Origin of the sequence: Pseudomonas sp. GW456-12-10-14-LB2, from assembly GCF_002884345.1 — a bacterium.
Classification (GTDB): Bacteria; Pseudomonadota; Gammaproteobacteria; order Pseudomonadales; family Pseudomonadaceae; genus Aquipseudomonas; species Aquipseudomonas paraglycinae.
The window spans coordinates 1-56878 of the sequence record NZ_POHV01000036.1 but is presented as its reverse complement, the minus strand read 5'-3'; the positions used below and the strand labels follow the sequence as shown (position 1 = coordinate 56878).

The following is a 56878-nucleotide window of genomic DNA, read 5'->3' as shown; positions in this document are numbered from 1 at the left end:
GTGGATTACGCTCGATACCTGACCTGATCATTGGATGGCACTCTCAGGCTGGTTCGGCTGGATGCGTCCAGCGATGTTTCTTGATACCCAGCGCAACTCGATGACTTGAGAAGCGAGGATTGCCAGCAAGGTGACGCAACCTTGAGCGACGCCATAAAACAAGGCTCTCAATGGGTTGTCGGGGAGCATCCAAAGCAGGATGAAGCCCACCATAAGGCTCAGAATCACCAGTTTGGCAACGAGGCTTGGAATCAGCGCAGCAATAAAATTGACACCGAGAAAAATGTAAAACATCGCGTAGCTGGCAATACCGATCGCGACCCCACGCGTGGTGAACCCGCCGTTCAGATGCTTGTAGGCATGTACTACTGCATTATTCAAAAACACGTAGGCCACACATCCGAAGGCATGGACAAACAGGCACATGGCGATACGGGAGTAGTTGCTCATGCTGGTCTCAGATTTCCGTACCACGATCCAAGGCCATGGATAGCTACAACAGCAGCCAAAACCGAGAGCGTTAGTGCGCGGTGAAGGCGTGAATTTCGAGCCGCCCGATGTGAGGCAGTCAGGAGCAATACAAAGCTCAACAAGGCCAGGCAGCCAAACAGATCACTGTCAGCAACACTGGCCAGATACCCCTGCAAACTCATTGCGTGCATGAATAACGCTCTCCAACTTTCTCAGGTAGCGAGGCCGCCTTTAAATCAGGCATCAACGACACTCTGAAACTATCCAACTTTCCCAGCCTTCAGAGCCTGGATAAACAATCATCTCTCCGCGAAACTCGGGTGCAATGCCGGGACTCCCCTCATCCCGCCAGAGATACCATTCTGATGTTTTTAGTAGATCGTTATTTTTTGTATAAACGCGATAAAAATACGGGCTGCTAAAGTACTTAAACGCACGACCAGCCACTACACCCAAAAAATTGTAATTCGGTGAATACGTTGCGATATAGCAGCTTCCTGAGTCATTCCAGTCAATGAAAAGAGGCTCCGCGGCCTTTGAGCTAAGCACCTTCAAGCCCAAAAGAACCAAAACTGGCACAAGCACGCACAACGAAAAAAGTAAAAAGCTCTTTCTAAGGGATGCTTTCATGGCATTGCCTTAGCTGATCGTTGCGAAAACTCTGCAAAATCTGCAGAGGTAAAACGATGATGAATGGATACAGGAATTTTCTTGACCGTAGAGTACACAAACAAATCACCACCCTTGCCAAGCTTGCTGCGGTAATTATTGTAACTATCGTTGGTCACTTTGAAGTAAACCTTCCCCTCAGATTCATATGTTTCTGGCGAAGTTAAATATGCAAAAATGCTCGGCCTGACAACGCCGTCGTGATTCCAATACCCAAGCAGTTGGTCGCTGCCATCTTCATTCAGAAACTCATATGTATCACGTACATAACAACCAATTTCTTCAATCGTTAATGTAGCAGCCATTTTTTTCGTCTTGGGTGTAGTGCTGAATTTTGTGACTGCAAATTTAATAACAAATCCACCCAATGTGCCGTACACATCATCCAATGGGTTATTCTTCTTTTCCGAAGTGGTAATCCCGATAGATCGAAAATTATATTGCGTAGCAGACTCCAGCATTCTTGCACTCAGGGCACTGTAGTCATGAGCACCCCTAGCAAGGTCCTGGTTAGCCTCATCAAGAACTCCAAGCGTTCTCATGCAAGTCATAAATTGCAAAAGCCCCGGTGCTAATTGCGTCAGTCCCTTTTGACGGCCAATAAGCTCATTGTATTGACTGGGGCTTGCGGCCTTCGCAATAAGCTCTTTGATGGTTTCACCTGTGTGGGGCGAGGAGGAGGTAAGCCATTCAAAATCCAAATCATCAAACAGTTTTTCTTGGGTGATCTTGTCAACGGCAAGACGTCCCCGCTTCTCACTTGAGGACATCACGAAAGGCGCACCGTCGAACCAACGCTGCATGATTCGAGCGCTTTCCTTCCAGCCCATTTTTCTCATCACACCTGGAATATCTGTGATCTGGAAATGATCGACGGCCGCTTCCGCTGGCTTCTTGTCAGAGGAAGGGGTGAGTTGAGCTGTTACAGGAGTGGGTGCCGGCATGTGATAGTCCCTTAAGCAATCACGAGCGAAGTCTGTTCTTCGACGATAAGCGTGACACTTTCAGCGAGGTGGGAAGCAATAGGCCTCGTTCGACCTTGTGCATCAGTAACGCCCCTGACCTCTTTACCGGAGGCTGTACGCAAGGTGTACGGCCGGTCAGCAACCGGTGCGCCGGTTCTAGGATTACGAACCACAAAGTGCTGACTAAACGGCCACTGAATCTCCACCGGCAACGGCGGCACAAACGGCGCCGGCGAATGCGAATTGCCGATAATCACCGTCCCGGATCCAGCCGTGACTTTATTGCCATGAGATCCAACCGAACCGACCGTGGCGGCCGGTTTGCCGTTGATCAGAACCGTCGTCGCCAGATCGCCGACCATCGCACCACCACACGCGGAGGCATCGCCTTCGCGGGCGGCCGGGAGGCCGTCGAAGAACACGTCGCCGGAACCGGCGGCAATCGGGTTGGTGCCGTGGCCGGGGAGCGGGCAAGCGGTGGGGTCGGATACGCGTGCTGCAGGTTTGCCAGACATCGGGGTTCTCCTTAGTTGACCTTCACTTGACCGCTGCCATCCAGGCGCGCGGCGAAACTGACCTGACGCTTGAAACCCTCGACTTCCAGCAGGCCTTCGATGCTGAAGGCCAGGCGAAGCTGATCGTGGTCACGCGGCAGGGAAATGACACGCACGTTGCTCAGGCGCGGTTCGTAGGCTTCGATGAAGCTTTCGATGGCCAGGCGGGCCTGACTCAGGGAGTCGTGCAGGCTCAGGCGCATGTCATTGAGATCGGGCAACCCGTAGTCGGACAGCGTTTGCACGCTGCCGGCCCGGGTGCTGAGCATTTTGGCCAGATGGGCAGCCACCGACGCCATGGCCGAAGCCTCGAGGCTCTTGCCCTTGCGCTGTTCCGCGTCGCCGTTGAGGCGCTCGAAAAGGCTGCCGTATCCGTCCATGAGTCGCTCTTACTCTTTGTCCAGCTTGCCAACCAGCGACAGGGTGAAATCGGCACCCATGTACTTGAAGTGCGGACGCACGTTCAGGCTGACGCGGTACCAGCCCGGCTCGCCTTCAACGTCGCTGACGATCACTTGCGCAGCGCGCAGCGGACGACGGCCACGCACTTCGGCGCTCGGGTTTTCCTGGTCGGCCACGTACTGGCGGATCCACTTGTTCAGCTCCAGCTCGAGGTCGGTACGCTCTTTCCACGAACCGAGTTGCTCGCGCTGCAGCACTTTCAGGTAGTGAGCCAGGCGGTTGACGATCATCATGTACGGCAGTTGGGTGCCGAGCTTGTAGTTCAGCTCTGCAGCCTTGCCTTCTGCGCTGATGCCGAAGAACTTCGGCTTCTGCACCGAGCTTGCGGAGAAGAACGCCGCGTTGTCGGAGCCTTTGCGCATGGTCAGGGAGATGAAGCCTTCCTCGGCCAGTTCGTATTCACGACGGTCGGAAACCAGAACCTCGGTAGGAATCTTGGTTTCGATTTCGCCCATGCTTTCGAAGTGGTGCAGAGGCAGGTCTTCAACCGCGCCGCCGCTCTGTGGGCCGATGATGTTCGGGCACCAGCGGAACTTGGCGAAGCTGTCGGTCAGCTTGGTGCCGAACGCGTAAGCGGTGTTGCCCCACAGGTAGTGCTCGTGGCTGTTGGCAACGTTTTCCTTGTACACGAACGACTTGACCGGGTTTTCTTCCGGGTCGTACGGGTTACGCAGCAGGAAACGCGGAACGGTCAGGCCGACATAGCGGGAGTCTTCGGAGGTACGGAAGCTCTGCCATTTGGCGAATTGCGGGCCTTCGAAGTGATCTTTCAGATCCTTCAGGTCCGGCAGACCGGTGAAGCTTTCCAGACCGAAGAATTTCGGGCCGGCGGCGGCGATGAACGGTGCGTGGGACATGCAGGCTACGCTGGACACGTACTGCATCAGCTTCACGTCCGGCGAGCTTGGGGACATGTAGTAGTTGGCAATGATCGCGCCAACCGGCTGACCACCGAACTGGCCGTATTCAGCGGTGTAGATGTGCTTGTACAGGCCGGACTGCATGACTTCCGGCGAGTCTTCGAAATCGTCCAGCAGGTCTTCTTTGGAGACGTTGAGGATTTCGATCTTGATGTTTTCGCGGAAGTTGGTGCGGTCGACCAGCAGTTGCAGGCCACGCCACGACGATTCCAGCGCCTGGAAGTCCGGGTGGTGCAGGATTTCGTCCATCTGACGGCTGAGCTTGGCATCGATCTCGGCGATCATGCGGTCAACCATGGCTTTCTTGACCGGCTCACCGTTGTTCTGCGGCTTGAGCAGCTCTTCGATGAACGCCGACACACCGCGCTTGGCGATGTCGTAGGCTTCGTCGTCCGGCGTCAGGCGGGTTTCGGCGATGATGCTGTCGAGAATGCTGTACTCGCCGTTTTCTGCGGCGTTCTGTTGTGCTGCGCTAGTGCTCATTGTGTTGGCTTCCTTGGCTGCTGGAGTCTCAAGCGTCCGGAGCTGCGGCGTTCAGGCCCAGCTCACCGAGTACGCGACCGCGGGATTCATCGTCGGCGAGCACGCCTTCGATGGCTTTACGGAACGCAGGTGCGTTACCCAGCGGGCCTTTGAGGGCCACCAGCGCGTCGCGCAGTTCCATCAGTTTTTTCAGCTCAGGCACTTGCTCGACCAGGCTGGCCGGGTTGAAGTCCTTCATGGAGTTGACGCGCAGTTGCACAGCCAGCTCGTCGGCCTCGCCATCTTCCTGCAGACGGTTCGGCACGCTCAGCGTCAGACCCAGCTCTTGCTTGGCCAGCACTTCGTCGAAGGTCATCTTGTCGATGCTGATCGGCTTGCGATCCTCGATCTTGCGATCGTCCTTGCGGTGGGTGTAGTCACCGATTGCCAGCAGCTTCAGCGGCAGTTCAATCTCTTCCTGAGCACCGCCGGTGGCGGGTTTGAAGGTTACGTTGATGCGTTCCTTGGGGGCTACCGAGCCTTCTTTGGCCATGGCTTTTCTCCTTGCGGTTGTGGCCCTGGGGCCTATTCGAGTACCACTTCGAGGTCGAGGTGGCACAGCCTGCGATAAATCTCTTCCTTGCGTTCACGTACGGCATGGTTCTGCGGTAACAACTCGCAGCAACTGTGCAGCAGGTGCAGCACTTCCAATGCAAGATCGGGCTCCCAGGCGTGCAGGCCTGAGTCCTGTAATGTCTGATCGAGGGTTTCGAGCTGGTTCTTGGCGAGTTCGTATTTCTTGGCCAGGAAGCACAGCCGCGCGAGGGCGAACTGCCAGAAGAAGCGTTCGCGCCCGCCGTGCGCCGATTGCAGACCCTGCTTGAGGATCTGCACGGCAGGCTTGAGGCCTTCCTTGCGCAGGATCGGCTGGACTTCCTCCAAGGCTTTTTCCCAGGCTGGCTGGGTTTCGACGTTCTCGGTCTCGACCTTGCGCGGCGCGCTGGCGCTTTGCAGGTGCGGCATGACGTTGCCGGAGATCCACGCCCGGGTGGACGGATCGGCGAACGGCGCGCCGTCATGGAAACGCAGCTCGATGATGCCGGGCAGGCGCTGAATCAAAAGCGCGAAGTGGATTTCCACTTCGCCCATGGCCAGCTCGGCGTTGAGGTTCTGGAGACATTCCCAGACCATCCTCTGGCCATCGAACCAGAACGGCGCCTTCGCCAGGCTCGCCTCCAGTTCCACCAGCAGGTCGGCGTATTTGCCCTGATCGAAACGGTCCTGATACTGCTTGAGCTTGTCCACCGGCAACCCGCGCAGCACGGTGATCTGCTCGGCGTTGCGCTCGGGCACCGCGTCGATGGTCATCCACAGCAAGGTGCGGTTGAGGCGCAGCGCACGCAGGTCGGTGGCTTTCTGCTTGAGCCACCAGGCGCACAGCGGGCGGGCGCTTTCCTGCTGGGCGCGCAGAGCCTTGTGGGCTTCTTTCTCATTGTCAATCGGCGCACCGGGGGCCAGTAACTGGCTGGCGGCCTGCTTGACCTGCGCCACCGCCGCACCCACCACGCCGGGTGCCGGCTGATTGTCAGCGGCACGCTGGATCATGGTTTTCAGGCGGCGAGAAAGCGGCAGCAGCAGCGGCGCATCATCGCCCAGGTGCTCGGTGCAGGCGGCGTCGAGACCGGACAGATGCTCGGACAACTGCCGGAACATCGGCAGCTGTTCCTTGATCGCGATGTTCTCGGTGATCACCTGCTCAAGGCGCGGCACCAGCCAGCCAATGGCGGCGGCCCGGGTGCGGGGTTTGAGCGGGTGAATCTCGGCCCAGTGGTTTTCCGACAAGTGGTGCAGAAAACCGAGGCCGGCCAGCAGGCCGGGGAAGGATTCACGCTGGTACAGCGACCAGGTCAGCCAGGCGCCGACACGCAAATCCTTGGATTGGGTACGCAGGAGGTTTTCGCTGTTTTCGCGAATTTTCAGCCAGTCGATCTGCCCGCTTTCGTGCATCGACGAGGCTTTGGCCAGCTCGCTTTCCAGGGCCTCGAATTCGCTCGAGAAACGAACGTCTTCGCCCGCAAAATTCTCTTTGGAAACAGAGACTTTAGCGAGTTCGAGGTAATGGGCGGAAAGTTTGCTTGAGTAGGACATCCATGGCCTTTATTAGGATTACGGTCGTGCGCCTATTGGAGTTGCAGCGGCGCGGGACAGTATCGAAGAGCAGTCGGAAGACTCATCCAATTGAGTGTTTGCTCTTTCAAGTGCGCGCATCGTAATCACTATGATGGCCACTAGCAAGCATCCGATTAAACAACAAGACGAACTGTTCATTGGGCGCTGTAGGAGATCGCCCTATATGTGACAGGGGATTCCCTGATGTCCCTTTATATTTCACTTTTAAGCCTATCCCTTCCGAAAGCATTGGGCCAGAGCGGCCGGCGCGCGGCATCGAGAACATCTGCACGCTCGTTCCACAAGTAAGCGGCGAAAGCATGACAAACCCCGAAAAAATTTGAAGTAGGACGCTTCCGAAAATACACCGCCATTTATTAACAAATGACTGGCGACAACAGACAACATTAAAAGTGCCATCAAATTGATGGCATTTATATGTTTAATAGTCCTGGATCCTTGCCTGCATAAGACTATTACGCAAGATTCCAATCATTCGCCGTCAGTTTCTCACAGCCATTTCCCACAATTTCCACGTTGTTTTACAACCCGGAAAGCTCCGACTTAAACAAGGGATCCTTCTTACATAAATCTGTTTAACGCCTTGTTAGCGTGCCGGCCAATGTTCGCGTGCGCTGACCAGGGAGGGTTTCGACATCACGCCGTCTTCCCCTCTCTGCTTAAGGACAAGCGTATGTCTGGAGCTGTCAGTTCTGCGCGCTTTACGCTGCAGATTCCCGCTGTTCGCAACGACTTCAAGGTGCTGGCCTTCGAAGGCACCGAGACCATCAGCACCCTTTATGCCATCCACGTCGAACTGGTCAGTGAAGACCCCGACTTCGATATGGAAGGCCTGCTCAGTCAGTCTGCCTTCCTGCAGTTCGGCCTGAACGGTGAAGGCATTCATGGACGCATCGACGATGTGTTGGCGGGTGAATCCGACAAACGCCTGACCCGTTATCGCCTGACTCTGGTGCCGAGCCTGCACTATTTGCAGTTCAGTCACGATCAACGGATTTACCAGGGGCAGACTGTCCCGCAGATCATCACGCAAACACTCAAGCGACACGGCATCCTCGCCGATGCGTTCACGTTCCATGTCCAGCCCCTAGCAGCACGGGATTACTGCACCCAATACGACGAAAGCGATTTCGAGTTCATTCAGCGCGTGTGTGCCGAGGACGGAATCGCCTGGCATCACCAGCACTCCGCACAAGGCCATTTGCTGGTGTTCACCGATGACTCGGTGTTCCTCCCGACATTGCGCGCCACACCCTATCGCCGGGATAGCGGGATGGTCCCGGAATATCCAGTAGTCAGCAGGTTTTCCTTGCGCGCCGCCACCCGGACAAGCCGGGTCACGCGACGCGACTATGACCTGAGGCGACCGACGCTTTTAATCGAAAGCCGCTTCAGCGCCGAATTCACCCCGACGCTTGAGGACTACCAATACCCGTTGCCGCTGGCCAACGAAAAGCGTGGCAAGCAACTGGCCCGTCAGGCCCTGGAGCGCCATCGCGCAGACTATGAAATGGCAGAGGGTCAAAGCAACCAACCTACCTTGCGCTGCGGCCATCTGCTTGAACTGACCGAACACCCTCGCCAGAAATGCAACGATCTGTGGCTGCTGCTCGGGATCAGCCACACCGGGCGGCAGCCGCAAGTGCTCGAAGAGTCGGTTAGCAGCGAAACTCAATCGGCGGACGGTTTTACCCAAGGCTATCGCAACACCTTCCACGCCATTCCGGCCGAGGTAGTTTTCCGTCCGCCGCTTCCCGCACGCAGGCTACCACTGGTCAGCCAGACCGCCCGGGTGACCGGCCCCAAAGGCGAAGAGATCTACTGCGATGAGTTCGGTCGCGTAAAAGTCGAATTCCACTGGGACCGGACCGAATTAAACAGTGAGCGCAGCAGTTGCTGGGTGCGGGTCTCGTCGAGCTGGGCCGGGAACGGTTTCGGTGTCGTCACCCTCCCCCGCATCGGGACGGAAGTGGTGGTGACCTTCGTGGAAGGTGATCCCGACAAGCCGCTGATTACCGGCTGCGTGATCAACAAGGTCACGCCCGCGCCTTACAAACTGCCCGAGCACAAGACCCGAACCGTGCTGCGCAGTCGCAGCTCGCCTGACACCGGCGGCTACAGCGAATTTACGATTGAAGACCGCGCCGGACTGGAACTGGTCTACCTGCGTGCCCAGCGCGACATGGAGCGGCAGGTTCTCCATGACAGCCGGCTGGCGGTCGGGCGCGATCGTTGGGAAAGCATCCAGGGCAGCAGCCAGACGACGGCCGGGAAAATCATTACCGTCGAGGCGGGCCAGCAGGTGCAGATCAAGGCCGGCGCCAGCGTGGTGCTGGATGCCGGCGCCAGCATCACGCTGAAGGCGGGCGGTCACCACATCGTGATCGACAGCGGCGGGATCTTCAGCAGTACCGAGATGGTGGCGGGAGGAAAGACGTCCGCCAGCGGAGCCGCTGATCATCCAGAAGCCGCAATGGCGGGTACCTTGGCCGCAGGACCAGCAACTGCTTCCACTCAAGCAGCGGAGGAAGGAGAACTCGAAGAAGAGGAGGAAGAGGTCGAACTGGAAGACGAGTTACCTGCTGGCATCACCTTGCGGATCGGCGTGTTTTTCGATGGGACGGGGAACAATCTGTTCAACAGCGAACAGGTGAAGGGCTGCTATGCGCGGGATGTGAATCTTGAGGAGGAAGCCGAGGACATTCGACAGTTCTGCCAGATGCATGGGTATGACGGACAGGGCAATGTGCCGGATAACAGTTATGGGAATGATGCGAGCAATGTGGCGAGGCTGTATGAGTTATATCGCGATGACCAAGGGCGGCAACTGGCGAAAGAGGAAACCATCGCGTACATACCGGTCTATCTTGAGGGCATAGGTACGAGTGCCGATAAGGACGACTCGGTTTTTTCGCAAATGACTGGCACGGGTGCACAAGGTGTACTGGCGAGAGTCAAGCAAAGCCCGACCAGCATCATTCCTGGGATTCGCCTTTTTGAGTCGGCGAACCCGACCCTGAAGGTGGAATCCGTTCAGTTCGACATCTTCGGCTTCAGCCGCGGCGCCGCTGCTGCGAGACACTTCGCCAATGAAGTGATGAAAGGCGAGCAAAGCCCGCTGGCGCAATTACTTCCCGCGGACTCGTCACTGTTCCTTGAGAGCTTCTCCTGGCGGGCCAACATCGATGTCAGCATTAACTTCATCGGCATCTTCGACACCGCTGCCGCCATAGGCAGCATGGCTGACGGCGATTTCAGCGTCCATGACGCCAACAACCCCGGCGTCAATCTGTATCTGGCGCCGGACATTGCAAAGAAAGTTGTGCACCTGGTTGCCCGGGACGAACGCCGCCACAACTTTTCGCTCAACAGCGCCGGAAACGCCGACATTGTGTTGCCGGGCGTCCACTCCGACTTGGGCGGCGGGTACTTACCGAATCTTGTCGAACGGGTACTGCTGAGCAAGCCGCGCTGCAGTCGCGACGTGGACTTTAATACCCCTTCGTCGTCGACCAACGCTTATCGGTTGGCCGAGCAAGAACTCGGCAGGCTTCAGGACCAACTGCATTTCTATGGGCTGACGCTTCAAGTCAAAACCTGGGCGGTGGAAACGGCCAGCAACGTCAAGGGCGATCGGCGCAAATCAAAAAATGTCTACGCAGCGGTCTACAGCGAACGAGTTGTGCGCAATGACCTGTCCCTGATTTACCTGCGAATCATGCGGGAGCTGGCGAACCGGCACGGGGTAGAGTTCGAAACGATTAACCAAGAATCTCAGAGTTACGCGCTACCGGGAGAGCTCAAGGGTATCGCCCGAAAATTGATGATGTTTGCGCTGGGTGAATCCCGCAGTCTCGATTTGAGCCTGAACGAGCATGCGCTACTCGCTCAACGCTACATTCATCTGTCATCCAACTGGAATGCTGCGAAGGGACTCAACGAAACCGGGCTGAGCATCCTGTTTATCAACCGCCCCGCCGATCAGTCTGTTCGTGTGGTGCACCCTAATGCGTGAGAACTCGTACATGCTCAAGATTGGCTTTGCATTGATATTCATTGTGTTGCTGGGCGGCTGCACTTCCGGTGGTACAAGATTGCTGCCTTATGACGGCTGGATGCTCAGGTTTTTCACACCCGACTACATGGAGGCCTGGATCGAAAATGCCGACGTCGTGGACGTCAACAAACGCGTATTTCTGGACACAGCCGGTGGAGTTCCAGCATTTGCCTATCCGCGACCGTACAGTAAAGGCGTACCCGCCACTTTCCGTGGGCAGGCACCAGGATGGCCGGAACATCCGGTAGGCAAAGGTCGACGTGTCACGGGGGCCGCGCTGCCCTATCTGGTCTTCGTCCGCTGGTATTCCATGGCCGAACCACAGACTTACAAAGCCTTCATAAAAATTCCGGACTCAGTTCGCCAGATCATGCTCAAGGGCGAGAGGGTTTTCTGTCGGGCAGACGGCAAGTGGATCACGGATTACCGAAATATGATGGTCATCGGCCTCGCGCCAGGCGGCATCGCCAAGGTCTGGCTGGGCGGCCAGTGTCTTTTGTCGACCGAAGTCATGCGGGTCCAGGGCAAGATCGATCCCAAAGGTCCCTACGGTGGCAAGACCAACGGAAGACACAGGCAGCTCTATGAAGAATCCAAGGCCTACATCGAAAAATACGGCATCCCCTACGACTCCTGGTGACCACTCGATTGTCGGGCACCGTCTACCGCCAGCGACCACAATACAACTCACTGCAATTCCTCACTGATACGGACATTGGCAAATGGATGAAAACAGACGGCCCATCAAGACCCGCTCCGCGGGCTGGGCGAAACGCTTCACGGATGAACTGGTCAAGCGGGACATCTCCCCCAACCAGATCTCCGTCATCAGCATGCTCTTCGCGTTGTTCGGCGCGGTGACGCTGTACATCGATAACGGCGTGGCCGGTTCGATCCTGTGTATCGTCGGCATTCAACTGCGGCTGCTGTGCAATCTGTTAGACGGGATGGTGGCGATCGAAGGCGGCAAGCAGTCGGCCGTTGGCAGCCTGTACAACGAGTTTCCGGATCGAGTTGCCGACAGTTTGCTGATCGTGGGTCTGGGTTTTGCCATCGGCCAGTCCGATCTTGGCTGGTTCGCTGCACTGGCTGCCGCGCTCACGGCGTATGTCCGGGTGTTCGGTGGTTCACTCGGGCTCACCCAGAGCTTCATGGGACCGATGGCCAAGCAGCACCGGATGGCGGTGATGACCGTGGCGTTGCTGTTGAACGTGTTCGAAACCCTTTACTACGCGACCCACTACGCTTTGCTGATCGCGCTGGTGATCATCGCCCTTGGCTCCGTCGCGACCTGCGTGACGCGCACCCTGGCCATCGCCAGACAACTGAAGGGGAATGCCCATGTGGATCAGTAATGCGCTGATTTCGGTGCTGCGCTTCTTGATCGGCGTGACCGCACGCTGGGAAAGCCCGCCGGACCTCACGCGCCAGCGTATCTACTACGCCAACCACACCAGCCACATGGACACCCTGGCGATCATCGCCGCACTGCCGCCGGAAGCCCGGTTGAACGTGAAACCGGTGGCGGCCGCCGACTACTGGGGCAAGAACCGCTTTCTGTCATACATCTCGCAGAAAGGCCTGAATGCGGTGTTGATCGAGCGCAATCCTGCGCCGGGTACCAACGTGCTCGAGCCGATCTTCGATGTGGTGCGGGCCGGTCATTCGATCATCATTTTTCCTGAAGGGACGCGCTCCACTCAGCCGCTGCCGGGGGAGTTCAAGTCCGGGATCTTCCGCCTTGCCGAAACCTTTCCGGACGTCGATCTGGTGCCGATCTACCTGGAAAACCTGCATCGCTCGATGCCCAAGGGCAAACATGTGCCGCTGCCGATCATCTGTACGATCCGCATCGGCGACCCGCTGCAACGAATCGCCGGCGAGGAGAAACAGGCGTTTCTGGAACGGGCGCGTGACGCCATCGTGAGGTTGTCGAAATGAGTCTGGAAACCAAGTTCCTGTGGTTCTTCGCGGCAATCGCCGGGTTGCTGGCGGTGGCTTCGCTGATTGGCGGCGTACTGGCACGGCGGGCGAAGAGCGAAAGCTCGATCGCGACCATCGAAAACCTCATCCAGCGCGTGAATGCCTGGTGGGGGATGGTCATTATTTTCTTTGTGTCCTGGCTGCTCGGCCCCAACGCGACGGTGGTGCTGTTCGGCTTCATTTCGCTGTTTGCGCTGCGCGAGTTCATAACACTCACGCCGACCGCACGCGGTGACCATAACGCGCTGTTTTCGGCGTTTTTCATCCTGATCCCGCTGCAATATCTGCTGATCGGCACCCATTGGTATTCGATGTTCACCCTGCTGGTGCCGGTGTATGCATTCCTGCTGCTGCCGGCGATTGCCGTGTTGAGCCAGGACACCGAGGGCTTTCTGGAGCGCACGGCGAAGATTCAGTGGGGCGTGATGATCTGCATCTACTGCATCAGCCATGCGCCGGCGCTGCTGTTGCTGGACCTGAAGGGTTTCCAGGGTCAGAACGCCCTGCTGCTGTTCTACCTGGTATTCGTGGTGCAGATGAGCGATGTGCTGCAGTACGTGTTCGGCAAGCTGTTCGGCAAACGCAAGGTCGCACCGCTGGTGAGCCCGTCGAAAACCGTCGAAGGGCTGGTCGGTGGCGGCCTGTCGGCCACGCTCATCGGTGGCTGCATGTTCTGGATGACACCGTTCAGCTTCTGGCAGTCGCTGCTGATGTCGCTGGTCATCGTGGTGATGGGTTTCCTTGGCGGGCTGGTCATGTCGGCGATCAAACGCAGCCTGAGCGCCAAGGACTGGGGCACGATGATCAAGGGCCACGGCGGGATGCTCGACCGGATGGACTCGATCTGTTTCGCCGCGCCGATCTTCTTTCACCTCACCCGGTACTTCTTCTCGGCCTGATCCGGACGAAATCATCGGGCACAAAAAATGGGCATCCGACCGCAATCGGTATGCCCATTTTTCATGCAGCGCGCCCGGCTGACCGGGCGTTCGCCGCGATTATGGATTGACGCTGTCTTTCAACGATTTGCCTGGCTTGAACGCAACGGTGTTGCTGGCCTTGATCTTCACCGGTTCACCGGTTTGCGGGTTTTTGCCGGTGCGGGCACCGCGGTGGCGTTGCAGGAAGGTGCCGAAGCCCACCAGCGTGACGCTGTCCTTGCGGTGCAGGGCGCCGGTGATTTCTTCGAGAACGGCGTTGAGAACGCGGTTGGCCTGCTCTTTGGTCAGATCCGCTTTTTCAGCGATTGCAGCGGCGAGTTCTGGTTTACGCATTAGTGAAGCCCCTTTGACGGTTTTTTGTTGTTATGTCCGTGCTGTTCTCGTTGGAACAGCGCCCAAGGCGCCGCAGGCTCTACTCTGCGGCAGACGGGAGTGAGGATGGCACGCGGTTAAGGGCGGCGCCAGTCTCCCCGCGACGTTTGTGGGGGCAAAAGCGGGGTGATTCCGACAGAACGACCGGTATTTACGCCAGCAAGGCCGGAAGCTGTTTGTTCAGTGCGAGTTTTTCCATCACCGCCGCGCCGGTCAGGGCGTAACCGAGCAATTGCCCTTCTGCATCGTGGCACAGCACCTTGATGTCGGCGCCCTGCCCTTCGACCGTCCAGACGCCCTCGCGGCCCCGGGGTGGCGGGGAAACCACCAGCGGGCAAACCGGGGTTTTCACGGTGATCGGCATCGGTCCGTAGTTCACCACGGTCGGGTTGCCGGCCAGGGTTTGTGCCAGCGCTCGCGCACAACTCATGAGGGGCATGACGTACAGAAGATTCAGCCCGTCGACCTCGGCGCAGTCACCCAGGGCGTAAATGTTGGCGTGCGAGGTTTGCAGGTGACGGTCGACCACCACGCCGCGATTGGTCTGGATGCCGGCTGCCGCTGCCAGATCGATCCGCGGGCGCAGGCCGATGGCCGAGACCACCACATCGCACGGGACAACCTGGCCATCGGACAGGTGCGCTTCCAGCCCATCCGCGACTTTTTGCAGGCGGGTCAGCACCGGGCCGAGATGAAAACGTGCGCCGAGGCTTTCCAGCCCGGCCTGCACCGCAGCCGCCGCAGCGGGATGCAGCAGGGTCGGCATCACCTGTTCGCAGGGTGCAACCAGTTGCACCTCGTAGCCGCCGAGAATCAGGTCGTTGGCGAACTCGCAGCCGATCAGCCCGGCGCCGAGCAGTAACACCCGGCGCTTGCCGGCCGCGGCGGCGCGAAAACGCGCGTAGTCTTCGAGATCGTTGATCGGGAACACCAGATCCCCGCCATCGCCTTCGATCGGCACGTGTACGGTTTCGGCGCCCCAGGCGAGGATCAGGTCACGATAGCTCACTGCTTCCTCGCCGATCCACAAACGCTTGTGGCCCGGATCGATGCCGCTGATGCGGGTGTGGGTGCGGATTTCGGCCTTCAACTGTTCGGCCATGGCGCCCGGTTCGGCCATGCTCAGGCCGTCGGCGTCCTTGTTCTTGCCGAAGCCGGTGGACAGCATCGGCTTGGAGTAGGAGCGACCGTCATCGGCGGTAATCAGCAGCAACGGGGTTTCGCCATCGAGTTTGCGAAACTCGCGGGCCAGGTTGTAACCCGCAAGCCCGGTGCCAACGATTACGACAGGTGCGCTCATGCCCTACTCCTCAGTGTTTTCTCAGTTGATTTCGATCATTTCGAAGTCCATCTTGCCGACGCCGCAGTCCGGGCACAGCCAGTCTTCCGGCACGTCCTGCCACAGGGTGCCCGGCGCAATGCCGTCATCCGGCCAGCCGTCGGCTTCGTTGTAGATCAGGCCGCAGACCACACATTGCCACTTTTTCATTCAGGTACTTCCTCAGGGTTCAGGCTTTAGCCGGCGCGGACGGTCGATGGTGCAGCGCTGCCGTCCGGCTCAGGGCGTTTTGTACTGATCGTGCCGGGCAGATGCAAGCCTGTTCGGCGCAGCGGCGACCCGGATCAATCAAACTCGCGGTGCAGCATGGTAAGCTCGCCGCCTCATTTGCTGCCAATAATGACTCATTGTGCAACACACAAACGCTCCGCTGTGGCGCCCGCAAAGCGAACTGACACCCCTCCCCGACACATCCACGCTCGACTGGCTGTTCGACGAAGGCTCCCTGACCCGCCGGCTGACGCGCCTGTCCGATGACGGCTTCAGCGTGACGCCGCTGTTCGAAGGCTGGCAGACCCTGCGCGACGACGAATGCGCCGCGCTGGATCTGGCCGAAGGCAGCGAGGGCTGGGTGCGCGAGGTGTATCTGCGCGGGCATGGCCAGGCCTGGGTGTTCGCCCGCAGCGTGGCGTCGCGCAGTGCCTTGCAGGGCGACGGCTTGCACATGGATGAACTGGGCAGCCGCTCGCTGGGCGAACTGCTGTTCTGCGATCACGCCTTCCAGCGCCGCGCCATCGAAGTCTGCCATTACCCGGAACACTGGTTGCCCGAAGGTTCCCGGGCTGCCGGACTGTGGGGACGGCGTTCGCGTTTCGACCGTGGCGCATTGAGCGTACTGGTGGCGGAGATTTTCCTGCCTACGATGTGGGAAGCCGTCCGCGCCCGTCCGGAGAACTGCTGATGTACCAAAGCCTGCTCAAATCCCTGAATCGCTTGAACCCGCGCGCCTGGGACTTCATCCAGCTGACCCGGATGGACAAGCCGATCGGCATTTACCTGCTGCTGTGGCCAACGCTCTGGGCCCTGTGGATTGCCGGTAAAGGCTCGCCATCGCTGGCCAATATCGTGATTTTCGTCCTCGGCGTGGTGCTGACCCGTGCCGGCGGCTGCGTGATCAACGACTGGGCCGACCGCAAGGTCGACGGCCACGTCAAACGCACTGCGCAGCGACCTATTGCTGCCGGCAAGATCAGCTCGAAAGAGGCGCTGGTGTTTTTCGCGCTGCTGATGGGCGTGAGTTTCCTGCTGGTGCTGTGCACCAACGCGGCGACGATCTGGCTGTCGCTCGGCGGTCTGGCGCTGGCGTTCACCTATCCGTTCATGAAGCGCTACACCTACTATCCGCAAGTGGTATTGGGCGCGGCGTTCTCTTGGGGGATGCCGATGGCGTTCACCGCCGAAACCGGTGAGTTGCCGGCAACGGCCTGGCTGCTGTGGATCGCCAACCTGTTGTGGACTGTGGGTTACGACACTTATTACGCGATGACCGACCGCGACGATGACCTGAAGATCGGCGTGAAATCCACGGCGATCCTGTTCGGCGATGCCGACCGGGTGATCATCCTGACCTTGCAGGTACTGTCGCTGTGCTGTCTGCTGCTGGCGGGGTCGAAATTCGAGCTGGGGATCTGGTTCCACCTCGGCCTGCTGGTGGCGGCCGGGTGCTATGCCTGGGAATTCTGGTACACCCGCGACCGGGACCGGATGCGCTGCTTCAAGGCGTTTTTGCACAACCACTGGGCCGGGCTGGCGATTTTTGTCGGGATCGTGCTGGATTACGCGTTGCGCTGATCTCAAGGAATCGCGGCCCGAGGCTATGCCTGCGGGCCGCGATCCTGCTTCACTGCCGGTGACTTACTTGTGCTCGTGAACCACGTGCCACACGTCCTTCATCTTGTCGCCGGTCATATCGCCCGGCTTGGCATCTTTCACGAAGGTGTACAGCGGTTTGCCGTCGTAGGCGTACTGCATCATGCCGTCATCACGTTTGATGACCGTCCATTTACCTTCAGCCTTGGCATCCGCCGGCGCCATCAACGGCGGCCAGTTCTTGGCGCAATCGCCGTTGCACATCGACTTGCCGCCACTGTCCTTGTCGAACGTGTAAAGCGTCATGCCCTTGTGGTCGACCATCATTCCGTCTTTCATCATGGCCGGCTCGGCCGCCATCGCCAGTCCAGGCAGAGTCAGGGCGGCAGCCATCAGCAAAGCCTTAAAGGAAGCAGTCATTTGAGTCATGGAAACCTTCTCTTGTGGTTGTCAGGATTCGGACTTAGAGCTTAGTTCAGGATTCGCACAATCGCCGCCGGACTAAAATACTGTCACACGACTGCAATAATTCCGTTATCTAATGCGGCGCAAGACAGTTAAATGACAAGAGGATTAAGGCATGGTTGGCAGGAGCATTCTGATCGTCGACGACGAAGCGCCCATTCGCGAAATGATCGCCGTTGCGTTGGAAATGGCCGGCTATGACTGCCTCGAGGCAGAGAACTCGCAGCAGGCCCACGCCATCATCGTCGACCGCAAACCGGACCTGATCCTGCTCGACTGGATGCTGCCCGGCACCTCCGGCATCGAGCTGGCCCGCCGCCTCAAGCGTGACGAGCTGACCGGGGACATCCCGATCATCATGCTCACTGCCAAGGGCGAAGAGGACAACAAGATCCAGGGCCTGGAAGTCGGCGCCGACGACTACATCACCAAACCGTTTTCCCCACGCGAACTGGTGGCACGCCTCAAGGCTGTGCTGCGTCGCGCCGGCCCGACCGATGGCGAAGCGCCGATCGAAGTCGGCGGCCTGCTGCTCGACCCGATCAGCCACCGCGTGACCATCGACGGCAAACCTGCCGAGATGGGCCCGACCGAATACCGTCTGCTGCAATTCTTCATGACCCACCAGGAGCGCGCCTACACCCGTGGCCAGTTGCTGGACCAGGTCTGGGGCGGCAACGTCTATGTTGAAGAGCGCACCGTCGACGTGCACATCCGGCGCCTGCGCAAGGCCCTCGGCGACGCCTACGAAAATCTGGTACAAACCGTGCGCGGCACCGGCTACCGGTTCTCCACCAAAGCCTGAGCCGAGCGCCAGCCCCGTAGACAAGGACCGCATTTTCCGTGAACCAAAACTGGCATGGCACCCTGATTCGCCACATGCTGTTGCTGGTCACCGGCTGCCTGGTGATCGGCCTGATCACCGGCTACTACGGCTGGAGTCTGGCGGCGGGCCTGGGCCTGTACCTGGCCTGGACGCTCAAGCAACTGCTGCGTCTGCACGAATGGCTGCGCCTGCACCAACCCGATGAAGCACCGCCCGACGGCTATGGCCTGTGGGGCGAGGTGTTCGACAGCATCTACCACCTGCAACGCCGCGACCAACGGGTACGCGGACGCCTGCAAGCGGTGATCGACCGCGTTCAGGAGTCCACCGCCGCGCTGAAAGACGCGGTGATCATGCTCGACAGCGACGGCAACCTGGAATGGTGGAACCGCGCCGCCGAAACCCTGCTCGGCCTCAAGACGCCACAGGACAGCGGCCAACCGGTAACCAACCTGGTCCGTCATCCGCGCTTCAAGGAATACTTCGAGCAGGAAAGCTACGCCGAACCGCTGGAAATCCCCTCGCCGACCAACGATCGCGTGCGCATCCAGCTGTACCTCACGCGCTACGGCAACAACGAACACTTGATGCTGGTGCGCGACGTCACGCGCATCCATCAGCTGGAACAGATGCGCAAAGACTTCATTGCCAACGTCTCCCATGAGCTGCGCACCCCGCTGACAGTGATCTGCGGCTACCTGGAAACCCTGCTCGACAACGTCGAGGAAGTGAACCCGCGCTGGAGCCGTGCCCTGCAGCAGATGCAGCAACAGGGCGGGCGCATGCAGACCCTGCTCAACGACTTGCTGTTGCTGGCCAAGCTGGAAGCCACCGATTACCCGTCGGACAACCAGCCGGTGCACATCGACACCCTGTTGCAGTCGATCAAGAGCGATGCGCAGCAGTTGTCCGGCTCGAAGAATCAGAAAATCACCCTGGAAGCCGACACCCGCATTCTGCTCAAGGGCAGCGAGGCGGAACTGCGCAGTGCGTTTTCCAACCTGGTGTTCAACGCGGTCAAATACACCCCGGCCGAAGGCAATATCCGCATTCGCTGGTGGGGCGACGATCAAGGCGCACACCTCAGCGTGCAGGATTCCGGGATCGGCATCGACAGCAAACACCTGCCGCGCCTGACCGAACGCTTCTACCGCGTCGACTCCAGCCGCAACTCCAACACCGGCGGCACAGGCCTGGGTCTGGCCATCGTCAAACACGTACTGCTGCGCCATCGCGCACGGATGGAGATCAGCAGCGTGCCCGGTCATGGCAGCACCTTCACCTGCCATTTCGCCCCGGCGCAGGTCGCTCAGGCACGGGTCATCAGCGCCGCTGAGTAATGCCGGACTAGGCAATCGCCAGGTCAGCCGCTACATTGGCTGACTTGCGCCTGCCTTTCAGGTGCGGATTTTTCTTTCTTTCGAATCACACGGAACCCGCAAAACTCCATCATGGACCCTTCCCCTGGCTTGTCCCTCGCAACAATATTCGCCGATTTCGGCATGATTCTTTTCGCTCTGATCCTGGTTCTGCTCAACGGCTTCTTCGTTGCGGCGGAGTTCGCCATGGTCAAACTGCGCTCGACCCGGGTCGAAGCCATCGCTGAACAGCACGGCTGGCGCGGGCACATCCTGCGCACGGTACACAGTCAGCTCGATGCGTACCTCTCGGCGTGCCAGCTCGGTATCACCCTCGCCTCCCTGGGCCTGGGCTGGGTCGGCGAGCCGGCGTTCGCGCATATTCTCGAACCGCTGCTGAGCGCGGTTGGCGTGCAATCGGCCGAAGTCGTCAAAGGCATCTCGTTCTTCACTGCGTTCTTCATCATTTCGTACCTGCACATCGTGGTCGGCGAGCTCGCACCCAAATCCTGGGCGATCCGCAAACCCGAGCTGCTGTCGCTGTGGACGGCGGTGCCGCTGTACCTGTTCTACTGGGCCATGTACCCGGCGATCTACCTGCTCAACGCCAGCGCCAACACCATCCTGCGCATCGCAGGTCAAGGTGAACCCGGTCCGCATCACGAGCACCATTACAGCCGTGAAGAACTGAAACTGATCCTGCACTCCAGCCGTGGTCAGGACCCGAGCGACCAGGGCATGCGCGTGCTGGCCTCGGCGGTGGAAATGGGCGAGCTGGAAGTAGTCGACTGGGCCAACTCCCGGGAAGACCTGATCACCCTCGAATTCAACGCCCCGCTGAAAGAGATCCTGGCGATGTTCCGTCGCCACAAGTTCAGCCGTTATCCGGTGTACGACAGCGAGCGCAAAGAATTCGTCGGCCTGCTGCATATCAAAGACCTGCTGCTGGAACTGGCGGCGCTGGATCACATTCCCGAGTCGTTCAACCTCGCCGAACTGACCCGCCCGCTGGAGCGCGTTTCCCGGCACATGCCGCTGTCGCAGCTGCTGGAGCAGTTCCGCAAGGGCGGCTCGCACTTCGCTGTGGTTGAAGAAGCCGACGGCAACATCATCGGCTACCTGACCATGGAAGACGTGCTGGAAGTGCTGGTCGGCGATATCCAGGACGAACACCGCAAGGCCGAGCGCGGCATCCTCGCCTACCAGCCGGGCAAACTGTTGGTACGGGGCGATACGCCGTTGTTCAAGGTCGAGCGCCTGCTAGGGATCGACCTCGATCACATCGAAGCCGAAACCCTCGCCGGGCTGATCTACGAAACCCTGAAACGGGTGCCGGAAGAGGAAGAAGTGCTTGAAGTCGAAGGCCTGCGGATCATCATCAAGAAGATGAAAGGTCCGAAGATCATTCTGGCCAAGGTGCTGATGCTCGACTGACGGGGTTTACTGCTTGCCCAACGCAAAGTTGGGCAACGCCCCCAGCGGCTGGTTGAACTGATACGGAATCGACACCAGCCCCATTCCGGTATTGCGCTGCACCACAAAGTGCAGGTGCGGGCCGCTGCTGTTGCCGGTGTTGCCGGACAGCGCCAGCGGACTGCCCACCGTCACCCGCTGCCCCTCGCGCACACTCACCGACCCTTGCTTGAGATGCAGGTACACGCCCATCGTGCCGTCGTCGTGCAGGATCCGCACGAAGTTACCGGACGGATCGGTGCCGCGCCCGTTCTGGGAATTTTCGGTCTTCACCACCACTCCGGCGCGCGCCGCAATGATCGGCGTACCGACCGGCATGGCGATGTCCATCGCGTATTTGTTCTTCGGCCCGAAGTGGCTGTAATCGCCATTGGCGCCCTGGCTGAGACGGAACGGCCCGCCACGCCACGGAAACGGATAGCGATAGCCCTGAGCCGCGCCAGCGGGGTCACCGAGGGAATACTGGAACATCGGCGTGTACACCAGCGGCTTGCCACCGGACACCGCCGTCAGCAACGCCAGCCGCGTATTGCTGCGCGCCGGCAATACCCGGCGGATCGTTTGCGCCGGTGCGCCACGCACGTTGCTCATCCCGGTAAACGCCAGTGCAACCTCGACTGGCGCGTACAGGTCGTTGCGCACGAACACCACGTCCGCGCCCTTCTGCTTCTTGATGTCGAGATAGACCTGGCGCTCGAGGCGCTCGACCATCCGGTCCTGAAACACGAACACCTGGGAGCCTTTGCTCGGACGGTCGCTGTACGAAACCACTCCGTTGGCATCGGTGGATTTGTAGATCGTCATGGCCACAGTCGAGGTGGAGGCCATGAACAGACCACAGAAAAACAGCAGGCGCAGGGGCATGGGCAAAAATTCTGTCGAGTAAGGCCTGGGAATCAGCCTAGCAGGTGAAGCAGACCAGGCTAGTCGACAGATGTTTCAAAATGGCGTGAATGATCGTCCCCACGCTTTGCGTGGGAGGACGCGGAGCGTCCCTTGAGGCATTCCCACGCGGAGCGTGGGAACGATCAATGTCAGGCGACGAAGATTATGCGCCCGGAACGAAGTGCTTCTGCGCCGTACCGCGAGCAATCAGGCGGGAGATGTAGTCGAGCTTCTGCGCGTCCTGGTCGACGAAGCGGAAGGTCAGTTGCAGCCAGTCGCTGTCGGGTTTCGGCTCGTGGGCAACGACGGCGTGCAGGTAGCCGTTGAGGCGGGCGATTTCGGCGTTGTCGCCCTGCTCCAGATCGAGCACGGCGCTATCGAGGATCTGCGGCAGGGTGTCGGTGCGTTTCACCACCAGCAGCGCTTCCTTGATGCTCAGGGCCTTGATCACGCATTGCTGGGTGCCGCTTGGCAGGCGCAGTTGACCCTGACCGCGACCGCCGGCCGGAGCGCTGGAGGCTGCCGGGGCTTTCACCGGCGGGCTGTTGAGCAGGCCACGCTGTGGCGCGGCGGCAGGTGCCGGGGCCGCAGCGGCAGGCTTGGCAAACGGATTCACTGCCGCAGCCGTCGGTGCGGAACCAACCACGGCAGCCTTGCCGCCGGTCAACGCGCTCAGAGAGTCGTTGCCGAACGCCGAGTTCATCTTGGTCGGGGCGCTGTTCATCAGGGTGTCGAGCTTGCCGACCTTGTTCAGGGCCTGCTTGACCTTGGTCAGCAGTTGCTCGTTGGTGAACGGCTTGCTGACGTAACCGGTAACACCGGCCTGGATCGCCTGCACGACGTTTTCCTTGTCGCCCCGGCTGGTGACCATGATGAACGGCATGGTCTTGAGGTTGTCCTGCTCACGGCACCAGGTCAGCAGTTCGAGGCCGGACATTTCCGGCATTTCCCAGTCGCACAGCACCAAGTCGAAGGCTTCCTTGGCCAGCATGGCCTGGGCCTTCTTGCCGTTGATGGCGTCCTCGGTGCGGATCCCCGGGAAGTAATTACGCAGGCACTTTTTCACCAGGTCACGAATGAACGATGCATCGTCCACGACCAACACACTGATCTTGCTCATCCAACACCCCTATTAAAATCCCGGCAAGCATAACGCTGGCTGATGGCACATTGCCAAAACTCTTCAGTCACGCCGGGACTTTTCGTTCGCGGGTGCTGCTTTTTAATTCGCTTTCCAATTCGGATCTGCCCATGAAAAGCAGAAACAAAAACGCCCGGCCAAAGGGCCGGGCGCTTTTCTCAGGCAATCTTACTTATCGTCAGCATCGCCCGGAACATTAGCGGTTTCGCCACTTGTCCCTTCAACTTCTTCCTTCATGCGCTTGAGGCCCATGTGGCGCACATCGGTGCCGCGCACCAGATAAATCACAAGCTCCGAGATGTTGCGCGCGTGGTCGCCGATCCGCTCCAGCGAACGCAGCACCCAGATAATGCTCAAGACCCGCGAGATAGAGCGCGGGTCTTCCATCATGTAGGTCGCCAGCTCGCGCAGGGCGGTCTTGTATTCGCGGTCGATGATCTTGTCGTACTGCGCCACCGACAACGCCAGATCGGCGTCGAAACGGGCAAAGGCGTCCAGCGCATCGCGGACCATGTTGCGCACCTGGTCGCCGATGTGACGCACTTCGACGTAACCGCGCGGCGCTTCGCCTTCTTCGCACAACTGGATCGCACGACGGGCGATCTTGGTCGCTTCGTCACCGATGCGCTCAAGGTCGATCACCGACTTGGAGATGCTGATGATCAGACGCAGGTCGGAAGCCGCCGGCTGACGACGGGCCAGAATGCGCAGGCATTCTTCGTCGATGTTGCGTTCCATCTGGTTGATCTGGTCGTCGATCTCGCGCACTTGCTGGGCCAGGCCCGAGTCGGCCTCGATCAGCGCGGTGACCGCGTCGTTGACCTGCTTCTCGACCAGCCCGCCCATGGCCAGCAGGTGGCTGCGCACTTCTTCCAGTTCGGCGTTGAACTGCGCGGAAATGTGATGAGTGAGGCCTTCTTTGGAAATCATGCGTTCGCTCCGAAAAAGCGTTTAACCAAGAGCTGCAAGCTACGAGCTGCAAGCTGTTATGTGGTGTTCCCTGCCGCATCGCTTCTAACTTGCCGCTTGAAGCTTGCCGCTTGCAGCTGTACGGCTAGCCGTATCGCCCTGTGATGTAGTCTTCGGTCTGCTTCTTGGCCGGATTGGTGAACAGGGTATCGGTGTCGCCGAATTCCACCAGTTTGCCCATGTACATGAACGCCGTGTAGTCGGACACCCGCGCCGCCTGCTGCATGTTGTGGGTCACGATGACGATGGTGAACTTGGATTTGAGCTCATAGATCAGCTCTTCGACTTTCAGGGTCGAGATCGGGTCGAGGGCCGAGCACGGTTCGTCGAGCAGCAGCACTTCCGGTTCCACGGCGATGGTACGGGCGATCACCAGACGCTGTTGCTGACCACCGGACAGACCGAGGGCCGAGTCATGCAGACGGTCTTTGACTTCGTCCCACAGGGCCGCGCCTTTCAACGCCCACTCGACGGCTTCGTCGAGGATGCGCTTCTTGTTGATGCCCTGGATGCGCAGGCCGTAGACCACGTTTTCGTAGATGGTTTTCGGGAACGGATTAGGCTTCTGGAACACCATGCCGACCCGGCGACGCAGCTCGGCCACGTCTTCGCCCTTGCGGTAGATGTTATTGCCATACAGGTTGATCGCGCCTTCGACGCGGCAGCCGTCCACCAGGTCGTTCATGCGGTTGAAGGTGCGCAGCAGCGTGGACTTGCCGCAGCCGGACGGGCCGATGAAGGCGGTCACGCGCTGTTTCGGAATGTTCATGCTGACATCGAACAGCGCCTGTTTTTCGCCGTAGTAAAGGCTCAGGCCCGGCACTTCGATGGCCACGGTTTCCTGCTCGAGGTTCAGGCTCTGCTTGTCGCGGCCCAGGGCAGACATGTTGATGCCGTGGGTATGTGTTTCGTGCTGCATGGGTCTCACTCCGTTCGTAGCTGCAAGCTTCTAGCTGCAAGCTGCAAGTTTGAGCAAAAGCGGCTTGTAGCTTGTAGCTTGCCGCTTGTGGCTAATGGCTTTAGCTGTCTAGAGCTTTGTACTTCTCGCGCAGGTGGTTACGGATGTACACCGCCGACAGGTTCAGGGTGGCGATCACCAGCACCAGCAGCAGCGCCGTGGCGTATACCAGCGGCCGCGCGGCCTCGACGTTCGGGCTCTGGAAGCCGACGTCGTAGATGTGGAAGCCCAGGTGCATGATCTTCTGATCCAGGTGCAGGTACGGGTAGTTGCCGTCCACCGGCAGCGACGGCGCCAGTTTCACCACACCCACCAGCATCAGCGGCGCCACTTCACCGGCGGCGCGGGCCACGGCGAGGATCATGCCGGTCATCATGGCCGGACTGGCCATCGGCAGAACGATCTTCCACAGGGTTTCAGCCTTGGTCGCGCCCAGAGCCAGCGAGCCTTCACGCACGGTGCGAGGAATCCGCGCCAGACCTTCTTCAGTGGCCACGATCACCACCGGCACCGCCAGCAGCGCCAAAGTCAACGAAGCCCAGAGCAGACCCGGCGTACCGAAGGTCGGTGCCGGCAGCGCTTCAGGGAAGAACAGACGGTCGAGCGAACCACCCAGCACGTAGACGAAGAAGCCCAGACCGAACACGCCGTAAACAATCGCCGGAACACCCGCCAGGTTGTTCACCGCGATCCGGATCACCCGGGTCAGGGTGTTCTGCTTGGCGTATTCACGCAGGTACACCGCCGCCAGCACGCCGAACGGGGTCACGATCATCGCCATGATCAGAGTCATCATCACGGTGCCGAAGATCGCCGGGAAAATCCCGCCTTCGGTGTTCGCTTCACGCGGGTCGTCGGACAGGAATTCCCAGACCTTGCTGAAGTAGAAACCGATCTTGGTGAACGTACCCATCGCGTTCGGCTGGTAGGCGTGAACCACTTTGCCCAGGCCGATTTCGATTTCCTTGCCGTTCGCATCGCGAGCAGTCAAGGCGTCACGGTTGAACTGCGCGTGCAGGTCGGCCAGACGGGCTTCGATGTCCTGATAGCGGGCGTTCAGCTCGGCGCGTTCGGATTCCATGTCCGCTTGCGCGGTGGCGTCGAGCTTGCCTTCCAGCTCCAGCTTGCGACCGTGCAGACGGATGCGCTCGAGGCCGGCGTTGATCGCGCCGATATCGACTTTTTCCAGAGTCTTGAGCTGGGCGGCAAGTTTGTTCACGCGATCGATCCGCGCTTGCAGTTCAGGCCAGGCGGCTTCGCCTTCGGCGATCACCTTGCCGTCCTGTTTGACGTTGACCAGGTAGCCGTAGAAGTTGCCCCACTCACGACGCTCCAGCGCCATCAGTTCCACCGGCGTGGTCTGGTTGGTCAGCCACTCGCCGACGATCCAGGTGAAGTCGTTGCCGTTCAGGTCACGGTTGCCGACCTTGATCAGCTCGCGAGTCATGAATTCCGGACCTTCGTCCGGCACCGGCAGGCCGGCGCTCTTCAGACGGGCGCGCGGCACTTCTTCTTTCTGCACCACCTCGCCCACGACCAGATGCTGGCCCTGGCCCGGTACGTCATAGCTGGCGTGGATCAGATCCGCCGGCCAGAAGTGACCCAGACCGCGCACGGCGATCACCGCCAGCAGGCCAATGGTCATGATGACCGCGATGGACACCGCGCCGCCGCTGATCCAGACGCCGGGGGCGCCGCTCTTGAACCATCCTTTCAGGGAGTTCTGTTTCACAGACTTCTACCTTTGCTTAAAGCGACGAGTATTTCTTGCGCAGACGCTGACGAATCAGTTCCGCGAGGGTGTTCATGACGAAGGTGAACAACAGCAGCACCAGCGCCGAGAGGAACAGCACGCGGTAGTGGCTGCCGCCGACTTCCGACTCCGGCATTTCCACCGCGACGTTGGCGGCCAGGGTGCGCAGGCCTTCGAACAGATTCATTTCCATGACCGGAGTGTTGCCGGTGGCCATCAGCACGATCATGGTTTCGCCGACCGCACGGCCCATGCCGATCATCAGCGCCGAGAAGATGCCCGGGCTGGCGGTCAGGATCACTACACGAGTCATGGTCTGCCACGGCGTGGCACCGAGGGCCAGCGAGCCCAGGGTCAGGCCGCGCGGCACGCTGAACACGGCGTCTTCGGCGATCGAGTAGATGTTCGGAATCACCGCAAAGCCCATGGCCAGACCGACCACCAGGGCGTTGCGCTGGTCGTAGGTGATGCCCAGGTCGTGGGAGATCCACATGCGCATGTCACCGCCGAAGAACCAGTTCTCCATGAACGGGCTCATGTACAGCGACAGCCAGCCCACAAACAGAATCACCGGGATCAGCAGCGCACTTTCCCAACCGTCCGGGACTTTCAGGCGGATCGACTCAGGCAGGCGGCTGAAGGTGAAACCGGCGATCAGGATGCCGATCGGCAGCAGCATCAGCAGGCTGAAGATGCCCGGCAGATGCCCTTCCACATACGGTGCGAGGAACAGGCCGGCGAAGAAGCCGAGGATCACCGTCGGCATCGCTTCCATCAGCTCGATCACCGGTTTGACCTTGCGGCGCATGCCCGGGGCCATGAAGTACGCGGTGTAGATCGCCGCGGCGACGGCCAGCGGTGCAGCCAGCAGCATCGCGTAGAACGCGGCTTTCAGGGTGCCGAAGGTCAGTGGCGACAGGCTCAGTTTCGGTTCGAAATCGGTGTTGGCCGCAGTCGATTGCCAGACGTATTTAGGCTCGTCGTAGTTCTCGTACCAGACCTTGCTCCACAGCGCGCTCCACGAAACTTCCGGGTGCGGGTTGTCGAGCAGCAGCGGTTGCAGCTTGCCGCCGGCTTCGACGATCACGCGGTTGGCGCGCGGCGACAGGCCGAACAGGCCCTGGCCTTCGACCACTTGATCGACCAGCAAGGTGCGGTGCGCGGTGCTGTGGAACACGCCGAGCTTGCCGCTGGCATCCAGGGCCAGGAAGCCCTTGCGACGTTCTTCGGCGGAAATTTCAACGATCGGCGTGGTGCCCATCTGGAAGGTGCGGATCTGCTTCAGGCGCAGCTCGCCGTCGGTGTCGCGGGCCATGAACCACTGGGCCAGGCCACCCTTGGAGTCACCGACGATCAGCGAGATACCACCGACCAGTTGCGTGGTCGCAGTGACTTCAGCGTCAGCGTTTTCCAGCAGTTTGTAGCGACCGTTGAGGCTCTTGTCGCGCAGGCTGAACACGTCGGCCTGCGCACGCCCGTTGACCACGTACAGCCACTGCTGGCGCGGGTCGACGAAGATGTTTTTCACAGGTTCAGTCATCTGCGGCAGATCGATACGCTTCTGCTCGTTGGTGACTTCGCCGGTCATCATGTTTTCTTCGCTGGTCAGCGACAGCACATTGAGTTGCGAACCGGTGGAGCCGACCAGCATCAGGGTCGAATCGGTGGCATTGAGGCTGACATGCTCCAGCGCACCGCCGCTTTCGTTGAGTGCGATCGGTGTCTCGCCGTACGGGTACTCGATGGCCGGAGTGATGGTCTTCTTGCCATCCGGGTAGCTGACTTTATAAGTGTGACGGAACACCAGCGCCTGACCGTTGGACAGGCCCACGGCCACCAGCGGATGGCCCGGCTGGTCTTCGCCGATGGAGGTCACACTGGCGCCTGCCGGCAAGGGCAGATCGACGCGCTTCAATTCAGCGCCACTGTCGATGTCGAAGAACAGCGCCTGGCCCTTGTCGGAAACGCGCATGGCCACCTGATTTTGCTCTTCGAGCGAAATCATCAGCGGCTTGCCGGCGTCCTGCATCCAGGCCGGGGTGATTGCATCTTTCGCAGTCAGGTCAGCACCTTTGAACAGCGGCGCGACCACGTAGGCGAGGAAGAAGAAGATCAGGGTGATGGCTGCCAGCACCGCCAGACCGCCGACGAGGACGTACCAGCGGGTGAAGCGATCCTTGAGCGCGCGAATGCGGCGCTTGCGTTGCAACTCAGGCGTATTGAAGTCAATGCGCTTGGGAGGGTTCGTAGTCATTTTGGAATTGGCCAGATCATTCATGCGCACACCCTAGCGATCCTGTATGACAGAAAGATGACAATGCAGTGACGCACCAAATCCGCCGCCAGCAGGGCACTGGCGGTGGATAGAAGAATTCGGGGAGTGTGGGAGCCGGGCCGCTTGCGGGCCGGGGCCCCCCACGGGAGTCAGGCGGGGTTCACCCCTGACTCAGTTTGTTACTTTTTTGCGACTTCAGCGCCGCCTTCCTGCAGACCCAGGTCAGCCAGTGCTTTTGCAGCAACCTTGGCTGGCAGCGGGATGTAGCCGTCTTTCACGACCACTTCCTGGCCCTGTTTCGACAGAACCAGTTTCACGAACTCGGCTTCCAGCGGGGCCAGAGGCTTGTTCGGGGCCTTGTTGACGTACACGTACAGGAAACGCGACAGCGGGTACTTGCCGTTCAGGGCGTTTTCTTCGGTGTCTTCGACGAAGTCAGTGCTGCCTTTCTTCGACAGAGCAACGGTTTTCACGCTGGCGGTCTTGTAGCCGATGCCCGAGTAACCGATGCCGTTCAGCGAGGAGCTGATCGACTGCACGACCGAAGCCGAACCTGGTTGTTCGTTGACGTTAGGCTTGTAGTCGCCTTTGCACAGGGCTTCTTCCTTGAAGTAGCCGTAGGTGCCGGATACCGAGTTGCGACCGAACAGTTGAACCGGCTTGTTGGCCAGGTCGCCGGTCACGCCCAGGTCACCCCAGGTTTTCACGTCGGTCTTGGCGCCGCACAGACGGGTGGACGAGAAGATCGCGTCAACCTGTTCCATGGTCAGGTGCTGGATCGGGTTGTCCTTGTGAACGAAAACAGCCAGGGCGTCCACGGCAACCGGGATAGCGGTTGGCTTGTAGCCGTATTTCTGTTCGAAGGCCGCCAGTTCGGTGTCCTTCATCTTGCGGCTCATCGGGCCCAGGTTGGAGGTGCCTTCAGTCAGCGCAGGTGGCGCGGTGGCGGAGCCAGCGGCCTGAATCTGGATGTTTACGTTCGGGTATTCTTTTTTGTAGTTCTCAGCCCAGAGGGTCATGAGGTTGGCCAGGGTATCGGAGCCGACGCTGGACAGGTTGCCCGACACACCAGTGGTCTTGGTGTAGCTCGGGATAGCAGGGTCAACAGCGGCAACCGCGTTGGCAGTCGCAACGCCAGCAGCGACAAAAGTCATTGCCGCCATCAAACGCTTCAGTTTCATGCCTTACTCCTAGCAGATAGGGTGTGTTAAGTCGGGGCCAAGTATCAGCAGGCCGTGTGAACACTCTATGGCTGAAATATGACAATTGGATGAAAGGCCAGCATCCGAGGTGTCACAAAAAATGAATTCCGCAGCAGGTTGACAAATCAAATCCAAAAGATAGCCTTGTCAACCACGAGAGGAACTCATGATAAACGACCGAATTCGCCGCGCCCGCCTGCAACGAGGCCTCACCCTAGAGGGTCTGGCGGCCCAGCTTGGCGACATAACCAAACAAGCGTTAAGCAAATATGAGAAAGGGTTGAGCACTCCAAACTCTTCTCGCCTGCTGCAACTGGCCAAGGCACTTCAGGTCAGCCCTGAGTATTTTTTCCGCGCGGAGGTTATTCCTCTGGCACCTCTTGAGTTTCGAAAGCTGGCCAGAATGCCCAAGTATCGCCAAGCTCAAGTTGAAGAAAAAATTCGGGAACATCTCGAGCGCTACATTTCACTTGAGCAATGTTTCGATCCTGCAGATATCCAGACCCCTGCTACCCCCGCACAGATGCTCCCTGTTTCAACCCTTGAGGAGGCTGAGCTGGCAGCCGAGAAGCTTCGCCAGTTTTGGGGAATCGGTAGCGATCCCATCGCCAATCTGACTGAGCAACTGGAAGAGCACAGCATCAAGGTTGCAATGCTGAACGGCCCAGATGATTTCGATGGCGCTTGTGCTGCTACCGGTGACGGCGAACATGTACTAATTGCTTTGAATGCTGACCGTCCAGGTGAGCGAATCAGATTTACGGCTGCTCATGAGCTCGGCCATTGGGTTATGGCGTTGCCTGGAGACATGCCGGAGAGAGACAAAGAAAACTGTTGTCACCGTTTTGCCGGCGCATTTCTCTATCCCGCCAAAAGCGTAACCGGCGATTTCGGCAGCCATCCCCGGTCCAGAGTCCATCCACGAGAGCTACTGATCGCCAAACGCCAATACGGAATATCGATGCACGCTGCGTTGAGACGACTGAAGGATCTGAAGCTACTTAGCGAAAGTGGCTACAAATCCCTCACTATTCAATTCAGTGCCAACGGCTGGCGCAAAGCAGAGCCCGAACCTATGCCGTGCAAACCGCCCCAGCGCTTTGATTCCCTGGTGTTCTGGGGATTGGCAGAAGGATTGATCACCAAGTCGCGGGCTGCTGAACTCCTGCGCAAACCAGTGAGCGCACTTGACCCCAATTTCTTGGGCTCACTGGAGAGTGCATGAGTCTGATCTATATCAGTGATACAAATATCTGGATCGACTTCAGAAATGCCGGATTGCTGGAGCAGATGTTCAGCTTGCCGTTTACGCTGTGTTGCACTGACTTCGTAATGTACGAACTCGACGACTTTTCACACGACGAGCTGCTCGACCGAGGGTTGATTGTCGAATCGTTCGATGAGGCAGGTGTAATAAGATTGTCGGGGCTGAGGATCGAGCACAACAACAGCTCTTTAGCCGACGTCTCCTGCTACTTGCTTGCGCAGGAAACGGGCCGTCCTTTACTCACCGGAGATGGCAGGTTGCGCCGCCAGGCCCAAAGAGATGGGTTACAGGTACACGGCGCGCTATGGCTGCTCGATTTAATGGTAGAGCACCAAGTCATCGACGAAACAGAAGCTGCAAATGCTTTGGCTCACATGCTCGAACACGGTGCTCGCCTGCCGATTGGCGAGTGTGAAACAAGGCTTTCGCGCTGGCGAAAGCCCTGAGTTCTGGAACTAAATCAGCGTCCCTTCTTCCACAACCACGCGCCGACCAGGATCCCCATCCCGCACAGCACCGCCACATAGTAGGCAGGCCCCATCGCGCTTTCTTTCAGCAGCAGGCTGACCACCATCGGCGTCAGGCCACCGAAGATCGCGTAAGCGACGTTATAAGAGAAGGACAGACCGCTGAAGCGCACCACCGGCGGGAACGCTTTCACCATGACATAAGGCACCGCGCCGATGGTGCCGACCAGAAAACCGGTCAGCGCATACAGCGGGAACAGCCAGTTCGGATGATCGGCGAGGCTGTGATAGAAGGTCCAGGAACTGGCCAGCAAACCCAGGCAACCGAACACGAACACCCGACCGGCACCGAAGCGATCGGCCAGCGCACCGGAAATGATGCAGCCCAGGCTCAGGAACACGATCGCCAGGCTGTTGGATTGCAGCGCGGTGGTCGGCGAGAAGTGATAGACCGTTTGCAACACGGTCGGCGTCATCAGGATCACCACAACGATACCGGCGGACAGCAGCCAGGTCAGCAGCATCGACACCGCGATTGCCCCACGATGGTCACGCAGCACGGCGCGCAACGGCACCTCTTCGGCCAGCGCCTTGCGCTGTTGCAGTTCGGCGAACACCGGAGTTTCGTGGAGCCAGCGGCGCAGGTAGACCGAGAACAGACCGAAAACGCCACCCAGCAGGAACGGGATTCGCCAGGCGTAATCCGAAACTTCCGTTGGCGTATAAATGCTGTTGATCGCGGTGGCGACCAGCGAACCGAGGAGGATGCCCGCCGTCAGGCCGCTGGTCAGGGTGCCGCAGGCGTAGCCGATGTGCTTGCCGGGTACGTGTTCGGAAACGAAGACCCACGCCCCCGGCACTTCGCCGCCAATCGCCGCGCCCTGAATGACGCGCATCAACAGCAGCAGAATCGGCGCCCACATGCCGATCTGGGCGTAGGTCGGCAGCAGGCCCATGATCAGGGTCGGCACGGCCATCATGAAAATGCTCAGGGTGAACATCTTCTTGCGCCCCAGCAGGTCGCCGAAGTGCGCCATCACGATCCCGCCCAGCGGCCGCGCGAGGTAGCCGGCGGCGAAGATGCCGAAGGTCTGCATCAGGCGCAGCCACTCGGGCATGTCGGCCGGGAAGAACAATTTGCCGACCACGGTGGCGAAGAACACGAAGATGATGAAATCGTAGAATTCCAGCGCGCCCCCCAGGGCCGAAAGCGACAGAGTCTTGTAGTCATTGCGGGTCAACGGTCGTGCGGGTTGGTCGGGCTGCGCGAGGCTCGAGGGCGCTGTGGTCATGGCAAGGTCTTCTCTTATAGTCGGATCTGCCGCCACAACAACGCTGGCTGTGGCTCGGGCAGGTTCGGCACCATAGCAAATTGTTCGAAAAAGCACATAGAGGCGCGTATTTGCCGGTCGAAATCAGAACCGGACGGTCGTCGCGGAGTCTACCGACCGATATACTCGCAACCTTGCTCCGGTTTGTAAGGGGTTGCTGTGCGAAAACGTCGTTGGCCCGACCCTTGCTCGGGATTAGCCGGTTTCGCAGAGTTTCTCCTTAGGCGCCTGATGGAAAACGTGACGAACGTAGTATGTTCGGTGCTGAATCGTTTTTCCCGAAGACGGCTACCACCAGCAATACCCAACGAAGAGTCACGGGTCAGAGGCACCCCCGGCATGATAGAGCTCGAACAAGAAGATCCGATCCCGCAAGGCGACCTGGCCCTGCAAATCACCGCGCTTCCCCGCGAAACCAACGGCTTCGGCGATATTTTCGGCGGCTGGCTGGTGGCGCAGATGGACCTGGCCGGCACTGCCATGGCCAGTCGTGTTGCCGGCGGCCGTGTTGCGACCGTCGCCATCGATCGCATGGCGTTTCTGGTGCCGGTGGCTGTCGGCGCGCAATTGTCCTTTTATACCCAGACCCTGGAAATCGGCCGCAGCTCGATCCAGATGATGGTCGAGGTATGGAGCGACGATCCGCTGTCCAGCGAGTGGCGTAAAGTGACCGAAGCGGTGTTCGTGTTCGTTGCCATCGATGGCAGCGGCCGCACCCGTTCGGTTCCGCCACGCGCACGTTAAACCTCGCGGCCGTTTCACGGTCGATAGTCGTCCAAGTTGCTGATCGAGAGTTGTCCCATGAACACGCCCAACGTTGAAGCCGTGAAGCTGGATGAACTGAACTGCTGGCGCATCCGCCACGGTCAGGCCGAAGTGCTGGTGGCCCAGCAAGGCGCGCACATCCTCAGTTATCAGGTGGACGGCCAGCCGCCGATCATCTGGCTGAACGACAAGGCCATGTTCAAGACCGGCCAGAGCATCCGCGCCGGCGTGCCGGTGTGCTGGCCGTGGTTCGGCAAGTTCGAACGCAACCCGCAGAGCGTGCAGGTGATGCGTGTCAGCGAAGAACCGGCCGCCGCCCACGGGTTTGTCCGGGCGATGGATTGGGAACTGGGCGGTATCGAAACCGAAGGTGAAAGCCTGAAGGTGGAGTTCAAGCTGCCCTACCCCGAAGGCGGTTTTCCGGGCTGGCCGCATCAGGTCGATCTGACCCTGACCCTGCGCCTCGACGATCAACTGCACATCAGCCTGACCAGCCACAACCGTGGTACAGACAGCGTCAGCATCAGCCAGGCGTTGCACAGCTATTTCGCCGTCAGCGATGTGCGCAACGTTCGCGTCGAAGGTGTGGATGGCCTCGATTACATCGAGACTCTGGATGACTGGAAAACCCACACCCAGCAAGGCGACCTGCGTTTTGCCGGGGAAACCGACCGTATCTACCTCGACGTTCCGCCGCAACTGAGCATTGTCGATCCGGCCTGGGAACGGCGCATCGTGCTGACCGCTACCGGTTCACGCACGGCGGTGATCTGGAACCCGTGGATCGACCGCGCCGCCGCGCTCAGCGACATGGATAACGACGGCTGGCAGCGCATGCTGTGCATCGAGACGGCGAACGTGATGAGTGATGTGATGACTCTGGCGCCGGATGCCGGTCACACAATGGGTGTCAGTATTGGCAGCGAGCCACTCTGAAAACAAAAATCGCAGCCCTGAGGCTGCGATTTTTTTTGCCGTTCTGAATTACAGATCCGATTCCTGCACCACCCGCACCTTGTCCGCCTCCAGCGCATACGCCGCATCGGCCAGGTCATTGCTGACCTTCTCGATCTTCAGCGTGCCGGTCACCCACAGCGGCGTATAGATGTCATCCAGTTTCAAGCCTTTTGGATAACGCACCAGCACCAGTTGATTCGGTGGCGGTGGTGGTACGTGGATGCACGCGCCCGGGTACGGCACGAGGAAGAACAGCGTGCTGCGGCCCTTGGCGTCGGATTCCAGCGGCACCGGATAACCGCCGATGCGGATGTGCTTGTCGTTCATCGACGCCACGGTCTTGGTCGAATACATCACCGCCGGCAAACCTTTGGCCTGCTTCATCCCGCCTTTCTGGGTGAAGGTGCCGGTGGCTTCCGGGGAGTTGTGGTCGATTTCAGGCATGGCCTCGAGGGCTTTCTGGTCCGACTTGGGCATCAGTTCCAGCCAGTCGGTTTCCGGCAGTTCGCCGGCGTGGGCCAGACCGCTGCCCAGCAAAAGGAGAGTCAACAGAAGACGGCGCATGAAGGTGCTCGGTAAAGGATGCTCGAAAAGGGAGGGGACGCTGAATCGCCGAGCATTTTAGCCCTCCCCGCCGGATTGGCGGAGAGGACTTTGTCGCTTTGAATCAGTTCTTTTTGATCAGGCCGTAGATCACCAGCAGCACGATCGCGCCAACCAGCGCGCCGATGAAGCCGGCGCCCTGACCCGCCTGATAGATGCCCAGGGCCTGGCCGCCGTAAGTGGCTGCCAGCGAACCGCCGATACCGAGCAGGATGGTCATGATCCAGCCCATGCTGTCATCGCCCGGTTTCAGAAACCGCGCCAGCAGGCCGACGATGAGGCCGATAAAGATGGTTCCGATAATTCCCATGGCACTTCCCTCTGAATGGTAGATATGCGATGAAGCCTAGCCAGACTTTCGCATCCTGCCATCAGAGAACGGCGGCCCCGCAATGGTTCCGCCGCTGCCGGATGAAACTGTCGTTACTCGGCGATCAGCGCTTCGACCTTGAGGATCTGCTGCTCGAGGGTCGCCTTGTCCTTGCAGCGCAGGTTGGCGTGACCGACCTTGCGCCCGGCCTTGAAGGCCTTGCCGTAGTGATGCAGGTGGCAATCGTCGATGGCGATAACCTTCTCGACCGGCGGAACAACGCCGATGAAGTTGAGCATCGCGCTCTCGCCGACCTTGGCGGTCGAACCCAGCGGCAGACCGGCAACGGCCCGCAGGTGGTTTTCGAACTGGCTGCACTCGGCGCCTTCGGTGGTCCAGTGCCCGGAGTTGTGCACGCGCGGGGCAATTTCGTTGGCCTTGAGGCCACCGTCGACTTCAAAGAACTCGAACGCCATCACGCCGACGTAGTTCAACTGCTTGAGGACGCGGCTGGAGTAGTCTTCAGCCAGGGCCTGCAGCGGGTGATCGGAACTGGCGACCGACAGCTTGAGAATGCCGCTGTCATGGGTGTTGTGCACCAGTGGATAGAACTTCGTCTCGCCATCGCGGGCGCGCACGGCGATCAGCGACACTTCGCCGGTGAATGGCACGAAGCCTTCCAGCAGGCAAGGCACGCTGCCCAGTTCGGCGAAGGTACCGACCACGTCTTCCGGCTTGCGCAGGACTTTCTGACCCTTGCCGTCGTAACCCAGGGTGCGGGTTTTCAGCACAGCAGGCAGGCCGATCGAAGCGACGGCGGCGTCCAGGTCTGCTTGCGACTGGATGTCGGCGAACGCCGGGGTCGGAATCCCCAGGTCCTTGAACATGCTCTTTTCGAACCAGCGGTCGCGAGCGATACGCAGGGCTTCGGCACTCGGGTAGACCGGCACGAATTGCGAAAGAAACGCCACGGTTTCCGCCGGGACGCTTTCGAACTCGAAGGTCACCAGATCGACTTCATCGGCCAACTGGCGCAGGTGATCCTGATCGCCGTAATCGGCCCGCAGGTGTTCGCCCAACGCAGCGGCGCAAGCGTCCGGCGCAGGGTCGAGGAAAGCGAAGTTCATGCCCAGCGGGGTGCCCGCCAGGGCCAACATGCGACCCAACTGGCCGCCACCGATTACACCGATCTTCATCTCAACAACCTCAGGCAATACGTGGGTCTGGATTGTCCAGGACGCTGTCTGTCTGCTCGGCACGGAAGGTTTTCAGTACCGCGTGGAATTGTGGATGCTTGGCGCCCAGGATGCTCGCCGACAGCAGGGCTGCGTTGATCGCACCGGCCTTGCCGATGGCCAGGGTGGCAACCGGAATACCGGCCGGCATCTGCACGATCGACAGCAGCGAGTCGACGCCCGAGAGCATCGCCGACTGCACTGGCACCCCCAGCACCGGCAGGTGGGTCTTGGCCGCACACATGCCTGGCAGGTGGGCTGCGCCACCGGCACCGGCGATGATCACCTCGATGCCGCGGCCTTCAGCCTCTTCGGCGTACTGGAACAGCAGATCCGGGGTGCGGTGGGCGGAAACCACCTTGACCTCGTAAGGGATGCCGAGCTTTTCCAGCATATCGGCGGTGTGGCTAAGGGTGGACCAATCGGACTTGGAGCCCATGATCACGCCAACCAGTGCACTCATCGTCGCGCCTCTTCTCTCTGGGCGCCCGCAGGCGCGTCAAAAACAACAAGCCACGCAGGATGCGTGGCTTGTTGTAGGAAAAATGGCCGGACGAACCGGCCGAAGGCCGCGCAGTATACCGCAAAGAAAGCAATAAACAGCCCCCGTGGCGACCATCTGTCATCTGCACCGAACCACTCATTTTACTGACTCGAAAATCAAGAACAGCGCCTCTACCGTTCAAACGAAATACATAGCGATCAAGTTATATCGGGAACGCAATTAACTCACTGCAGCATCCATGTAATAAAATTCAAAACACTCCTGAGCGTCATAACTCATCGCGCATGGTATATAAACAATCACCCACAACTTACTGACGCAGCCAATCACCACAACCGACAATATCAATATCAACCAGAAATACCCACTACCGTTATACCTCTTGCAATACATCGCAAGCTGGGCGCATTGCTAAAACCCGCAACAACTCAAACATTAAAAGGATTTAAACATGCTAAAGGAACCAATAGCACTACAAGTTTTCATCCACGAAGACCTGTCGGACTACACTAAGGAAGATCTATACAAAAGGCACTTCTCCTGGCTTGCAGCGGAGATTGAGAGCATTACCGGCCGCAAAATGCTGATTCGATTGATCGAACCATCAGAAGCAAGGGACCTGAGCAGTCATCCGTATCAAAACTTGAACGAACGTGCCTCACTGAGCGCTTGGAAAACCAAGGTCGACAAGTATCGAAACACTAATCTTGACCTGCGCTTGATCAAGTTCCTGTTACTGACGCGCAACTCCATAAACAGCCGTACACGGGGAATTGCCGAACTCCCAGGTTACGTGGGTATCGCCTCGACAGAAAAAGTCAGCACGGCCGCTCACGAAGTAGGGCACATGTTCGGTGCAACACATGAAGACGCCGAAATTCTCTACAACGGATGGTGGAGCGAAACGGTCATGTCGAGTGATGAGTTCTCTCCACTGCGAAGCAACGCCGACCGTTTCAGTGATAAAAATCGAGAAAACATTCGTAAGTACCTGAGCACAAAAGTTGTAACAGGCCCAGTGCAATCGACCCTGCGTCCCGAGGAAGACTGGGACTGAGGCAAGGCATGCCGAACTTAAAAAGGAATTACGGATGACCATTGTTAACAAGAAACGAGACATCAATATCTTCGCCGTCGTTCACGACGATATTCCGGCGACGACAACCACGAGTATTTACGCCGAGCACTTCCAGCCTTTTGTGAAAGAGCTGGAAAGCTTTATCGATCGAAAATTCAATGTTGTCTTTGGCAGGGGCGCACCCTACAGCCAGTTCAACTACAAAGGTGATGACCCGCTACGGACCTTGAAAAGTTGGGAAATACTGGGCCGCCAATACCTGGAGCTGGCCAAGGCCGAAGGCTTCGAGACTGGCCCGCTGGATCAGGTCGTTCTGCTGACTAAAGAAAACCTGAATGAGAGGACTGGGGGGGCTGCACTGCTATGGCCTCCACTCAATACCGGAAACTTTGCAATCTCTTCTCTCGGCAGCCGGATCACTGTGGGTCATGAAGTCGGTCACTTGCTGGGCGCCCGACATGAAGATTCGGAAATTCAATACAACGGCTGGTGGTGTGAAACGTACATGACCCCACAACCCCATCCACTCAGATCCATTTGTTACAGTTTCAGCCAGAAAAACCGGGAAAACATACAAAACCATTTGGCCAGCAAAGGCTGACCGTTCGCCTGGAGACTCGGCAGAGGCGAAAACAAAGTTCGCCTCTGCTTCCATCACTCAGCTATTGCCACTCGCCGCGCCGCCCTCCAACTTGCGCCACAACAACCGCACATTGGCCTTGCGCACCAGCGCGCATCTGTACAGACGAATCTCCAGCGGCACATGCCACTGCGCGCCGCCGCAGACCACCAGTTCGCCCCGCGCCAGCTCGGCCCGCACGCTCAGCTGCGGTACCCAGGCAATGCCGAGGCCTTCCAGCGCCATGCTTTTCAGGCTGTCGGCCATGGCGGTTTCATAGATCGTGGTGAAGCGCAGCTGACGCTGACGCAGCAAGCCGTTCACGGAGCGTCCGAGAAACGCCCCGGCGCTGTACGCCAGTAACGGCACACTGCCCTCGCCTTCCAGATCGAACAGCGGCTTGCCATTGGCATCCGCCGCACATACCGGAAGCATTTCGGTCTGGCCCAGGTGCAGCGACGGGAAGATCTCCGGGTCCATCTGCATCGCCGCGTCCGGGTCGTAGAACGCCAGCATCAGATCGCAGCCACCTTCACGCAGCGCGTGCACCGCGTCGCCAACGTTGGTCGCCACCAGCCGGGTAGCGATGTTCAGGCCTTCGTTGCGCAATTGCGCGATCCAGCGCGGAAAGAAACCGAGCGCCAGCGAGTGCGCCGCCGCGACCTGGATCACTTCGCCCTGCCCGCCTTCCAGATGATGAAGATGGCGCAGCACTTCACCGAGCTGTTCGACCACGGTGCGCGCGGTCACCAGGAACAGTTGCCCCGCCGCCGTCAGCTCGATTGGCGTGCGCGAGCGGTTGACCAGCGTCAGGCCCAGCGCCGCTTCCAGGCTGCGGATCCGCCGACTGAAAGCCGGCTGGGTCACGAAGCGCCGTTCGGCCGCCTGCGAGAAGCTGCGGGTGGCAGCCAGAGCACTGAAGTCCTCGAGCCATTTGCTTTCCAGATTCATCACGTCCTCCCGGACACGCACCAAAACAGGTCACACGTCTGCCGCGCACGCGGCGTCACACGGGCATTATGCCGAATGTGCATAGGGCAGTGTTTAACAGCATTGGCCCAAAAATTCCCACAAGCCTAGCATTCGCAGCGTTCCGGCACAGACCGGGTCCATATCGAGATGATTTCTATCATGTCCTCCGCTGCATCATTCCGCACAGAAAACGACCTGCTTGGCGCCCTCGAAGTCCCTGCTCAAGCGTATTACGGCATCCAGACCCTGCGAGCGGTGAATAACTTCCGCCTCTCGGGCGTTCCGATTTCGCACTACCCGAAGCTGGTTGTCGGTCTGGCGATGGTCAAACAGGCCGCCGCTGACGCCAACCGTGAGCTGGGTCACCTGAGCGAAGCCAAGCACGCTGCCATCAGCGAAGCCTGTGCACGTCTGATCCGCGGCGATTTCCACGAAGAGTTCGTGGTCGACATGATTCAAGGTGGCGCCGGTACCTCCACCAACATGAACGCCAACGAAGTGATCGCCAACATTGCTCTTGAAGCGATGGGTCACCAGAAAGGCGAGTACCAGTACCTGCACCCGAACGACGACGTGAACATGGCGCAGTCGACCAACGACGCCTACCCGACCGCGATCCGTCTGGGTCTGCTGCTGGGTCACGACGCGCTGCTGGCCAGCCTCGACAGCCTGATTCAGGCTTTCGCAGCCAAGGGTGAAGAATTCAACCACGTCCTGAAGATGGGTCGTACCCAGCTGCAAGACGCCGTACCAATGACCCTGGGTCAGGAATTCCGTGCTTTCGCCACCACCATGGGTGAAGACCTGGCCCGTCTGAAGACGCTGGCCCCGGAACTGCTGACCGAAGTGAACCTGGGCGGCACCGCGATCGGTACCGGCATCAACGCTGACCCGCGTTACCAGGCCCTGGCCGTACAGCGTCTGGCGCTGATCAGCGGTCAACCGCTGGTTCCAGCCGCCGACCTGATCGAAGCCACTTCCGACATGGGCGCCTTCGTGCTGTTCTCCGGCATGCTCAAGCGCACCGCAGTCAAGCTGTCGAAGATCTGCAACGACCTGCGCCTGCTGTCCAGCGGACCGCGTACCGGCATCAACGAAATCAACCTGCCGGCGCGTCAGCCAGGCAGCTCGATCATGCCAGGCAAGGTCAACCCGGTGATCCCGGAAGCCGTGAATCAGGTGGCATTCCAGGTCATCGGTAACGATCTGGCGCTGACCATGGCAGCCGAAGGCGGCCAACTGCAACTGAACGTGATGGAGCCGCTGATCGCCTTCAAGATCCTCGACTCGATCCGCCTGCTGCAACGCGCCATGGACATGCTGCGCGAGCACTGCATCGTCGGCATCACCGCCAACGAAGCGCGCTGCCGTGAACTGGTCGAACACTCGATCGGTCTGGTCACCGCACTGAACCCGTACATCGGCTACAAAAACGCCACCCGCATCGCCCGTATCGCCCTTGAAAGCGGCCGCGGCGTGCTGGAACTGGTGCGCGAAGAAGGTCTGCTCGACGAAGCCATGCTCGCCGACATCCTGCGCCCGGAAAACATGATTGCTCCGCGTCTGGTGCCTCTGAAGGCCTGATCCGACGCGTTACTTGTAGCACCGCTCACCAGGTCGAGGGACTAGACACCTCTCACCTTTTGAGGGCTTGGGGAGCATTCCCCGAGCCCTTTTTTTTAACTGTTTGAACCTGAGAACCGTATGTATGGAAGCTGGCTGCAAACCGGCTCCCAGACAAGCCCGACGCCGGTAACGTCGGGTGTTTCAAAGCTTCGTTTCGTCGCTTGCACCACAACCGTGCAGACGGGCGCCGCACTGATCGGTATAGTGCCGCCCCTCTTCGCGTGAGCGGTCGTCGGTAACGAGGCCATAACCCATGCGAAACCCGAACTAATAACAAACCCGCGATATGGATCCGGGACGAAACCCTCGCCTCGCCCGTTGTGCCGCGCGCACACCGGTGTAACGCGATGTTTCCGACTATCCAGCATTTGCTTACACAATAAACAGCGAGGAAAAATCCATGCTCGAAGTCATCAACGACTTCCTCTCAGGGAAAGTACTGATCGTGCTCATTGTCGGGCTCGGTAGCTACTTCACGATTCGCTCGCGTTTCGTTCAATTGCGCCACTTCTTCCACATGTTCGCGGTGTTCCGCGACAGCCTCAAAGGCAGCGCCGGGCAGCTCAGCTCGTTCCAGGCCCTGATGCTCAGCCTCGCCGGCCGCGTCGGTGCAGGCAACATCGCCGGTGTCGGCATCGCCGTGACTCTCGGTGGTCCGGGTGCGGTGTTCTGGATGTGGGTGACCGCTCTGGTCGGCATGTCCAGCAGCTTCTTCGAATGTACGCTGGCCCAGGTCTACAAGCGCGCCGATGGCGATGGCCTGTACCGTGGCGGTCCGGCTTACTACATCCAGCACGGCCTGAAACTCAAAGGCATGGCGGTGGTGTTCTCGATTCTGCTGCTGGTCACTTACGGATTCGCCTTCATCGGCCTGCAGTCCTACACCGTGACCCACTCGCTGCAAAACGCCTTTGCCTTTGATCCGCAACACACCGGTATCGTCCTGGCAGTGCTGCTGGCCATTACCTTCATCGGTGGCATCAAGCGCATCGCTTCGGTGTCCGACCTGCTGGTACCGATCAAGACCCTGGCCTACATCGGCGTGACCCTGTACGTGATCGGCACCCAGATCGAACACGTGCCAGCCATGCTGGAAACCATTTTCAAGAGCGCCTTCGGTCTCGACCCGGCCTTCGGCGGCCTGCTCGGCAGCGCAATCGTGATGGGCGTGAAACGTGGCGTGTTCGCCAACGAAGCGGGCCTGGGCAGTGCGCCGAACGTCGCCGCCGTGGCCGCCGTGAAGCACCCGGGCGCTCAAGGCGTGGTTCAGGCGTTCAGCGTGTTCCTCGACACCTTCGTGATCTGCACCTGCACCGCGCTGCTGATCCTGCTGTCGGGCTTCTACACCCCGGGCTTCGAAGGTGACGGCATCGTCCTGACCCAGAACTCGCTGGCCGCCGTGGTGGGTGACTGGGGCCGCATGTTCGTCAGCGTCGCGCTGTCGCTGTTCGTCTTCACTTGCATCCTCTACAACTACTACCTGGGCGAAAACAGCCTGCAGTTCCTCACCCGCAACCGCGCGGCGCTGATGACGTTCCGCGGCCTGGTGCTGGCGCTGGTGGTCTGGGGTTCGATGCAGGATCTGTCGACCGTGTTCGCCTTCGCCGACATCACCATGACCTGCCTGGCCTTCGTCAACCTGGTGGCCCTGGCCATGCTGTTCAAGGTCGGCATGCGCGTGATGCGCGACTACGATGCGCAGCGTCGCGCCGGCGTCGACCAGCCGGTGTTCGACTCCAGCAAGTTCAGCGACCTGGATCTGGACCTGAAGGCCTGGCCTGCCAATCCGTCGGCCGACACCCAGGCCGACGCTCAGCCGCAAGGCATCCCTGCAGCGCAACGCTGATCGGGTAAAAACCGGGCGCAGGTCTTGCGCCCGGCGTGACACAGGCGGCGGTCGGCGTCATGCTCGACAGCATGCTGTCTTCGTTCAGGAGAACTCCCCATGAATTCCTCGACCTACCCTGCCGCCCAGCACGTCATGGTGCTGTACACCGGCGGCACCATCGGCATGCAGGCCAGCGCCAATGGCCTGGCCCCGGCGTCCGGTTTCGAAGCGCGGATGCGCGACTACCTGCACAGCCAGCCTGAGCTGGTCGTACCGCAGTGGCGCTTTCGCGAGATGTCGCCGCTGATCGACAGCGCCAACATGACCCCGGCCTACTGGCAGCAACTGCGTGAAGCAGTCGTCGACGCGGTCGATGTGCAAGGCTGCGACAGCGTACTGATCCTGCACGGCACCGACACCCTGGCCTACAGCGCCGCCGCCATGAGCTTCCAGTTGCTCGGCCTGCATGCCCGCGTGTGCTTCACCGGTTCGATGTTGCCGGCCGGCGTCACCGACAGCGACGCCTGGGAAAACCTCAGCGGTGCGCTGGTCGCCCTCGGCCAAGGCCTGGCGCCGGGTGTACACCTTTATTTCCACGGCGAACTGCTGGCGCCGACCCGTTGCGCGAAAGTGCGCAGCTTCGGCCGTCATCCGTTCAAACGCCTGGAGCGTCAGGGCGGCGGCCTGAAGGCCACGTCCCTGCCGGCAGCGCTGAACTACAACCAGCCCAAGCAACTGGCCAAGGTGGCGGTATTGCCGCTGTTCCCGGGCATCGGCGCCGAGATCATCGACGGCCTGCTCGACAGCGGCATTCAGGGTCTGGTGCTGGAGTGCTACGGCAGCGGCACCGGGCCAAGCGACAACCCGCAATTCCTCGCCAGCCTTGGCCGGGCGCGGGACAACGGTGTCGTGGTGGTTGCGGTCACGCAGTGCCATGAAGGCGGTGTGGAACTGGATGTCTACGAAGCGGGCAGCCGCTTGCGTGGCGTTGGCGTGTTGTCCGGTGGCGGCATGACCCGCGAAGCAGCGTTCGGCAAGTTGAACGGATTGCTTGGTGCGGGTCTTGAGACAGCTGAAGTGGGGCGACTGGTCGAACTCGACTTGTGCGGCGAGCTCATCTGATCGCAACAAGCTGTGGGAGCACCTCTGCTCCCACAGCCCGGCATGCAACTTGCTGCCGTTTCCAGCACCCCAAGGCTGGAAGTCCCCGATGCTCCACTCCCACCTCACCACCCTCAACGCCGTCTCCCTGGTGCTCAACACCTTCAGGGATCAAGGCCTGTCCAGCGAAGCGCTGCTGGCCGGCAGCGGCATCAGCGCGGCGGATCTGAGCCGGGCCGACACCCGCATCACCACCAATCAGGAGATGCAGGTCTGCGCCAACGCGGTCGCGCTCAAACACGACATCGGTCTGGAGCTGGGCCGGCGCATGCATGTTTCCTGCTACGGCATCCTCGGTTACGCGCTGCTGACCTGTGCCACCTTCGGTGACGCTTTGCGCCTGGCGATCCGTTATCCGGCGCTGCTGGGAACACTTTTCGAGCTGAGCCTGGAAGATGACGGCGAGCGCGTCTGGTTTGTCGCCGCCGATTATCGCGAGAGCCCGGCGATGGCGGTGTTCAACGCGGAGTTCTGCCTGGTGTCGCTGAAAGTCATCTGCGACGACCTGCTCGGCCATCCGTTGCCATTGCTGGCTGCCCGCTTCGAACACACCGCACCGGATTACCGCGACAGCTACGCCGAACACTTCAAGGCGCCGCTGCACTTCGGCGCCAAGGACAACGCCTTCGCCTTCGACCGGCGCTGGCTCGACCAGCCGCTGCCGCTGGCCGACATCATCACTCACCAGGCCATGGCCGAGCGTTGCCGCAAACAGAACACCGAGTTCACCGGCCGCCAGGCGTGGCTGGGGCGGATCCGCCAGTTGCTCAGCGCACAACTCAATGCCGCACCGGGGCTGGAAGGTCTGGCGCAGCAGATGAACTGCTCGCCACGCACGCTGCGCCGGCATCTGAAAGACATGGGTTGCAGCTATCAGGAGCTGCTCGACGAACTGCGTTTCGAGCGAGCCAAGCAGATGCTTTGCGAGGATCAATTGCCGATCTACCGCATCGCCGAAACCCTCGGTTTCAGCGAGACTGCGAGCTTCCGCCATGCCTTCGTGCGCTGGAGCGGTGTGGCGCCGAGTCAGTTCCGACCACACGGTTAAACCGTCGAGGGGCGATATCAGGTCAGTATTTTTGGCCATATCGATCCCCTTTTGGCCTCTCTGGCCGTTCTCCGATTCGCCCCGCGCCGCAACACTGGAGCCAACCGAATCAGCCCCTGCGGAGAACAACAAATGCTGACGATCTACTCTGACGATCACCACCTGCACCATGGCCGCTGCGAATTGATCGACGGGCAACTCAAGCCTTGCTTCGAGATGCCGTCACGCGCCGACCACGTGCTGCAACGGGTAAAAAATCAAAACCTCGGCCCGGTCGAGGCGCCGAAGGATTTCGGCCTCGGGCCGATCGAGCGCATTCACAGCCGCGACTACCTCGACTTCTTCAAAGGCGCCTGGGCGCGCTGGACCGAATTCAACACCGACGGTGACTTGCTGCCCTACACCTGGCCGGCGCGCACCTTGCGTCAGGTCAAACCGACCAGCCTGCACGGCCAGCTCGGCTATTACAGCTTCGACGGCGGCGCACCGATCACCGCCGGCACCTGGCAAGCGGCGTACAGCGCGGCGCAAGTGGCACTGACCGCACAAGCGGAAATCCAGCGCGGCGCCCGTGGTGCCTTCGCCCTGTGCCGTCCACCGGGACACCACGCTGCCGGTGATTTGATGGGCGGTTATTGCTACCTCAACAATGCCGCCATCGCCGCGCAAGCGTTCCTCGATCAGGGCCACAAGAAGGTCGCAATCCTCGACGTCGACTACCACCACGGCAACGGCACCCAATCGATTTTCTACGAGCGCAGCGACGTGCTGTTCACTTCGATCCACGGCCATCCGGAAGCGGAATTCCCGTTCTTCCTAGGCTACGAAGACGAACGCGGCGAAGGCGCCGGTGAAGGCTTCAACTTCAACTATCCGCTGCCGGCCGGTTCCGGCTGGGACGTCTGGAGCGCGGCACTGGATCAGGCCTGCCAGGAGATCGACAACTACGGCGCCGACATCATCGTCGTGTCGCTGGGTGTGGACACCTTCAAGGACGATCCGATCTCGCAGTTCAAGCTCGACAGTCCGGATTACCTGGCGATGGGCAAACGCATCGCGGCCCTCGGCAAACCGACCCTGTTCGTCATGGAAGGTGGCTACGCGGTGGAAGAAATCGGCATCAACGCGGTGAACGTGCTTGAAGGTTTCGAACAATGAGCAGACTCAAGCACTTCATCGCGCCGGCGTTGTGCGCGGCGCTGCTGAGCAGCGGCGGCGCTCATGCGGAAGAACGTACCCTGCGCGTCTACAACTGGTTCGACTACATCACTCCCAAGGCACTGGAAGATTTCAAGGCGCAGAACAGCCAGACCAAACTGGTCTACGACATCTTCGACACCAACGAAGCGCTGGAGGCCAAGCTGCTGACCGGCAACTCCGGTTATGACGTGGTAGTGCCGTCCAACGTGTTCCTCGCCAAGCAGATCGAGGCCGGGGTGTTCCAGCCGCTGGATCGCAGCCAGTTGCCGAACTGGAACCACCTCGACCCGAAACTGATGAAGCTGATCGAGGCCAACGACCCTGGCAACCAGTTCGCCGTGCCGTACATGTACGGCACTATCCTGATCGGCTTCAACCCGGCCAAGGTCAAGGCCGCGCTGGGTGACAACGCACCGGTGGACAGCTGGGACCTGATCTTCAAGGAAGAGAACATCAGCAAGCTCAAGCAGTGCGGCGTGGCCCTGCTCGACTCGCCATCGGAGATTCTGCCGCTGGCCCTGCAACACCTCGGCCTGGATCCCAACAGCAAGAACCCGGCGGACTACGCCAAGGCTGAAGCGCTGCTGATGAAGATTCGTCCGTACGTGACCTACTTCCATTCGTCCAAGTACATGGCCGACATCGCCAACGGCGACATCTGCGTTGCCGTCGGCTATTCGGGCAGCTTCTCGCAAGCGGCCAACCGCGCCAAGGAAGCGAAAAATGGCGTGGTGGTGGACATGCGTCTGCCGAAAGAAGGCGCGCCGATCTGGTTCGACATGCTTGCCATCCCGAAAGGTGCGAAGAATCCGCAGGATGCCTACACCTTCATCAACTACCTGCTGCAACCGCAGGTGATTGCGTCGGTCAGCGATTTTGTCGGTTATCCGAACCCGAACAAGGACGCCACCGAACTTGTCGACCCGGCGATTCGCAACAACCCGAATCTGTACCCGACCGATGCGGCGATGAACACGCTCTACACCCTGCAACCGTTGCCGCGTGATGCGGAACGGGCGCGCACCCGGGCCTGGACCAAGATCAAGTCCGGCACCTGAAGCGCTGCGACCCAACCAGACCCGCAGCCGCGGGTCTTTTTTTGCCTGCAAGATCTATGTACCGCATCGCAGCGCGGCCAGGATTTTAGTGTCCGATTTTTCCCCTTGGACATGAACATGACTGAACCTGCCGCCGCCTCAGACGTTTCCCCTCCTTTGCTGAAACAGAGCCGGCTGGTCGAACTGACCGGCCAGGGCTATTCGCTGCATCAAGTCGCCTCTACGTTGTTGCGCGAAGGACTGAACAAAAGCTATCCCGACCAACACATCGATCCGGATCACTGCATGCTCGCGACACCTCTGCGCGAGACCGACACTTCACAGAGCACCGCCAGGGTCTTCGCCTTCGAGTCGCTGACCCATGCCTTCATCCAGCACTGCCTGCACAAGACCACAGCCGATTACATCGAAGGCGAGCACTTCCTGACCCGAACACCCAACGCAGTTCCTCCCACGCTTCTGCCGGTGAGCATGGACGACATCACTGCGCTGGTGAACGACCTCGCACCTTTTCTGTTCCTCGAATATCAGCAGCGTCAGCTCGATTACTGGAACGAGTCCGCCAATGGCCAGCCACGCTGGCAAGAGCTGTCCGATCAGTTGTGCTCGGCGGCAAATGTGCAGTCGGCCAGCGGCTGGGACGCCGACGAATGCGCATTCGCACGATTTGTCGCGCAGCATCCGGACCGGAGTGAGCGCTCGACCGCAGCCAACGATTTCGTCGGACTGAAAGCCTGCCTGATGGACATCGAACTCGTCGACGGTGAGGACAGCACACACCTGCTTGTCGCCGGCGCTCTCGTGCTGACCGCCACCGTCAAAAAACGAAACCGGATCCTGATGTACACCGTTGCCGATGGCTATGAATCATTCGACTCGCTGAACGCGCTGGGAGAAACATTGCCGCAGCGACTCGATCCCCGGCTGTCCGATCGCTCCTTGAAATGGCGCCTGATCGAGCCCGAAGGAAACATCTTCGATGCCGTCGCACAGGCGCAGATCAGCAACCAGCTCGGCGCGATCGAGGCACTGGATCCCGCCAGCCGGTCGATCAGTGCCCACGCCGGCTCCGGGCGACAGCGCCGCAGTCGATTCAGCCCACTTGAGCGGGCTCGACTCGACCAGCTGGAAGAGGCCATTCCCGACTGGTTGCTCGAAGGGTCGGCGCACGACCTGCAGGACTACAGCCGCTACGTTGCCGAGCTCGGCACGTTGCGCAACGAAGCCGGGAATGGCGCGTTCAGGGAAGACGACATTCCCCTGATCAAACCCTACGCCGAACGTCGGATGCGTGAAGCGATCATTGCCGACGAAAGCGCTGAAGGCGCCGCCGACCTGCCTCTGGAACAGCTGCGAATCACGGTGACGAACAGCCTCGAAACCGGCGGCTTCACGCTGCCCAATCCATTTGATCAGGTACACGAAACCCTGGGTGAATTTGCCCTGCAAAACGCCACGCCCTATCAGGCCACGATCGCCTTCGACGATGGCCGAGCCGTACCTGACTGGTTGACGCTGGATTTTCTGACCGCCGTCGCGGAAAAGGTCGACATCGGTGGTCACTATCCGCAACTGATCAAACGCGCGCTGATCGATGATCCGATCCGTTCGACCGCGCACCGGACTCGCTATCTGCGCCAGCTGCCGACGCTTCTACCGATGCTCGCGCTGGAGTGCAAACTCAGACGCCAGGGTGCAGTCGATGAGCGTGGCTATGCCTATGTCTGCCAGTTGATGGATGCCATCAGCCGCAAACTGCCGGCGGCCGAACATCCGGTGACCATCCGGCCTCTGGCGTTTGTCCCGCGCCGCCGCTTGAGCCGGCGCTCGGACGTGGTCGCCAACATGTTCATCATTTGTCCGCGAGATCACGCACACGGCCCCTGTCTTTTGTACCGACCGCTGCTGGACACCCCATTGATGCAGTTCGCTTCGTTGCAGAACCTGATGTATGCGCTGTATCAGGCGGGCGAACTGCGCAATTCGGTACTCGCCTGGATGGGCAGCGCGGCCCTGAGTTTCGAGTACTCGCAATACGCCTTCCCGGTGGGTCTGCCCTCGCCGTGGATCGTCACTCAACTGGCCACGGAACCGTTCATGCATCTGGACCTGACCGGCCCGATCGAACTGGAAAATGCGCCGCTCGACGGCGACATCCTCGCTTCGCTGTACACGGCGAACAGTCAGGCACTGATCGAGCTTGCGAACCGTCAGTCACAGTCCAACCGTGAGCGCCGCTGGGCACTTCTGGCGGACAGCGGCTGGGCCATTTTCAGCGTCGCCGCAAACTTCATGAGCGGCGCAGCCGGCACCGCTGTCTGGGTCTGGCAGACCATCACGCAGATTCAGCAGGCGATTGATGCCCATGAACGCGACGACAATCTGGTGGCCTGGCAATCCACCGCCGACGTTCTGCTCACCCTCGGCATCATCATGACTCAGCACGCCGTGGTACGACGCAACCGCTCCTGGTCGCCGCGCCGGAGTAAATCGTACGAGTTCGAGCAAGGGACGCCGGAGAGCGTGGCGTCCGCGAGAACGCCGCAACCTGCGCCAGCGGTCGCGCCATCGGTCGTCCTCGATCCGCTGGTTGTCACCGGCGAAGTCCCTGCCGATCATTTCACTCAACTCGAACAGGGGACGCTGTTGCGATCTGGCACCAGCGCACGCTTCATCGCGATGCTCGACCGTTTCAGCATCGCCGCACCTGACTTGAGCGGCAAACGAGCCTCGTCGGTCACTCACCTCTACACCCTCGACGGCAAGACGTGCGTCCAGGTCGGCATGCGCTGGTTTGAAGTGATCGCCCGGCCAGGCGAGCCGGTTCACATCGTTGACCCGGCCGACCCACAGCGTATCGGCATGGCCCTGAAATACGACGAGACGGCCGGACAATGGCACTGGGACCCGAAACTGCGCTTGCGCGGCGGGATGCCGAGAAGCCGGATCGAGGCATTCCGTCGATCCAAAAAACAGATCATGGATGCAGCGTGGACTGAGCTGGAACAATTTGAAGCAGGCGAAACCGAAGCGAAAACACTGCTGCTGCGAGCACTGGTCGCCCTTCCACGGGATATCAGCGAAGCCGGATTCGAGCACTCCGCGTCCATTTATCTGGACCGCGCCACGAAGCTGGGCAATGACTACACCAAGGCCCTGGACCAACTCGAGATCTGGCGCGAGGCAGGGGGCGGCGGCTCGGTACACCAGGCCAAGCTGATGAGCCTTACTCTGGGTCAGCACCGCTGTTTTGGCTCGTGGCTGCGAGTGAAGATGCGGACTTATGCCAAGACCACGCAAATATTCGTCGACAGCGCAATCAACCAGACAGCGATACCGCGAAACAAACAGATCGAAATAGCCACCGTCGCCACCGCGATGAGCGACGAAATGATTGTCAGCCTGCAGACCCTGGACCGTTCGCTGCAGGTCTTGAACAGCCACTCGGTCAAGGCCAGAGAAGTGGCCACAAGACTGGAATTGCTGCTGCCGGACTTCAGCCCGCTCGATCTCAAGGCCAATGAAATCGGCATGTCCTACGAACGCTGTGTCGTGGAACAGCCGGGGGCCGCCATGAATGCCGCCCGTGTTGCCATCGGGATCATTACGGCCGCTGCCGCCGACGCCAGCCATGAGCTGATCCTGTTGAGCAAAACAGCGGTGACCGCAGACGGACAGCCAGCGCGTCTCGAACGCCTGTCGCAATGGAACGACCTCTTCGCCAGCCTCGGTGAACGCGTCGAACAGCTGCCTGCCGACCATCCCGGCCAGTTCGTCCAGGACAGACTCGACAGGGTTCGCGAGCTGATCGGCGAGTTCCACCTGCTGGCTCGCAATCGACTGACCACGGAACTGCCTGAACCTGAGGAACGACCGGCACCCGTCAAGTCCAGAGCGCAGCCCTCCACATCACAGTCCAAAGTGAAGGTCTCCAAGAGCCGCCCCCGCCCAGAGGTGGACGAGCAGGCTTCCACTGCCCCGGACGGCGACTCCAGCGCAGAGGTCCCGTTCGTCAAACTGTCCACTCGACGACCTGACCCGAAGATGCCCAAGGATGACGAGGACCTTCTTTCATCGGCCATCCAGCTTGAAGCGGACATCGACCGATTCAACAGGAAGACCCGCGAGGATGCCAAGCGACCAGGGCGCATTCCCGCCGACATCCGCGACATGTTCGAACAGCAAGTCGAGCGGCTCAAGCAAGCGGCCAATGACGTCGAAAGCGCTATCACCCGAAGAAAAAACGCCAGGAAGGATCCGTGGCCCGTCACCTCCCTCATCCCGAACCTGCGCGCGGGTGCCATCCGCACACAGGCCGAAGGCATAGCGGTCTATGCGACCATGCTTAAACACCGCAAACCTCGGGAAACCTATTTCCACTGGATGCACGACAACGGGCAGGTCAAGGTCAGCAAAGACCCTCGCGGGCGCATTCGTACCCGTTATCGCGGGGACTACTTTCAGGAGTATCGGATTCTCGACAGGAACAACGCTGACAAGCCGCTGTGGGTGGCGCACTTCCACTACGACCAGCTCGGGGATGCAGATGAGCTGTACACCACCGCCCACCTGAAACCGGCCGATGCCTATCTGCAGACGCTCGATGACAAAACGCGGCAGTCACTCAGCACCTTCGATGCCGTCGACAATGCACTACGGCGCATCGTCGATCCGCAGGTACGCGATCTGTTCCTGAAATCGCAGCCGCAGGCTCAACCGAAAGACGCTTAAGGGCGCCAGACTTCACGCAGACGGGCCAGAGCCGACTCGATCGCCGGCTCCGGCACCGCCGCAAAACCCAGCACCAGACCGGCGCGCTGATCGATCAGGGTCGTCGAGTCCGGCAGCCAATACTTGCTCAGGCCGTGGACTTCCACTTCCACGCTGGCGGCCTGCTCGATCAGCTGTTGTTCGCGGGCCACGCTGTCGACCGCCACGGTGAGATGCAGTCCCGCTGACACCGCCGGCAGCTCACCCACGCCCGCCAATCCTTGCGGCCAACCGTTGATGAGGGCGTTACGCCGACTGAGGGCTGCCCGACGCATCCGCCGGATGTGCCGCTGGAAATGCCCGGCCGCCATGAATTCGGCCATCACCGCTTGAGTGCTCACTTCGGAATGCCGGACATCCACCGCGCGTCGCTGGGCAAAGGCTTCCACCAGCCCCGGCGGCAACACCAGATACCCCAGGCGCAGCGCCGGGAACGCGACCTTGCCGAAAGTGCCGACGTACAACACGCGACCCTGGCGATCGAGCGCAGCCAGCGGAGCCAGTGGCGCGCCGGTGTAGCGATATTCGCCGTCGTAGTCGTCCTCGACGATCCAGCCGCCGGTGCGCTCGGCCCAGGCCAGCAGTTCCAGACGTCGCGCCAGGCTCATCACCACACCGGTCGGGTATTGATGAGACGGCGTGACATAAGCCACCCGGCAATCTTCGGCGGCCGCCAGTGCCGCGCAGTCGATGCCCTCTTCGTCCACGGCAATACCGTGCAATCGACCGCCGGCCAAGGCGAACGCATGACCCGCTGCGCGATAGCCGGGATTCTCGATGCCCACCCCGGCGCCCGGCTCCACCAGCAACTGTGCACAAAGGCTGATGCCCTGTTGCGCGCCACTGGTGATCACAATTTGCTCAGCCGAGCACTGCAGGCCGCGCGAACTGCGCAAATAAGCGGCGATCAGACCGCGCAGGCGCGCATCGCCCGCCGGGTCGCCGTAACACAGTTGCTGCAAATCGGGTTTGCGCCAGAACGCCGCGTTCAGCTTGGCCCAGACGTCGAACGGAAACAGATCAAACGCCGGAACACCGACCCGGAATGCTCGCGGCGGACCGCTCGGTGGCGTCGGTAAATGGTTCTGCTCAAGCCGCTGCAATGCACCACTGTGGATAACTTTGCTGGATAAATACCCAGTGGAATTGACCGAAATTGTGGATAAGGTTGTGGGTAAGCCTGTTGAAAACCCTGTGGATACTTTTGTGGATAATTTTTTCGCGGGCGCCACCGATTGCGGTAACTGCGCCACATAAGTGCCGTCCCCGACCCGGCCTTCAATGAAACCTTCGGCATACAGCTGATCGTAGGCGCGCACCACGCTGTTGCGGGAAATCCCCAGCGCCGCTGCCAGATCGCGGCTGGCCGGCAGGCGCGTGCCGCTGGCCAGACGTCCGTCGAGCACCCGCAGGCGCAAGGCCTGATAGAGCTGACGGCTCAGCCCTTTGCGGCGGTCGAGCTCGATACCGGCAGGGTTGAACGGCAGTGACAGCGTGGTCGAATCGGGCATGACAATGGACCTATGAAATTGGTCATCAATGGCTCTTACAACAGACCAATAGCCTGCCTACGATGCAGCCATTCGCCAAGGAAATTATCTCCATGTACACGCCCCGCGCCTTTGCCATCGACGACTTGTCCCAACTGCACGAACTGATCCTCGCCACCCGCCTCGCCATCCTGGTGACCCACGGTGAACAAGGCTTGCAAGCCAGTCATGTGCCGGTGTTGCTGCATCGCGAACAAGGTCCGAACGGCACGCTGTACGGGCATCTGGCCAAGGCCAATCCGCAGTGGAAAGACCTGCGCGACGGCGCCGAGGCCCTGCTGATTTTCCCCGGTGCCGATGCCTACGTCAGCCCGGGCTTTTACCCGAGCAAGGCCGAGCACGGCAAAGTCGTGCCGACCTGGAACTACGTTGCCGTGCACGCCTACGGTCACGCCGAAACCTTCAGCGACGGTGGTCGCCTGCTGGACATCGTCAGCACCCTCACCAACCGCCATGAGGCCGGCCGCGCCCAGCCCTGGTCGGTTGACGATGCCCCGGCCGATTACATCGACGGCATGCTCAAGGCCATCGTCGGGTTCGCCATTCCGATCGATCGCCTCGAAGGCAAGCGCAAGCTCAGCCAGAACCGCAGCGCCGAAGACATCGCCGGCGTGCGCGAAGGCCTGGCTGCCAGCTCCGACATCAACGATCAAACCCTCGCTCACTTGATGCGTTAAGGAAATCACCATGAGTCAGATCGACATCCGTCCGGTCAGCGCCGTCGATCACGCGGCCTGGCTGCCGCTGTGGCAGGCCTACCTGCGCTTCTACAACACTGAATTGCCGGACGCCGTCAGCCAGAGCACCTGGCAGCGTTTTCTCGACCCGAACGAACCGACCCATGCCGCCCTCGCCTGGGCTGACGGCAAAGCGGTGGGCATGGTGCATTTCATCTACCATCGTTCGAACTGGAGCATCGAAAACTCCTGCTACCTGCAAGACCTGCTGGTGGAGCCGCAAACCCGTGGCACTGGCGTCGGTCGCCTGCTGATCGAACACGTCTACGCCACGGCCAAGGCCGACGGGTGCTGCAAGGTGCACTGGCTGACCCACGAAACCAACGCCACGGCGATTCAGCTCTACGAGCGCATCGCCGAGCGCCCGGGTTTCATCCAGTTTCGCAAAGCCATTTAAGGAGCCACGCGCATGACGATTTCTCTCGCTGACTGGAAAGGCGTGCCGCCACCCTCCACCACCCTGATCGAAGGCCGCTTCATCCGCCTGGAAAAACTCGACCCGGCACGCCACGGCGACGACCTGTTCAATGCCCTGCAAGGCCCCGGCGCCGACCCGAAACTCTGGGACTATTTGCCCTACGGCCCGTTTCCGGAGCGCAGCGCCTTCAATGACTGGCTAAACAATCACGCCGCCCACAGAGATCCGTATTTCTTCAGCGTCATCGACCGCGCCAGCGGCCAGGTGCAAGGCATCCTCAGCCTGATGTCGATCGTCCCGGCCCAGGGCCGCATCGAAATCGGCCACGTCACCTTCGGCGCCCCGATGCAGCGCTCGCCGAAAAGCACCGAGGCGGTCTACCTGCTGGCCAAAGAATCCTTCGCCCTCGGCTACCGCCGCCTCGAATGGAAATGCAACAACGGCAACGCCCGTTCCAAATACGCGGCCGAGCGTTTGGGCTTCAGCTTCGAAGGTGTGTTTCGCCAGCACATGGTTGTGAAAGGCCAGAACCGCGACACCGCGTGGTACTCGATTCTGGACTCGGAATGGCCGGCGATTGCGGCGGGGTTCGAGCGCTGGTTGAGCGATGAGAATCAGACGGCGGATGGGCAGGTGAAGGGGTTGGTTGAGTGCCGCGGTTGAACCAGTGAACGTAAAAGAGCGCAGCCTGTGTCATCTCGTTCAAGCGATGTCCAAGGCTGCGATTTCGACTCTTCGCCACCGTCGGATCTGCAATGAATTGCAGATGAACGTCCAAATCTGAGGCCTGAACTGCAAAAGAATGCACATAGTCCGTACATCATTCTGTAAAAACCCTCCGCTATACAGGACGCCCCGCTTATAACAAAAGGAC

The 56878-nt window shown here is 60.0% G+C and carries 52 protein-coding genes; 26 read left to right on the top strand and 26 right to left on the bottom strand.

Annotation, left to right across the window (positions count from 1 at the left end; genetic code table 11):
* Positions 1 to 27 precede the first annotated feature (27 nt).
* The 8 genes from C1X29_RS22495 to tssA form a co-directional block, all read right to left on the bottom strand.
* A complete protein-coding gene (locus C1X29_RS22495; RefSeq protein WP_102718399.1) occupies positions 28 to 450 on the bottom strand; it encodes a hypothetical protein in 423 nt (140 codons plus the stop codon).
* A gap of 264 nt (positions 451 to 714) precedes the next feature.
* Positions 715 to 1101: a hypothetical protein gene (locus C1X29_RS29200; protein WP_134021359.1), complete on the bottom strand. Its 387-nt coding sequence runs from the start codon at positions 1099 to 1101 to the stop codon at positions 715 to 717.
* Positions 1098 to 2084: a DUF6402 family protein gene (locus tag C1X29_RS22485; RefSeq protein ID WP_085747933.1), complete on the bottom strand. Its 987-nt coding sequence runs from the start codon at positions 2082 to 2084 to the stop codon at positions 1098 to 1100. Before C1X29_RS22485 ends, C1X29_RS29200 begins: the two co-directional genes overlap by 4 nt.
* A gap of 11 nt (positions 2085 to 2095) precedes the next feature.
* Complete coding sequence (locus C1X29_RS22480; RefSeq protein WP_102718398.1) at positions 2096 to 2620, bottom strand: PAAR domain-containing protein; 525 nt, start codon at positions 2618 to 2620, stop codon at positions 2096 to 2098.
* 11 nt (positions 2621 to 2631) lie between these two features.
* Positions 2632 to 3039 (bottom strand): type VI secretion system baseplate subunit TssE, encoded by a 408-nt coding sequence (gene tssE / locus C1X29_RS22475; protein WP_064379801.1) that lies wholly within the window; start codon positions 3037 to 3039, stop codon positions 2632 to 2634.
* A gap of 9 nt (positions 3040 to 3048) precedes the next feature.
* A complete protein-coding gene (gene tssC, locus C1X29_RS22470; RefSeq protein ID WP_011336600.1) occupies positions 3049 to 4524 on the bottom strand; it encodes a type VI secretion system contractile sheath large subunit in 1476 nt (491 codons plus the stop codon).
* Between the two features lie 28 nt (positions 4525 to 4552).
* On the bottom strand, positions 4553 to 5056 hold the full coding sequence (tssB, locus tag C1X29_RS22465; RefSeq protein WP_003229587.1) for a type VI secretion system contractile sheath small subunit: 504 nt from the start codon (positions 5054 to 5056) through the stop codon (positions 4553 to 4555).
* A gap of 32 nt (positions 5057 to 5088) precedes the next feature.
* Positions 5089 to 6651 (bottom strand): type VI secretion system protein TssA, encoded by a 1563-nt coding sequence (gene tssA, locus C1X29_RS22460; protein ID WP_102718397.1) that lies wholly within the window; start codon positions 6649 to 6651, stop codon positions 5089 to 5091.
* Between the two features lie 715 nt (positions 6652 to 7366).
* Between tssA and tssI the strand changes: the two genes are divergently transcribed.
* The 5 genes from tssI to C1X29_RS22435 all read left to right on the top strand — a co-directional run bounded on the left by tssI (position 7367) and on the right by C1X29_RS22435 (position 13632).
* The gene (gene tssI / locus C1X29_RS22455; RefSeq protein WP_102718396.1) at positions 7367 to 10708 is read left to right on the top strand and encodes a type VI secretion system tip protein TssI/VgrG; all 3342 of its coding nucleotides are present in this window, start codon (positions 7367 to 7369) and stop codon (positions 10706 to 10708) included.
* A gap of 10 nt (positions 10709 to 10718) precedes the next feature.
* Positions 10719 to 11390 (top strand): DUF2931 family protein, encoded by a 672-nt coding sequence (locus C1X29_RS22450; protein ID WP_236190448.1) that lies wholly within the window; start codon positions 10719 to 10721, stop codon positions 11388 to 11390.
* Positions 11391 to 11472: 82 nt separating this feature from the next.
* Positions 11473 to 12105: a CDP-alcohol phosphatidyltransferase family protein gene (locus tag C1X29_RS22445; protein WP_102718395.1), complete on the top strand. Its 633-nt coding sequence runs from the start codon at positions 11473 to 11475 to the stop codon at positions 12103 to 12105.
* The gene (locus tag C1X29_RS22440; protein WP_085747938.1) at positions 12092 to 12691 is read left to right on the top strand and encodes a 1-acyl-sn-glycerol-3-phosphate acyltransferase; all 600 of its coding nucleotides are present in this window, start codon (positions 12092 to 12094) and stop codon (positions 12689 to 12691) included. Before C1X29_RS22445 ends, C1X29_RS22440 begins: the two co-directional genes overlap by 14 nt.
* A complete protein-coding gene (locus C1X29_RS22435) occupies positions 12688 to 13632 on the top strand; it encodes a phosphatidate cytidylyltransferase (RefSeq protein ID WP_085747939.1) in 945 nt (314 codons plus the stop codon). Before C1X29_RS22440 ends, C1X29_RS22435 begins: the two co-directional genes overlap by 4 nt.
* 99 nt (positions 13633 to 13731) lie before the next feature.
* Here the strand turns inward: C1X29_RS22435 and C1X29_RS22430 are convergent, their stop codons facing one another.
* The 3 genes from C1X29_RS22430 to C1X29_RS22420 form a co-directional block, all read right to left on the bottom strand.
* Positions 13732 to 14007 carry an HU family DNA-binding protein gene (locus C1X29_RS22430; protein ID WP_003213368.1) on the bottom strand — a complete coding sequence of 92 codons (276 nt, stop codon included), beginning with the start codon at positions 14005 to 14007 and terminating at the stop codon, positions 13732 to 13734.
* Positions 14008 to 14197: 190 nt separating this feature from the next.
* Positions 14198 to 15346, bottom strand: coding sequence for an NAD(P)/FAD-dependent oxidoreductase (locus C1X29_RS22425; protein ID WP_102718394.1), 1149 nt, complete (start codon positions 15344 to 15346; stop codon positions 14198 to 14200).
* Between the two features lie 21 nt (positions 15347 to 15367).
* The gene (locus C1X29_RS22420; protein WP_007954349.1) at positions 15368 to 15535 is read right to left on the bottom strand and encodes a rubredoxin; all 168 of its coding nucleotides are present in this window, start codon (positions 15533 to 15535) and stop codon (positions 15368 to 15370) included.
* A 199-nt stretch (positions 15536 to 15734) separates the two neighbouring features.
* Between C1X29_RS22420 and C1X29_RS22415 the strand changes: the two genes are divergently transcribed.
* Both C1X29_RS22415 and ubiA read left to right on the top strand, forming a co-directional pair.
* Positions 15735 to 16286 (top strand): chorismate lyase, encoded by a 552-nt coding sequence (locus C1X29_RS22415; protein WP_085747941.1) that lies wholly within the window; start codon positions 15735 to 15737, stop codon positions 16284 to 16286.
* On the top strand, positions 16286 to 17176 hold the full coding sequence (gene ubiA / locus C1X29_RS22410; RefSeq protein WP_102718393.1) for a 4-hydroxybenzoate octaprenyltransferase: 891 nt from the start codon (positions 16286 to 16288) through the stop codon (positions 17174 to 17176). Before C1X29_RS22415 ends, ubiA begins: the two co-directional genes overlap by 1 nt.
* A 63-nt stretch (positions 17177 to 17239) precedes the next feature.
* On the opposite strand, the gene C1X29_RS22405 is transcribed toward ubiA, so the two are convergent.
* A complete protein-coding gene (locus C1X29_RS22405) occupies positions 17240 to 17623 on the bottom strand; it encodes a hypothetical protein (RefSeq protein ID WP_007954346.1) in 384 nt (127 codons plus the stop codon).
* Positions 17624 to 17774: 151 nt separating this feature from the next.
* Between C1X29_RS22405 and phoB the strand changes: the two genes are divergently transcribed.
* The 3 genes from phoB to C1X29_RS22390 all read left to right on the top strand — a co-directional run bounded on the left by phoB (position 17775) and on the right by C1X29_RS22390 (position 21277).
* Positions 17775 to 18464, top strand: coding sequence for a phosphate regulon transcriptional regulator PhoB (phoB, locus tag C1X29_RS22400; RefSeq protein WP_007896474.1), 690 nt, complete (start codon positions 17775 to 17777; stop codon positions 18462 to 18464).
* A 74-nt stretch (positions 18465 to 18538) separates the two neighbouring features.
* Positions 18539 to 19825 carry a phosphate regulon sensor histidine kinase PhoR gene (gene phoR, locus C1X29_RS22395; RefSeq protein WP_240321725.1) on the top strand — a complete coding sequence of 429 codons (1287 nt, stop codon included), beginning with the start codon at positions 18539 to 18541 and terminating at the stop codon, positions 19823 to 19825.
* Between the two features lie 111 nt (positions 19826 to 19936).
* On the top strand, positions 19937 to 21277 hold the full coding sequence (locus tag C1X29_RS22390) for a hemolysin family protein (protein ID WP_007954342.1): 1341 nt from the start codon (positions 19937 to 19939) through the stop codon (positions 21275 to 21277).
* Positions 21278 to 21283: 6 nt separating this feature from the next.
* Here C1X29_RS22390 and C1X29_RS22385 read toward each other — a convergent pair whose 3' ends face one another.
* The 7 genes from C1X29_RS22385 to C1X29_RS22355 form a co-directional block, all read right to left on the bottom strand.
* Positions 21284 to 22180 carry a M23 family metallopeptidase gene (locus C1X29_RS22385; protein ID WP_085747943.1) on the bottom strand — a complete coding sequence of 299 codons (897 nt, stop codon included), beginning with the start codon at positions 22178 to 22180 and terminating at the stop codon, positions 21284 to 21286.
* Between the two features lie 184 nt (positions 22181 to 22364).
* Positions 22365 to 23321, bottom strand: a complete 957-nt coding sequence (locus tag C1X29_RS22380; RefSeq protein WP_064379783.1) for a response regulator — start codon at positions 23319 to 23321, stop codon at positions 22365 to 22367.
* A gap of 189 nt (positions 23322 to 23510) precedes the next feature.
* Positions 23511 to 24272 carry a phosphate signaling complex protein PhoU gene (gene phoU, locus C1X29_RS22375; protein ID WP_007954334.1) on the bottom strand — a complete coding sequence of 254 codons (762 nt, stop codon included), beginning with the start codon at positions 24270 to 24272 and terminating at the stop codon, positions 23511 to 23513.
* Between the two features lie 124 nt (positions 24273 to 24396).
* Entirely contained in the window at positions 24397 to 25230 is an 834-nt protein-coding gene (gene pstB / locus C1X29_RS22370) for a phosphate ABC transporter ATP-binding protein PstB (protein ID WP_007954333.1), read from the bottom strand.
* Between the two features lie 100 nt (positions 25231 to 25330).
* The gene (gene pstA / locus C1X29_RS22365) at positions 25331 to 27001 is read right to left on the bottom strand and encodes a phosphate ABC transporter permease PstA (RefSeq protein ID WP_085747944.1); all 1671 of its coding nucleotides are present in this window, start codon (positions 26999 to 27001) and stop codon (positions 25331 to 25333) included.
* A 16-nt stretch (positions 27002 to 27017) separates the two neighbouring features.
* Positions 27018 to 29051 carry an ABC transporter permease subunit gene (locus C1X29_RS22360; RefSeq protein WP_170844920.1) on the bottom strand — a complete coding sequence of 678 codons (2034 nt, stop codon included), beginning with the start codon at positions 29049 to 29051 and terminating at the stop codon, positions 27018 to 27020.
* A 425-nt stretch (positions 29052 to 29476) separates the two neighbouring features.
* Positions 29477 to 30478 (bottom strand): phosphate ABC transporter substrate-binding protein PstS, encoded by a 1002-nt coding sequence (locus tag C1X29_RS22355; RefSeq protein ID WP_085747946.1) that lies wholly within the window; start codon positions 30476 to 30478, stop codon positions 29477 to 29479.
* 187 nt (positions 30479 to 30665) lie between these two features.
* On the opposite strand from C1X29_RS22355, the gene C1X29_RS22350 reads away from it, so the two are divergent.
* Both C1X29_RS22350 and C1X29_RS22345 read left to right on the top strand, forming a co-directional pair.
* Complete coding sequence (locus C1X29_RS22350) at positions 30666 to 31724, top strand: helix-turn-helix domain-containing protein (RefSeq protein WP_039765108.1); 1059 nt, start codon at positions 30666 to 30668, stop codon at positions 31722 to 31724.
* On the top strand, positions 31721 to 32212 hold the full coding sequence (locus C1X29_RS22345; RefSeq protein WP_039765106.1) for a nucleotide-binding protein: 492 nt from the start codon (positions 31721 to 31723) through the stop codon (positions 32210 to 32212). Before C1X29_RS22350 ends, C1X29_RS22345 begins: the two co-directional genes overlap by 4 nt.
* A 14-nt stretch (positions 32213 to 32226) precedes the next feature.
* Here C1X29_RS22345 and C1X29_RS22340 read toward each other — a convergent pair whose 3' ends face one another.
* On the bottom strand, positions 32227 to 33525 hold the full coding sequence (locus C1X29_RS22340) for an MFS transporter (RefSeq protein ID WP_102718391.1): 1299 nt from the start codon (positions 33523 to 33525) through the stop codon (positions 32227 to 32229).
* Positions 33526 to 33903: 378 nt separating this feature from the next.
* On the opposite strand from C1X29_RS22340, the gene C1X29_RS22335 reads away from it, so the two are divergent.
* Together C1X29_RS22335 and C1X29_RS22330 are read left to right on the top strand one after the other, a co-directional pair.
* Positions 33904 to 34308, top strand: coding sequence for an acyl-CoA thioesterase (locus C1X29_RS22335; RefSeq protein WP_003229628.1), 405 nt, complete (start codon positions 33904 to 33906; stop codon positions 34306 to 34308).
* 57 nt (positions 34309 to 34365) lie between these two features.
* Entirely contained in the window at positions 34366 to 35265 is a 900-nt protein-coding gene (locus C1X29_RS22330) for a D-hexose-6-phosphate mutarotase (protein WP_102718390.1), read from the top strand.
* Between the two features lie 48 nt (positions 35266 to 35313).
* Here the strand turns inward: C1X29_RS22330 and C1X29_RS22325 are convergent, their stop codons facing one another.
* The 4 genes from C1X29_RS22325 to purE form a co-directional block, all read right to left on the bottom strand.
* Positions 35314 to 35850 (bottom strand): DUF3299 domain-containing protein, encoded by a 537-nt coding sequence (locus C1X29_RS22325; RefSeq protein ID WP_064379774.1) that lies wholly within the window; start codon positions 35848 to 35850, stop codon positions 35314 to 35316.
* 103 nt (positions 35851 to 35953) lie between these two features.
* Positions 35954 to 36199 carry a GlsB/YeaQ/YmgE family stress response membrane protein gene (locus C1X29_RS22320; RefSeq protein WP_003229635.1) on the bottom strand — a complete coding sequence of 82 codons (246 nt, stop codon included), beginning with the start codon at positions 36197 to 36199 and terminating at the stop codon, positions 35954 to 35956.
* Positions 36200 to 36312: 113 nt separating this feature from the next.
* Positions 36313 to 37395 carry a 5-(carboxyamino)imidazole ribonucleotide synthase gene (locus C1X29_RS22315; protein WP_085747949.1) on the bottom strand — a complete coding sequence of 361 codons (1083 nt, stop codon included), beginning with the start codon at positions 37393 to 37395 and terminating at the stop codon, positions 36313 to 36315.
* Positions 37396 to 37405: 10 nt separating this feature from the next.
* On the bottom strand, positions 37406 to 37897 hold the full coding sequence (gene purE, locus C1X29_RS22310; RefSeq protein WP_007954291.1) for a 5-(carboxyamino)imidazole ribonucleotide mutase: 492 nt from the start codon (positions 37895 to 37897) through the stop codon (positions 37406 to 37408).
* A 493-nt stretch (positions 37898 to 38390) separates the two neighbouring features.
* Between purE and C1X29_RS22305 the strand changes: the two genes are divergently transcribed.
* Positions 38391 to 38996: a reprolysin-like metallopeptidase gene (locus C1X29_RS22305; protein WP_102718389.1), complete on the top strand. Its 606-nt coding sequence runs from the start codon at positions 38391 to 38393 to the stop codon at positions 38994 to 38996.
* 34 nt (positions 38997 to 39030) lie between these two features.
* Positions 39031 to 39618, top strand: coding sequence for a hypothetical protein (locus C1X29_RS22300; RefSeq protein WP_085747951.1), 588 nt, complete (start codon positions 39031 to 39033; stop codon positions 39616 to 39618).
* A gap of 57 nt (positions 39619 to 39675) precedes the next feature.
* Here C1X29_RS22300 and C1X29_RS22295 read toward each other — a convergent pair whose 3' ends face one another.
* Positions 39676 to 40587 (bottom strand): LysR substrate-binding domain-containing protein, encoded by a 912-nt coding sequence (locus tag C1X29_RS22295; RefSeq protein WP_085747952.1) that lies wholly within the window; start codon positions 40585 to 40587, stop codon positions 39676 to 39678.
* 180 nt (positions 40588 to 40767) lie between these two features.
* Between C1X29_RS22295 and aspA the strand changes: the two genes are divergently transcribed.
* The 7 genes from aspA to C1X29_RS22260 all read left to right on the top strand — a co-directional run bounded on the left by aspA (position 40768) and on the right by C1X29_RS22260 (position 53260).
* The gene (gene aspA, locus C1X29_RS22290) at positions 40768 to 42192 is read left to right on the top strand and encodes an aspartate ammonia-lyase (RefSeq protein WP_003229645.1); all 1425 of its coding nucleotides are present in this window, start codon (positions 40768 to 40770) and stop codon (positions 42190 to 42192) included.
* A 442-nt stretch (positions 42193 to 42634) separates the two neighbouring features.
* Positions 42635 to 44080 (top strand): sodium:alanine symporter family protein, encoded by a 1446-nt coding sequence (locus C1X29_RS22285; protein ID WP_085747953.1) that lies wholly within the window; start codon positions 42635 to 42637, stop codon positions 44078 to 44080.
* Positions 44081 to 44179: 99 nt separating this feature from the next.
* Positions 44180 to 45184, top strand: a complete 1005-nt coding sequence (locus tag C1X29_RS22280) for an asparaginase (protein WP_102718388.1) — start codon at positions 44180 to 44182, stop codon at positions 45182 to 45184.
* An 88-nt stretch (positions 45185 to 45272) separates the two neighbouring features.
* Positions 45273 to 46271 (top strand): AraC family transcriptional regulator, encoded by a 999-nt coding sequence (locus tag C1X29_RS22275; RefSeq protein ID WP_102718387.1) that lies wholly within the window; start codon positions 45273 to 45275, stop codon positions 46269 to 46271.
* 132 nt (positions 46272 to 46403) lie between these two features.
* The gene (locus C1X29_RS22270) at positions 46404 to 47429 is read left to right on the top strand and encodes a histone deacetylase family protein (RefSeq protein WP_007954279.1); all 1026 of its coding nucleotides are present in this window, start codon (positions 46404 to 46406) and stop codon (positions 47427 to 47429) included.
* A complete protein-coding gene (locus C1X29_RS22265) occupies positions 47426 to 48529 on the top strand; it encodes a polyamine ABC transporter substrate-binding protein (RefSeq protein ID WP_102718386.1) in 1104 nt (367 codons plus the stop codon). Before C1X29_RS22270 ends, C1X29_RS22265 begins: the two co-directional genes overlap by 4 nt.
* A gap of 111 nt (positions 48530 to 48640) precedes the next feature.
* Positions 48641 to 53260, top strand: a complete 4620-nt coding sequence (locus C1X29_RS22260) for a DUF6543 domain-containing protein (RefSeq protein ID WP_256584387.1) — start codon at positions 48641 to 48643, stop codon at positions 53258 to 53260.
* Here the strand turns inward: C1X29_RS22260 and C1X29_RS22255 are convergent.
* Complete coding sequence (locus C1X29_RS22255) at positions 53257 to 54810, bottom strand: PLP-dependent aminotransferase family protein (RefSeq protein ID WP_102718385.1); 1554 nt, start codon at positions 54808 to 54810, stop codon at positions 53257 to 53259. The genes C1X29_RS22260 and C1X29_RS22255 overlap by 4 nt on opposite strands.
* A 92-nt stretch (positions 54811 to 54902) precedes the next feature.
* On the opposite strand from C1X29_RS22255, the gene C1X29_RS22250 reads away from it, so the two are divergent.
* The 3 genes from C1X29_RS22250 to C1X29_RS22240 are packed head-to-tail and all read left to right on the top strand — an operon-like array spanning position 54903 to position 56667.
* Complete coding sequence (locus tag C1X29_RS22250) at positions 54903 to 55526, top strand: FMN-binding negative transcriptional regulator (protein WP_085747958.1); 624 nt, start codon at positions 54903 to 54905, stop codon at positions 55524 to 55526.
* Between the two features lie 10 nt (positions 55527 to 55536).
* Positions 55537 to 55983 carry a GNAT family N-acetyltransferase gene (locus C1X29_RS22245; protein WP_085747959.1) on the top strand — a complete coding sequence of 149 codons (447 nt, stop codon included), beginning with the start codon at positions 55537 to 55539 and terminating at the stop codon, positions 55981 to 55983.
* A 12-nt stretch (positions 55984 to 55995) separates the two neighbouring features.
* Positions 55996 to 56667 carry a GNAT family N-acetyltransferase gene (locus C1X29_RS22240; RefSeq protein WP_102718384.1) on the top strand — a complete coding sequence of 224 codons (672 nt, stop codon included), beginning with the start codon at positions 55996 to 55998 and terminating at the stop codon, positions 56665 to 56667.
* Positions 56668 to 56878 lie beyond the last annotated feature (211 nt).

Excerpts from the sequence above, each read along its gene's own strand:
- C1X29_RS22495 (WP_102718399.1), bottom strand. The coding sequence starts at position 450 with ATGAGCAACTACTCCCGTATCGCCATGTGCCTGTTTGTCCATGCCTTC.
- C1X29_RS29200 (WP_134021359.1), bottom strand. The coding sequence starts at position 1,101 with ATGAAAGCATCCCTTAGAAAGAGCTTTTTACTTTTTTCGTTGTGCGTG.
- C1X29_RS22485 (WP_085747933.1), bottom strand. The coding sequence starts at position 2,084 with ATGCCGGCACCCACTCCTGTAACAGCTCAACTCACCCCTTCCTCTGAC.
- C1X29_RS22480 (WP_102718398.1), bottom strand. The coding sequence starts at position 2,620 with ATGTCTGGCAAACCTGCAGCACGCGTATCCGACCCCACCGCTTGCCCG.
- tssE (WP_064379801.1), bottom strand. The coding sequence starts at position 3,039 with ATGGACGGATACGGCAGCCTTTTCGAGCGCCTCAACGGCGACGCGGAA.
- tssC (WP_011336600.1), bottom strand. The coding sequence starts at position 4,524 with ATGAGCACTAGCGCAGCACAACAGAACGCCGCAGAAAACGGCGAGTAC.
- tssB (WP_003229587.1), bottom strand. The coding sequence starts at position 5,056 with ATGGCCAAAGAAGGCTCGGTAGCCCCCAAGGAACGCATCAACGTAACC.
- tssA (WP_102718397.1), bottom strand. The coding sequence starts at position 6,651 with ATGTCCTACTCAAGCAAACTTTCCGCCCATTACCTCGAACTCGCTAAA.
- tssI (WP_102718396.1), top strand. The coding sequence starts at position 7,367 with ATGTCTGGAGCTGTCAGTTCTGCGCGCTTTACGCTGCAGATTCCCGCT.
- C1X29_RS22450 (WP_236190448.1), top strand. The coding sequence starts at position 10,719 with ATGCTCAAGATTGGCTTTGCATTGATATTCATTGTGTTGCTGGGCGGC.
- C1X29_RS22445 (WP_102718395.1), top strand. The coding sequence starts at position 11,473 with ATGGATGAAAACAGACGGCCCATCAAGACCCGCTCCGCGGGCTGGGCG.
- C1X29_RS22440 (WP_085747938.1), top strand. The coding sequence starts at position 12,092 with ATGTGGATCAGTAATGCGCTGATTTCGGTGCTGCGCTTCTTGATCGGC.
- C1X29_RS22435 (WP_085747939.1), top strand. The coding sequence starts at position 12,688 with ATGAGTCTGGAAACCAAGTTCCTGTGGTTCTTCGCGGCAATCGCCGGG.
- C1X29_RS22430 (WP_003213368.1), bottom strand. The coding sequence starts at position 14,007 with ATGCGTAAACCAGAACTCGCCGCTGCAATCGCTGAAAAAGCGGATCTG.
- C1X29_RS22425 (WP_102718394.1), bottom strand. The coding sequence starts at position 15,346 with ATGAGCGCACCTGTCGTAATCGTTGGCACCGGGCTTGCGGGTTACAAC.
- C1X29_RS22420 (WP_007954349.1), bottom strand. The coding sequence starts at position 15,535 with ATGAAAAAGTGGCAATGTGTGGTCTGCGGCCTGATCTACAACGAAGCC.
- ubiA (WP_102718393.1), top strand. The coding sequence starts at position 16,286 with ATGTACCAAAGCCTGCTCAAATCCCTGAATCGCTTGAACCCGCGCGCC.
- C1X29_RS22405 (WP_007954346.1), bottom strand. The coding sequence starts at position 17,623 with ATGACTCAAATGACTGCTTCCTTTAAGGCTTTGCTGATGGCTGCCGCC.
- phoB (WP_007896474.1), top strand. The coding sequence starts at position 17,775 with ATGGTTGGCAGGAGCATTCTGATCGTCGACGACGAAGCGCCCATTCGC.
- phoR (WP_240321725.1), top strand. The coding sequence starts at position 18,539 with ATGCTGTTGCTGGTCACCGGCTGCCTGGTGATCGGCCTGATCACCGGC.
- C1X29_RS22390 (WP_007954342.1), top strand. The coding sequence starts at position 19,937 with ATGGACCCTTCCCCTGGCTTGTCCCTCGCAACAATATTCGCCGATTTC.
- C1X29_RS22385 (WP_085747943.1), bottom strand. The coding sequence starts at position 22,180 with ATGCCCCTGCGCCTGCTGTTTTTCTGTGGTCTGTTCATGGCCTCCACC.
- C1X29_RS22380 (WP_064379783.1), bottom strand. The coding sequence starts at position 23,321 with ATGAGCAAGATCAGTGTGTTGGTCGTGGACGATGCATCGTTCATTCGT.
- phoU (WP_007954334.1), bottom strand. The coding sequence starts at position 24,272 with ATGATTTCCAAAGAAGGCCTCACTCATCACATTTCCGCGCAGTTCAAC.
- pstB (WP_007954333.1), bottom strand. The coding sequence starts at position 25,230 with ATGCAGCACGAAACACATACCCACGGCATCAACATGTCTGCCCTGGGC.
- C1X29_RS22360 (WP_170844920.1), bottom strand. The coding sequence starts at position 29,051 with ATGCAGGACGCCGGCAAGCCGCTGATGATTTCGCTCGAAGAGCAAAAT.
- C1X29_RS22355 (WP_085747946.1), bottom strand. The coding sequence starts at position 30,478 with ATGAAACTGAAGCGTTTGATGGCGGCAATGACTTTTGTCGCTGCTGGC.
- C1X29_RS22350 (WP_039765108.1), top strand. The coding sequence starts at position 30,666 with ATGATAAACGACCGAATTCGCCGCGCCCGCCTGCAACGAGGCCTCACC.
- C1X29_RS22345 (WP_039765106.1), top strand. The coding sequence starts at position 31,721 with ATGAGTCTGATCTATATCAGTGATACAAATATCTGGATCGACTTCAGA.
- C1X29_RS22340 (WP_102718391.1), bottom strand. The coding sequence starts at position 33,525 with ATGACCACAGCGCCCTCGAGCCTCGCGCAGCCCGACCAACCCGCACGA.
- C1X29_RS22335 (WP_003229628.1), top strand. The coding sequence starts at position 33,904 with ATGATAGAGCTCGAACAAGAAGATCCGATCCCGCAAGGCGACCTGGCC.
- C1X29_RS22330 (WP_102718390.1), top strand. The coding sequence starts at position 34,366 with ATGAACACGCCCAACGTTGAAGCCGTGAAGCTGGATGAACTGAACTGC.
- C1X29_RS22325 (WP_064379774.1), bottom strand. The coding sequence starts at position 35,850 with ATGCGCCGTCTTCTGTTGACTCTCCTTTTGCTGGGCAGCGGTCTGGCC.
- C1X29_RS22320 (WP_003229635.1), bottom strand. The coding sequence starts at position 36,199 with ATGGGAATTATCGGAACCATCTTTATCGGCCTCATCGTCGGCCTGCTG.
- C1X29_RS22315 (WP_085747949.1), bottom strand. The coding sequence starts at position 37,395 with ATGAAGATCGGTGTAATCGGTGGCGGCCAGTTGGGTCGCATGTTGGCC.
- purE (WP_007954291.1), bottom strand. The coding sequence starts at position 37,897 with ATGAGTGCACTGGTTGGCGTGATCATGGGCTCCAAGTCCGATTGGTCC.
- C1X29_RS22305 (WP_102718389.1), top strand. The coding sequence starts at position 38,391 with ATGCTAAAGGAACCAATAGCACTACAAGTTTTCATCCACGAAGACCTG.
- C1X29_RS22300 (WP_085747951.1), top strand. The coding sequence starts at position 39,031 with ATGACCATTGTTAACAAGAAACGAGACATCAATATCTTCGCCGTCGTT.
- C1X29_RS22295 (WP_085747952.1), bottom strand. The coding sequence starts at position 40,587 with ATGAATCTGGAAAGCAAATGGCTCGAGGACTTCAGTGCTCTGGCTGCC.
- aspA (WP_003229645.1), top strand. The coding sequence starts at position 40,768 with ATGTCCTCCGCTGCATCATTCCGCACAGAAAACGACCTGCTTGGCGCC.
- C1X29_RS22285 (WP_085747953.1), top strand. The coding sequence starts at position 42,635 with ATGCTCGAAGTCATCAACGACTTCCTCTCAGGGAAAGTACTGATCGTG.
- C1X29_RS22280 (WP_102718388.1), top strand. The coding sequence starts at position 44,180 with ATGAATTCCTCGACCTACCCTGCCGCCCAGCACGTCATGGTGCTGTAC.
- C1X29_RS22275 (WP_102718387.1), top strand. The coding sequence starts at position 45,273 with ATGCTCCACTCCCACCTCACCACCCTCAACGCCGTCTCCCTGGTGCTC.
- C1X29_RS22270 (WP_007954279.1), top strand. The coding sequence starts at position 46,404 with ATGCTGACGATCTACTCTGACGATCACCACCTGCACCATGGCCGCTGC.
- C1X29_RS22265 (WP_102718386.1), top strand. The coding sequence starts at position 47,426 with ATGAGCAGACTCAAGCACTTCATCGCGCCGGCGTTGTGCGCGGCGCTG.
- C1X29_RS22260 (WP_256584387.1), top strand. The coding sequence starts at position 48,641 with ATGAACATGACTGAACCTGCCGCCGCCTCAGACGTTTCCCCTCCTTTG.
- C1X29_RS22255 (WP_102718385.1), bottom strand. The coding sequence starts at position 54,810 with ATGCCCGATTCGACCACGCTGTCACTGCCGTTCAACCCTGCCGGTATC.
- C1X29_RS22250 (WP_085747958.1), top strand. The coding sequence starts at position 54,903 with ATGTACACGCCCCGCGCCTTTGCCATCGACGACTTGTCCCAACTGCAC.
- C1X29_RS22245 (WP_085747959.1), top strand. The coding sequence starts at position 55,537 with ATGAGTCAGATCGACATCCGTCCGGTCAGCGCCGTCGATCACGCGGCC.
- C1X29_RS22240 (WP_102718384.1), top strand. The coding sequence starts at position 55,996 with ATGACGATTTCTCTCGCTGACTGGAAAGGCGTGCCGCCACCCTCCACC.